The sequence below is a fragment of the Rhodococcus sp. Q genome, assembly GCF_005503035.1.
Classification (GTDB): domain Bacteria; phylum Actinomycetota; class Actinomycetes; order Mycobacteriales; family Mycobacteriaceae; genus Rhodococcus_G.
Genome location: NZ_SCOY01000005.1, coordinates 56,324 through 113,994, shown reverse-complemented (window position 1 = coordinate 113,994; position 57,671 = coordinate 56,324). Strand labels below are relative to the sequence as shown.

Below are 57,671 nucleotides of genomic sequence, written 5' to 3'. Positions count from 1 at the left end.
TCTGGTGTTCTCCACGTCCACCCGACCACGGCCCGACCACGTCGGCGGCGACTGGACACCCGACGGCTACGTGCGCGCCTGGGACCGCCTGTCCGAACACGGCATCCCGATGGCGGTGGTGCGGGACACCCCGTGGCTGTGGGAGGACGGGGTCGTCTACCGCGCCGCGGATTGCCTCTCGAACGGCGGCGACACCGATTCCTGCGGCATGGATCGCGCAACGGTTCTCGATCCCGTGGATCCGGCCCTCGACGCGACGGCGCACCTTCCAACAGTGCACCCACTCGATCTGTCGGACGCCGTGTGCCGTCCGGAGCGGTGTCGTGCGATCGAGGGAAACCTGCTCGTGTACCGCGACACCGACCATCTGACGACCGCGTACTCGCGGACTCTCGCGCCGGAACTGGACCGTCAGCTGGGCGCGGCCGTCGGCTGGTGGTGACCCGGCGGGTGGTGCCGCCGCCGCGATCGGATCAGCCGAGCGCCGCACCGATCTGGTCGAGGATGAGGTTCGCGCCGACCACACCGATCCCGACCATCCACGTCTCGTCCTCGAACTCGAAGACCTTGCCTCCTTGCACCGCGGGAAGGGTGCCCCAGATCCCGGTCACCGTGCCCATGGTGGTGGCGCTCGGATCGCCTCCGGGATTGGTGTAGAACACGACGTCACCGTCGATCTGGGCGTAGTGCTCGGGGCTCAGTTCGAGCATGGAGTACTCGTTCCAGTCACGCTCGCCCAGGTCGAAACCGGCCTGCGTGAGGATCGAACCCGAGAACGTGCTCGGTCCGTACAGACGGAAATTGGTGGGCCGGAACCGCACCATCGACACCGTCCGCCCCTCGGCTCCGACGTCCTGTCCCACCTGGACCGTCCGATCAGCGAGCGACGTCAGCAGCGCGTCCATCTCGGGTGTCTCGTCCACCGCGGCAGCGGTGATCCGAGCCTGCTCCTGCCAGTCGGTTCCGGAGTTCACCGAGTAGACGGTCGGCGCGATCGCCGAGAGCTGGTCGTAGATCTTCTCGTGCCGCACCTTGGACCCGATGATGAGGTCGGGCGCGAGACCCGCGATGGCCTCGATGTCGGGCTCGGCGGTGGTTCCGACGCTCGTAGTTCCGTCGAGCCCGCCCGCGAGGTAGGCCGGGAATCCCTCCCCCGCACCGGATTCCGTGGCACCGACGGGAGTGATGCCGAGTGCCACGAGGGCGTCGAGGTGCGGCGAATCGATAACGACGACACGCTCGGGAACACCGGGCAGGGCGGCCCGACCCATCGCGTGCTCGACGGTATAGGCCTCGTCGGACGACGCGCCTTCGTCGGCCGGGCTCGAGCCGCACGCGGAAAGGAAGAGTGCCGATGCCGCGACGGCGGCGCCGATCGTCGCTCGCACCGAGCGTCTGTGTGAACCTGACATATCGGCCACGGTAGGACAGGCTAGTTAGGTTAGCCAAATCTAACCCTCTTGGCCCGTCCGACGATCCGGCCCCACGGACACTAGGGTCGAGTCCATGCTCGATGCCCCGTCATCCACTCCCCGCCCCGTGTGGCCGGGCAGCGCCTACCCACTCGGCGCGACATACGACGGGGCCGGCACCAACTTCTCGGTGTTCTCCGAAGTCGCGGAGTCGGTCGAACTGTGCCTGCTCGCGCGGGACGGCAGCGAGGAACGCATTCCGCTCACCGAGGTGGACGGCTACGTGTGGCACGCGTACCTACCGAACGTGGTCCCGGGCCAGCGATACGGATACCGCGTACACGGACCGTACGCCCCCGACGCCGGTCACCGCTGCGACGCGTCGAAGCTCCTACTCGACCCGTACGGCAAGGCGTTCGACGGCCGGTTCGACGGCGACCCCTCGCTCCACACGTTCGGCGAGGACACCCTCGGCCACACCATGACGACGGTCGTCATCAACCCGTACTTCGACTGGCAGTCGGACCGGGCGCCGCGCCGGCCGTATCACGAGACGGTGATCTACGAGGCCCACGTGAAGGGCATGACGGCGACGCATCCTGGCGTTCCCGAAGAACTGCGCGGCACCTACGCGGGGCTCGCGCACCCCGCGGTCATCGACCACCTGACGTCCCTCGGCGTGACCGCCATCGAACTGATGCCCGTTCACCAGTTCCTCCACGATCAGATCCTGATCGACCAGGGGTTGCGAAACTACTGGGGCTACAACACCTTCGGGTTCCTCGCCCCCCACGTCATGTACTCGTCGGCGGAGAAGGCGTCCGGCGCGGTCGCCGAGTTCAAGGCGATGGTCCGGTCGTTCCACGCGGCGGGCATCGAGGTGATCCTCGACGTGGTCTACAACCACACCGCCGAGGGCAGCAGCCAGGGCCCGACCCTGAGCTTCCGCGGCATCGACAACGCCGCCTACTACCGCCTCGTCGAGGACGACAAGGCGGAGTACACGGACTACACCGGTACCGGAAACAGCCTCAACGCCAGGCATCCTCACACGCTGCAGCTGATCATGGACTCGCTGCGATACTGGGTGATCGAGATGCACGTCGACGGGTTCCGATTCGACCTCGCATCGACGCTGGCCCGCGAGCTGCATGACGTCGACCGACTGTCCGCATTCTTCGATCTCGTGCAGCAGGATCCGGTGGTCAGCCAAGTGAAGCTGATCGCCGAACCGTGGGACGTCGGCGAGGGCGGCTACCAGGTCGGCAACTTCCCCGGACTGTGGACGGAGTGGAACGGCAAGTACCGCGACACCGTCCGCGACTACTGGCGCGGTGAACCCGCGACGCTCGGCGAGTTCGCCTCCCGCCTGACCGGGTCGTCGGACCTGTACGAGGCCACTGGGCGGCGACCGAGCGCGAGCATCAACTTCGTCACTGCACACGACGGATTCACCCTCGCGGACCTGGTGTCCTACAACGAGAAACACAATATGGCCAATGGGGAGGACAACCGCGACGGCGAGAGCCACAACCGGTCGTGGAACTGCGGGGTGGAGGGCCCGACCGACGACCCGGAGATCCTCGCGCTGCGCGCCCGTCAGCGCCGCAACATCCTCGCGACACTCCTCCTGAGCCAGGGCACGCCGATGCTCGCGCACGGTGACGAGATGGGCCGAACGCAGTCCGGCAACAACAATGTGTACTGCCAGGACTCTCCCCTGTCGTGGATGGACTGGACTCTGGCGCAGACGAATTCGGACCTGCTCGAGTTCACTCGACGCGTGGTGGCGTTACGCGCCGCGCATCCCGTCTTCCGGCGTCGCAGGTTCTTCGACGGCAGGCAGGTCACCGCAGGCGAGTCCGCGCGCGACATCCTGTGGCTCACGCCGGCGGGTACCGAGATGACCGAGAGCGACTGGGGCAGCGGCTTCGCCCGCTCGCTGGCCGCCCTCCTCAACGGGGACGCCATCCGGGAGCCGAACCACCGGGGAGAACCGGTCCGCGACGATTCGTTCCTCCTGTGTTTCAACGCGCACGACGAGGGCATCGAGTTCACCGTCCCCGACGTCGCAGCAGGCTCGCACTGGGAGGTCGTTCTCGACACCGCGACCCCGACCGGTCACTCCGACGCGATCGTCGACGGCGGCGCGAACCTCAAGGCCGAGTCGCGCTCGTTGACGGTCCTGCGGCGGGTGGACTGACATGCAGCCGATCACGTCGACGTACCGTCTGCAACTACGCCCGGACGCACTCACGCTGGACGGAGCCCGGAAGATCGCCGACTACCTTCAGGAACTCGGCGTGTCCCACCTGTACCTCTCACCCATCCTCACGGCCGTCGACGGATCGACCCACGGCTACGACGTCACCGACCCGACCACCGTCTCCGACGCACTCGGCGGACGGCAGGCGCTCGCGGCACTCGTCGCCGATCTGCGCGGACGCGACATGGGGGTCGTCGTCGACCTCGTTCCCAACCACGTCGGGGTGGGGCGGGCGCAGGAGAACCCGTGGTGGTGGGACGTGCTGCGGAACGGTCGCAGTTCCGAGTACGCCGAGTTCTTCGACATCGACTGGACGCAGGGGCGATTCGTCGTCCCCGTTCTCGGCGACGACGGTGCCGACGCGCTCACCGTCGACCGCACGGGGCCGGAGCCCGCGCTCGCGTACCACGAACACCGCTTCCCGATCGCACCCGGCACCGACCACGACGACCCGGCGTCCACGCATGCCGAGCAGGCGTACGAACTGGTCCACTGGCGCAGTGGGCGCGTCGGCTACCGCCGGTTCTTCACCGTGGACTCCCTCGCCGCGCTGCGCCAGGATGATCCGGCCGTTTTCGATGCGACACACCGCGAACCGGCCTCGTGGTTCGCCGACGACCTCGTCGACGGTGTCCGCGTCGACCACCCGGACGGGCTCGCGAACCCGGCCGGCTACCTCGCTCGGCTCCGCGGCCTCCTGGGCCAGGAGCGGTGGCTCGTCGCCGAGAAGATCCTCACCCCCGGGGAATCCCTCGATCCCGCACTGCCGGTGGACGGCACGACCGGCTACGACGCCCTGAGCGAGTTCGGCGGTGTCTTCCTCGACCCGGCGGGCGAGGGCCCGCTCACCGCATTGCACCGCGAGTTCACCGGCAACGCGGGTGATACCGAGTTCCTCGAGGGCGCGGAGCAGGACACCAAGCGGGAAGTGCTGTGGGGTGGACTCAAGCCCGAGGTGGACCGGCTCGTCGAGGCGGTCCGCCGGGACTCGGGCACCGCCACCGACACCGCTCCCCTGACCGGGGCGGTGATCGAGGTTCTGACCCGAATCCCCACCTACCGCACGGACTACGGCCCGAACCGCGGATTGCTCGCCGCCGCCGTCGGCGGCGCCGCAGACGCCCGTCCCGACCTGACGGGCGCGCTGTCCGCCGTCACCCGTGCGGTTCTCGCCGGGGGCGAAGCCGCCGTGCGACTCCAGCAGGTGTGCGGGGCGGCCACTGCGAAGGCCGTCGAGGACCGGCTGTTCTACCGGACGGCGCGGTTGACGTCACTTCAGGAGGTCGGTGGCAACCCGGGACGATTCGCGACACCGGTATCGCAGTTTCACCTGATGCAGGCCGCGCGGGCAGTGAACTGGCCGCGCGCCATGACCACCCTGTCCACCCACGACACCAAACGCGGCGAGGACGTGCGGGCACGGATCGGCGTCCTGTCGCAGGCCGCCGACCTGTGGGCGCAGTCGGTTCGCGACTGGGAAGCCGTGACGCCGAGCCCGGATCCCGCAACGGGACTGTTCCTGTGGCAGACCATGTTCGGGGTGTGGCCCGACGACGGTGAGCCGACGTCACTGCTGCGAGCACGACTGCACGACTACGCGACCAAGGCGATGCGGGAGGCGGCCGTCCACACCGACTGGGCTTCGGTGAACGAGGAGTACGAGGGCAGGGTGCACAGCTGGATCGACGCCGTCGTCGGTGGGCCGGTGTCCCGGTCGATGGCGAACCTCGTCCGCAGACTGTCGCCGCACGGTGAGGTCGCCGCACTGGGCCAGAAGCTGCTGCAACTCGTCGCACCCGGGATCCCCGACCTCTACCAGGGCACCGAAGTGTGGGAGGACTCGCTCGTCGACCCGGACAACCGAAGGCCCGTCGATTTCACGGTACGGCGGGCCCTGCTCGCGGCGCTCGACCCGCTCGATGCGGTCGACGAGTCCGTGAAGATGCTGGTTGTCCGGGAAGCTCTGTGCCTGCGTCGGGAACGGCCGTGGTGTTTCGTCGGCGGTTCCTACACCCCCGTGTTCGCGGACGGACCCACCGCCGACCACATCGTCGGCTTTCTCCGCGGCGACGAGGTGATCGCGCTGGCGGTGCGACTGTCGGTCTCCGGATTCGGACGGCGATGGGACGGCACCGTCGTCCGGTTCCCGCCCGGGCGGTGGACCGATCGGCTGAGCGGCCGCGAGTTCGAGGGCACCGTCGAACTCTCCGCCCTGTTCGTCGGCCGGTCCGTCCTGCTACTGGTCCGGCAATAACATCCGCCTGCCGGACGAACAGCACCCGCACAGACCACTGGCCGAGACAATTCGGCACACGACCGGGCGCCACCGCCTACCGTGACCGTGAACACAACTCACCATCGGTAATCGGAGGGCTTCGGGACATGGGTAATCGGTTCGACGGCAAGGTCGCATTCGTCACGGGTGCCGCGCGCGGGCAGGGCAGAGCGGAGGCCGTGAAGTTCGCATCGGAGGGCGCGAACATCATCGCCCTCGACGCCTGCACGACGTTCGCGTCGACACCCTACGAGGGCGCCACAGAGGAGGACCTCGCCGAGACCGTCCGCCTCGTCGAGGAGCAGGGCCGCAAGATCGTCGCGACCAAGGCCGATGTCCGTGACTTCGACGCCGTCACGGCCGCACTCGACGCCGGCGTCGAGGCGTTCGGCCGGCTCGACTACGTCGTCGCGAACGCAGGCATCTGTTCGGCCGCACTGTCGTGGGAGATCACCCTCGAGCAGTGGAAGGAGACCATCGACGTCAATCTCACGGGCGTGTTCCACACGTGCAAGGCGTCGATCCCGAAGCTGATCGAGCAGGGCGAGGGCGGGGCGATCGTCGTCACCAGCTCCGTCTCCAGCCTCAAGGGCGCACCCTTCGTCGGCCACTACGTCGCGAGCAAGGCCGGTATCGCGGGCCTGACCCGCACCATGGCGAACGAGCTCGGCATGCACAAGATCCGTGTCAACAGCGTGCATCCCTTCGGCGTGAACACCGGCATGGTCATGTCCGACATGCTGCCGCTGCTCGAGAAGTTCTCCGACACCCTCGCGCCGGCGTTCATGCCGTCGCTGCCCTACGGCTTCAGCGAGCCGGAGGACGTCGCCAACGTGGTCGCGTTCCTCTGCTCCGACGAGGCCCACCACATCACGGGCATCAACATGCCCATCGATCTGGGCAACGCCGCCCGCTGACCGTCGCGATCACACCGAACCGCCGATCGGCTCCGCGCCGGTCGGCGGTTCGTCGTCGGCGACGCTGTCGGGCATGCCGTCGCCGTAACGATCGAGGATGTCGCGAACCCTTCCGCCCCAGCGTTCGTGCGCCGCTTGACGGGTGATGCCCGCCGCCTGCGCGATCAGCGCCCACGTCACCCCGCCCGCACGAAGCACGACAACCGTGTCAGCGCAGTCGATGCCGACTGCCAGCTGCAGTCGCAGCGAGGTGAGCTGCCAGGCCAGTTGCCGCTGCGCCGGAATGTCGGTGCCGTCCTCGAGCTCCCAGTCGGGGGTGCCAGGCAGCGGTCCGGGGCCGACGATGACGTCGGCCTGCACGCCCACCTCCCCCAGCGCCGTGACCGTGATCGCGTCGACGCTCGCGGTGATGTCCGCAGCGAGCGCCCGTTCGACGAGGCTGTCCATGATTCCCTCCAATGTCAAGGTAGTCCTGACGTTTCCGTCAGGACTACCTTGACGCATCACGAGCAAGTAGGCCAGTCGTATTCCGACCCGGAGAATCCTCGACCTATGCGGTGGTCATACCGCCGATCCGAGCAGAGGCGAACCGAGCAGCGACGAGTCGAGCGGCTGCCGTCGCCGAGCCACAACGGGAACGCAGTCAGGGCAGGCCGCTCCGGCGCCGAGGACCGGTGCATCACACAGCCAGCACCCGACGCGGTCCGCGCCCACCACCGAAGCCTCCACGGAATCGAATGCGCCGACGTAGGCGACCCGACAGTCGTCGCATGCTCCACCGCCCGCGCCGACCGGGCTACCGCACCCAGGGATGACGCACGTCTCGAGCGCATCCGTCACCCCGCGCCATGCGCCACCGAGTGCGGTGTCCATTCCGTCTCGTCGCCACGAACTCACGTATGCCATCTTCAACAACCCTCCCCGGTTAGCTGACACGTAATTGAATATCGCATCAATATCGACCACCCGGCTCCCCGCGACCCTGTGACCTGACTGTTATCATTGCGCATTCAATTCGAATTGGAACCTACACCGAAAATATCGTGAACGGGTCACAGGTTTCAAAGTTTGCCCAGTGTTAGCGAATATGCCGTTGAACTGGACGGACAATCAGCTGAGCGTATGAATATCCGCCGCCGCCCGGGCACCCGCAGCGCCCTCGCCGCACGCATCGTCAGCACAGGTGCGGCATCCTGGATCCATGAACACCGCGCGCCCGCTCGACGTCTGGGCTCCGTTCGCCGAGCGGGTCCGACTGCACCTCGACGGGGCACTTCACCCGATGACCCGCACCGACGACGGCTGGTGGCACAGCGACGTCGGGGCCGCCACGGGCATGCGCTACGGCTTCGTCCTCGACGACGACCCGACCGTCCTGCCCGATCCTCGCTCGCCCCGCCAACCCGACGGGGTACACGAGCCGTCGATGCTGCACGACGTCGACGTCGAGCAGTGGTCCGATCAGGCATGGACCGGACGCCAGCTGGCCGGCAGCGTGGTCTACGAACTGCACGTCGGAACCTTCACCGAAGCAGGCACCTTCGACGCTGCCGTCGGCCGCCTCGACCATCTGACCGAACTCGGAATCGGCTTCGTGGAGCTGATGCCGGTCAACGGGTTCAACGGCGAACACAACTGGGGCTACGACGGCGTCCTCTGGTACACGGTGCACGAACCGTACGGCGGGCCGGACGGTCTGCAGAGATTCGTCGACGCCTGCCATCGGCGCGGTATCGGGGTGATCCTCGACGTCGTCTACAACCACCTCGGACCGTCGGGCAACTACCTCGGTCGCTTCGGGCCGTACCTGGCGCAGGGCCACAACACGTGGGGCGCCTCGCTCAACCTCGACGGCCCCGATTCCGGCCCTGTGCGCCGCTACATCATCGACAACGCGCTGCGCTGGCTCCGCGAGTTCCACGTCGACGGTCTGCGCCTCGACGCCGTGCACGCCCTCGTCGACCACACCGCCACCCACCTCCTCGAGGAACTCGCCATCGAGGTCGAGACGTTGTCGACCCACCTGCGTCGACCCCTGACCCTCATCGCCGAGTCCGACCTCAACGACCCGACTCTCGTCACGCCGCGCTCAGCGGGCGGGTACGGATTGCACGCGCAGTGGGACGACGACGTCCACCACGCCGTCCACGCCGCGGTGTCCGGCGAACGGCAGGGCTACTTCGGCGACTTCGGGTCGATGCAATGCCTGGCGACCACGATGCGGCAGGGCTTCTTCCACGCAGGCACCTACTCCAGCTTCCGCGGGCGTGTGCACGGCCGGCCCCTCGACACCCGCCGCACACCCGCGAGTTCCCTGCTCGCCTACACCTGCACCCACGACCAGATCGGCAACCGCGCGACCGGCGACCGCCCCGGCGAGTACCTGACGCCCGGCCAGCTCGCCGTGAAGGCGGCGCTGATCCTGTGCTCACCCTTCACCCCGATGCTGTTCATGGGTGAGGAGTGGGGCGCGAGCACCCCGTTCCGGTTCTTCACCTCCCATCCCGAGCCGGAGCTCGCCGCCGCCACCGCAACCGGTCGCATCGCCGAGTTCGCCGCGCACGGCTGGCCGGAACGCGACATTCCCGACCCACAGGATCGGCGCACCTTCGACGCGTCCAAACTCGACTGGTCGGAACTCGAGTCAGGTCATCACGCGCGACTGCTGGCCACGTATCGGGCGCTTCTGGCACTTCGTGCGCAGCGCACCGAACTCACCGACCCGTGGCTCGACCGTGTCGCCGTCGACTACGACGAGGACAACAGGTGGATCACACTGCACCGCAGCGGCATTCGACTTGCCTGCAACCTCGGCTCGGACCCGGTCACGGTGCCGTTCGGCGGCCGTCCGGCGCTGTGGTGGGATCCGGTGACCCAGGACGCGACAGGCGCGGCGACCGTTGTTCCGGGGCACTCGTTCGTCGTCCTCGAGGCCCGGCCCTGACGGCATGTCGCCCGGCCCTGACGGCATGTCACTGACCCCAACACCATCCATTCCCGTGCTGTACGCCGCCTTCATCGAGCACCTTCTCCACGAGGGCTGGGTCCTCGAATCCGCCCACGAGGTGGATACCGCACTGGAGGCGGCCGCAGCAGCCCGCATCCCCGCGCAGCATGCCGAGTTCCTGCGTCACTTCGACTCGCTCGCCTCGCCCGACCACGCGCGGTGGTTCCTCTCCGCACACGACTACGCGCGCCTCTCCGCCAGCGCATTCGCCTGGGACGAGTTCCGAGCGATGAGTCTCGACGCCGCGGCGACCGATGCCGAGCGGCACCGCGTCGACGAGTTCTGGACCGAGTATCTCCCGATCGCCGTCGGCGTCGCGGGAGACTACGAGTTCCTCGCCGTGAGCAGAGGCACCGGCGGCATCGTCCACGGCGCGGGACCGGAGTTCGAAGAGGCCAGCCCGATCGCCGACGACCTGACCGCGCTCGTCGACGGCGTCGCCCGCGGGCATCTGACGGTTCCGCTGCTGCTGACCGACGGTCCGTCGATAGCCTGACACCGTGCAGGCAGCCGAGTACCGCGAAGCGCTGAGACGAGTGCTGGAGTCGACGACGGCGGTCGCCGTCGCCCGGTTGGCCACACTTGCCGAAGCGGCGACGGCGCGCACGGAGGGTGTGACCATCACCGTTTTCGTCGAACAGGACGCTGAGGGCCCATTCGCCGTCTGGCTGAATTACGAAGGGCCGGACTCGTTCACGCTGGACCAGCGGTTCGGCCACGAGCGGGAACTGTTCGGCGTGACCTGGACCGAGGACGGCTGGGAACCGGACGTCCCACCCCGCCCGCGGGGGTGGTCACACGCCGACCTGGAGGAAGCCGTGCTCGACACCGTCGCCGAGTGGATCGCGCCGATGATCCCGACCACCGACGTGGACCTGCACTGGGAAGTCGTGACGCCGGACGGGTCATTCGACCCCCGTCCTCTCGGTGTCAAGCCCTGAGCGACATCCCGAATACGGCCTCACCTGAGCAGGAGGCGGTCGACCTCGTCGGCGAGCCAGTCGGCGTACTCGGCGGTCGACCAACCGCGACCACGCACGAACATGTCCCAGGTTTCGGTGGTGAACACCGACCAGAACACAGCCATCGCCCGGTCCACGCCTGAACCGTCGCGCAGCAGGTGCTCGAGTAATCCAGCATGGCTCGGCTGCCGAGCCCGGCGACTCCAGCGGACCCGTCGCCCTCGAAGGCACCGGCGAATGAGTGGGCATCATCTTCAAGACGCTATTCACCGTTCCGCAGTTCTAGGCGATCTCCGCCCCCGACATCCTCGCCAACATCACCGACTCGCCCCGACCTGGCAACGTCGGACGCGGGGTTCACGGTCACCACCAACTGACGCCTCCGTCCGCGATCGCATCGCCAACCCGCGCGACTCGGGAGAGCAACGAGTCAGCAACAGGCGGCAACCATGTTAATGAATTATTCTGTGCGGCAAAGTTTTCAGCGTTTCAATCCCCCAAAGAAGACCTATCGGTACATTCGGGCACTCGGCACCGCCGACAGGGACAGCGCGTGAGGGAACACCACCCCCGAGAAAGAAATTCGACGACCTGAACCTGTCCGCACACACGAAAGAGGGATTGATGAGAACACGAGCACGACATCTCGCGCGAGCGGTGGCAGTCGCGGCCGCGACGCTCGGGTTGGCGGTGTCAACGGCAGGAACCGCGTCAGCGACTGGCATCGACAACTACGAGTGGGATTCACACAACAAGTTCGACCGCCGGGCCCACCCCGGGTTGTTCATCGACTTCGCGGGCGAGTGGGGCACAGACGAGGATAGCCTCGATGCGGCGGGCAAACCCATCAAGTGGGCGAACAATACGTGCACCATGGGTCCAGTGGGCACCGACTCTTCGGGACGAAAGATCGGCATCACGGCCGGCCACTGCCGCCCGTTGTTCGGCGAGGGCGTGCACAACATCCCCAATGTCGGGCTGCGTTCGTACAGGTACCCACTGGCGCCGCGCGGAGTGGAAATCACCACAAACGACTACCCGGTTTTCGACCGTAACGCAGTGATGCGCGCGCATGGTGACAACCCCGAGATCAACGAGCTCTCCGCTCCCGTCCAGCCGATCGGCTGGATTCGCTGGATCGACAACCACGCCCCTACGTCTCAGACGAATCCTCCCACGTTCATCGGGACCGACTACATGGTCATCGAGTTCGCGGCCGATGTGCAGTTGGACAGCCAGGTTTACGACAAGGCCGGGAATGCCGCACTGAGCACTGCCAGCAGCGGAAACCCGTTCAAGGTGAACTCTGTGTACACCAACACCTCCACAGGGAATCTTCCCCCGGTGGGTTCGGACATCGAACACTTCGGAGCCATGTCGGCGAGGGAGCCCGGCCGGGTTGGACCCCTTTTCGCATATGACGCCATAGCACCCAACTACGGCGCCGTATCCAAGATCAACAGCCCCGTGAACGGCCTGTTCCGCGCGGCGCCCGGACACCAAGGCGGCGACTCCGGCGGCCCTGTTGTGATGCGCGGCACCGGGCAGTGGGTGGGCATCATCACGGCGGAATGGGGCGAGGGACTCCTCGGCATCCAAAGGCCATTCATCTTCACGTCCGCGAAGAGCATCCTGAACGATATCAATGCACCCGGCAGCGGGCGCACGTTCGGTGTGGGCTTCACCCCGACCAACAACTGAACCTGACCGGGCCGCAGGGGAATTCGTCCCCTGCGGCCTGCTCGCTTTCAGGATTCGAGGGCGATGTACTTCGTCTCGAGGTACTCCTCGATCCCCTCTGTGCCGCCCTCACGGCCGAGGCCGGACTGCTTGACGCCACCGAACGGCGCTGCCGGGTCCGAGATGACACCGCAGTTGATGCCGACCAGGCCCGACTCGAGTGCGTCGGCGACGCGCAGTGAGCGATCGAGGGACTGCGTGTAAATGTATGCAGCCAAACCGTATTCGGTGGCGTTGGCCGCATCGATGGCCTCGTCCTCGGTGTCGAAGCCGGTGATCGCGGCGACGGGGCCGAAGATCTCCTCCGCCACGATCCGCGAATCCGTCGCAACGTTGTCGAGGACGGTCGGCTGGTAGAACCAACCCGGGCCGTCGACCGGTCCACCTCCGGTGCGGACCCTGGCACCGGAAGCGACCGCATCGTCGACCAACTCGGCGACGCTGTCGCGCTGCTTCTCGGTGATGAGCGGACCGATCTGGGTGCCGTCCTCCCAGCCCGGTCCGACGACCATCGCAGCGATCCGTTCGGTGAGCTTGGCCGTGAAATCCTCGCGCACCGAGTTCGCGACGATCAGCCGGTTGGCGGCCGTACACGCCTCACCGCCGTTGCGCATCTTCGCGGCCATCGCCCCGTCCACTGCGGCGTCGAGGTCGGCATCGTCGAACACCACGAACGGTGCGTTGCCGCCGAGCTCCATCGACGTCCGCAGCACCTGCTGCGCAGACTGCTCGATGAGAACCTTTCCGACCCTGGTGGATCCGGTGAACGTCACCTTGCGCAGCCTCGGGTCCGCCATCAGTGGGCCGCTCACCCCGGCCGCATCGGAGGTGGTGAGCACGGACAGCACACCCTCAGGCAGTCCGGCGTCGGCGAACACCTGAGCCAGCAGCAGCATCGTCAGCGGGGTGGCCTCGGCGGGCTTGACGATCATGGTGCATCCGGCCGCGAGCGCGGGACCGATCTTGCGGGTCCCCATTGCGAGCGGGAAGTTCCACGGTGTGATCGCCAAGCACGGTCCGACCGGCGCCTTCGTGACGAGGATGCGGCCGTTTCCCGACGGGGCGGTGGTGTAACGGCCCTGGATGCGGGGCGCCTCCTCGCTGAACCAGCGTAGGAACTCCGACCCGTATGCCACCTCACCGCGACTCTCCGCGAGCGCCTTGCCCATCTCCAGGGTCATCAGCAGCGCGAAGTCCTCGGCCCTGTCGGTGACGAGTTGCCATGCGGTGCGCAGGATCTCGGCGCGCACACGCGGCGCGGTCGCCGCCCACTCCCCCTGCACCCGACATGCCGAGTCGAGCGCGCGCAGCGCATCGGCACCGGTCGCGTCGGCGACCGACGCGAGCACCTCACCGGTGGCGGGGTTGTGAACGTCGAACACACCGCCCTCGGCGGCGTCGGACTGCCTGCCGCCGATCCACAGTCCGGTGGGTACCGCGGCGAGGAGTTCATCGAAGTTGTTCATTCTTCTCCAGTCTTGGGCGGTAGTCCGGCGGCATACGACGCGCCGACCGCGACCCAGCGCGCGAGTGCCTCGTCGTCCGCCACCACCTCGCGGGATACGTGCAGCCACCCGTTCATCGGGCGACCACGCATCTCGAACCGCTCCACGCCGACCGCTTCGGCGCGAGCCTCGGTGTCGTCGGGGGCGCACCGCAACAGCAGCCCGCCCGCGCCGCTCGCCGCAACGGCCATGTGGCCGCCGAGCATGAAGCCGAGGCCACCGAACATGGCCCGCTCGGTGAACGGTTCACCGCTGCGGCTCAACTGGGCACGCAACCTGTCCGCCAGATCGACGTCGTAACCCATGCCGACGATCCTGCTGCCGTCGCGGTTCCCTGTCCAGTCAGGAATGAGGGCGCCCCGGTCAGCCGGACCCGTCGCGTCTCAGCGTCACGCGGTTGGCCGTGATGTCGACGTCGACCCGGCGCCGAGAGTCGCCGGTGTCGTCACGGTGCATCAGGGTCGTCTGCCGCTGCTCGAACTCGTGATGCTTGCCGCCCTGGAACACCGCGGCGACCTCCTCGAACCCGGTGGCCGCCACCGTTCGACCGCCGCGCCGCCGCGTCCACGGCAGCATGCGGCCACCGGTCACGCGGTTCCACAGTGTCTCCGCGAACGCCAACACCACCAGCAGGACCACCAGTCCTGGCAGCGTCATCGCCCACAGTGCGCCCACGCTCTGCCCCTACGTCAGGTACCGGTACGCCGGAGAACCCGGCTCCAACTGCTCGACCTTCATCGGGGACGACGCCATCCGCTCCAGCAGCGACGTGATGCCGTCCGCCGAACCGAGCTCGACGCCGACGAGCGCCGCCCCCGTTTCCCGGTTGTTCCGCTTCACGTACTCGAACAGGGTGATGTCGTCCTCCGGTCCGAGCACCTCGTCGAGGAACCGCCGCAGCGCGCCCGGCTCCTGCGGGAAGTCGACCAGGAAATAGTGCTTGAGGCCCAGATGGACCAGCGAGCGCTCCACGATCTCCCCGTAGCGGGAGACGTCGTTGTTGCCGCCGGAGATCAAGCACACCACCGTCGATCCCGGCTCGATGTCGAGGTCGTCGAGCGCCGCCACCGAGAGCGCACCCGACGGCTCCGCGATGATCCCCTCGTTCTGGTAGAGCCCCAGCAGCGCCGTGCACACGGCGCCCTCGTCTGCGTGCATCATCGTGAAGTTGCCGGTGCCCGCGTTCTGCGAGGCGACCAGCGGCAGCGAACTGTGCGTGACGACCTCGCCGCCGAGCGCGGACATGACCTCGAACGGCAGGTCACCGATGCGGCGGACCGCGGTGCCGTCGACGAACGGATCGATCTCCGGAAGCGTCACCGGCGCACCCGCGACGAGCGCCGCCGTCATCGACGCGGCACCGCTCGGTTCCACACCGACGATCGCCGTCCGCGGCGACCGCTCCTGCAGATAGGTCGCGATGCCCGCGATGAGTCCGCCACCGCCGACGGGCACGATCACCGTGCCCGGCTCCTCACCGAGCTGATCGAGGATCTCCGCGGCGATCGTGCCCTGACCTGCTGCGGTCCGCGGATCGTCGAACGGCGGCACCATCGTCGCGCCGGTGCGGCGAGCATCGTCCGCGGCGGCCTCTGCAGCCGCGTCGTACGTCTGCCCCGTCGCGATGAGTTCGACGAACCCGTCACCGTGCGCGAGGATGCGATCCCGCTTCTGCCGGGGGGTGTTCGCGGGAACGTAGATCCGGCCTCGGATCCCCATGCTGCGGCAGGCGAACGCAACACCCTGCGCGTGATTGCCTGCGCTGGCACACACCACACCGGCTGCGCGCTCGTCCTCGCTGAGCTGGACGATCAAGTTGTAGGCACCGCGGATCTTGAACGACCGGACGATCTGCAGGTCCTCGCGCTTGAGGAACACCCTGGCGCCGGTCGCGGCGGACAGGCGCGGGCAGAACTGCAGCGGGGTCGCGTCGACGACCTCGGAAATTCGCTTCGCGGCGGCATCGATCTCGCGCGCATCGAGCGGCGCGGCCTTCACGTCAGCAAGTTCCCTGGTGTTCGACACCCGTCCATGCTGCCACTTCGAGGCCCGTCACGATTACTCGGGCGGTCGCTAGGTGAACACTCACCCGAACTGGGAGGGCCGCGGGATGTTGCGCAGATTGGACTTCGCCATCTTCACTGCCTCGCCTGCGCCGCCACCCATCACCATCTTCGACATCGCCAACGCGAAACCCTTCACCTGTCCCGCGGTGATCGTCGGCGGCAAGGACAGTGCCATCGGGTCCGTCACCACGTCGAGGAGGGCAGGCCCCGGATGGCCGAGGACGGCCTGCAGACCCGGCTCGATGTCGGCGGGGTCCTCGACGCGGCGCGCATACAGTCCGAGCGCGGCCGCGACCGCCGAGTAGTCGACGCTCGGCACGTCCACTCCGAAGTCGGGAAGCCCGTCGACGAGCATCTCGAGCTTGACCATGCCGAGCGTGGAGTTGTTGAACACCACGACCTTGACCGGCAGTCGCGTCGCGGCGAGGGTGACGAGCTCACCGAGGAGCATGGACAGACCGCCGTCACCCGACACCGAGATCACCTGCCGGTCGGGGAACGCGACCTGAGCGCCGATCGCGTGCGGGAGCGCGTTCGCCATCGACCCGTGCAGCGCCGACGACAGGAATCGGCGTGACCCGTTCGGATTCAGATAGCGCGCGGTCCAGACATTGCACATGCCGGTGTCGGCGGTGAACACGGCATTCTCGGCGGCCAGGTCGTCGAGAATCGACGCCGCATACTCGGGGTGGATGGGTGTGCGCTGCTTGACGTCGCTGGTGTACGCACCGACAACCTTGTCCATCAACGTTCGATGCCGCGTCAGCTGGGACTCGAGGAAACTGCGATCCGTCTTGCGCTCGACGAGCGGGGCGAGGGCACGCAGCGTGCTCAGGGTGTCGCCGTGCACCGCGAGATCGAGTGCGGTGCGGCGGCCGAGTCTGGACGCGTCCACGTCGATCTGCGCCGTCGGAACGTCGTCGGGAAGGAACTGGTCGTAGGGAAAGTCCGTGCCGACGAGCAACAGCAGGTCGGCATCGTGCATCCCGTCGTGGGCGGCGCCGTATCCCAGCAGCCCCGTCATCCCGACGTCGAACGGGTTGTCGTACTGAATCCACTCCTTGCCGCGCAGGGTGTGACCGATCGGCGCGCCGATCTGCTCGGCGAGTTCGAGCAGATCGCGGCGCGCTCCCCGCACGCCGTACCCGGCGAAGATCGCCACCCGCTGCGCCGAGTTGATCGCGTTCGCGAGCGCCGCGACGTCCTCGGCGGCGGGGACCACCGCGGGCGGCCGGGTGCGGACCAGCGTCGCGATGGTGCCCTCGGCCGGGAGATCGGCGACGTCGCCGGGCAGGGTGACGACCGCGACGCCGGGTCCGGCGATCGCATGCTGGATCGCGCTGTGCACGACCCGCGGCGACTGCGCAGCCGAGGAGACGAGTTCCGAGTACACCGAGCACTCGACGAAGATCCGATCCGGGTGCGTCTCCTGGAAGTACCCCGACCCGATCTGCACGCTCGGGATGTGCGATGCGATCGCCAGGACCGGCGCACCCGAGCGATTCGCGTCGTACAGACCGTTGATCAGATGCAGGTTGCCGGGCCCACACGAACCCGCACACACCGCGAGTTCGCCGGTGACCTGAGCGTCGGCCGCGGCCGCGAACGCGGCGGCCTCCTCGTGCCGGACGTGAATCCAGTCGATGCCGCCCTGCGCGGCGCCCCCGGATCGGCGGACGGCGTCGACGATGGGGTTGAGACTGTCCCCGACGATGCCGTAGATGCGGCGAACGCCCGCGTCGACGAGTTGGGCGACGAGCTGATCCGCGACGGTGGTGGGCGCCACGACAACCTCCCGGGCGTGGGCTACGGCGTGCTGGAGAACTACTGCACGGGGAACCGCGTGGTGGAACTACTGGGGACTCAGGACGAAGACCGGAATCTGCCGATCCGTCTTCGTCTGGTAGTCGGCGTAGTCCGGGTACGCCGCGACGGCGCGTTCCCACCACACCGCCTTCTCGTCGCCGGTGACCTCGCGGGCAGTCATGTCCTGCCTGGCGGTACCGTCCTGCAGTTCGACGTGGGGGTCGGCGACGACGTTGTAGTACCAGACCGGGTTCTTCGGGGCACCGCCCAGCGAGGCGACGATCGCGTACTCACCGTTGTGCTCGACGCGCATCAGGGGGGTCTTGCGGAGCTTGCCGGACTTTCGGCCGCGGGTGGTGAGCAGCACCACCGGCATTCCGCGCATGGTGGTTCCGTCGGTCCCACCCGAGCTCTCGTACAGGTTGGCCTGATCGGCGGCCCACGTTGTCGGACTGGGTTCGTACTCACCGGTGAGTGGCATGGATCCAGTCAACACCGCGGCCACGGAGCGCGCAGCGCGAGACGAAGATCACCCATGCCCACCGAAAATGTTAGGTGGACCGAAACCTTGCACGCCGCTACCCTGAACTCATGACCACAGTCGGCCTCACTCGCTCGTCGCGTCCACGCGCCGCGATCGACATCGCAGGCACCGCGTGGCCCCTCTACAAGCTCGAGGCGCTGGCCGTCGGCCTCCTCGTGTTCCTGACCGTGCTCGTCGTCGCGCAGGCACTGCAGCCTGCGGTACTCGTCGGCGCCGCCGCGACAGTGGTCGTGTGGTGGATGCGCCGGCGCCACTGGAACACCGCCCGACACTGAACACCGCCGGACACTGACGACTCCGAGCGTCTCGATTCGACGCCTCTTCGGACACGAACCGCACTCCCCCGCGCGTCCGCGCGACAAATTCCTTACCCATCCTTAGCGTCGTAGTCGACCGACGGCGCCCGCCGTCGGTCTGTCGACGGCGAATCGGGGAACACGGTGGCGGGGGAATCTCAGGCAAGGCGGATTCCCCGTCGGGTGACGGCAGCGCTCGGAGCCGTTGCCGTGCTGTCCGCGCTCCTGCTGCTGACCACGGTCGATCCACGTCTGGACGGCGCAGGCATCCTCGCAGGCGGGGCGGACCTGCACGTCTACCGGGACGGCGCGTTCCGCGTCACGCACGGGTACCCGCTGTACACCGAAACGGTGCTGTTCGGGCTGCTGTACACCTACACGCCGTTCTCGACGCTGGCGTTCATCCCGATCGAGCTGATCCCGTGGGGAGCGGTCAACCACGTGTGGATGGCCCTGAACCTGGCCGCCCTACTCGGCTGCGTCCTCCTGTCGTGGAAGATGCTCGGCTACCGCGCGACACCGCGACTGGTCACCCTGAGCGTTCTGCTGACCGGCGCGTGCACCTTCCTGGAACCCGTTCGGACCACCCTGTTCTACGGCCAGATCAACGTGATCCTGATGCTGCTGGTGCTGTGGGACTTCTCCCGCGACGACCGCAGCCGCCTTCGCGGAGTCGGAGTCGGCCTCGCCGCAGGCATCAAGCTCACGCCGTTGTACTTCGTCGCCGTGTTCCTGGCGCTGCGGCAATGGCGTGCGGCCGCCACCGCCGGAGCGGTGTTCGCGGCGACGATCGTCGGGGCGTGGCTCGTCCTTCCCGTCGACTCGCGTCAGTACTGGACGTCGACGTTCTTCCAGTCCACGCGAATCGCCGACGACACCCATCCGTCGAACCAGTCGATCCGCGGGGTCGTCGCGCACATCACGGGCACATCCACCCCGGTCTGGCTGTGGATCCTCCTGGCGGCCACTGTCGCCACTCTCGGCCTGTGGCTGACGGCCCGCCTGTCCGCGGCAGGTGAACACCTGCTCGCGGTCACCCTCTCTGGGCTGACCGCGGCCGCGGTGTCCCCGTTCTCGTGGAGCCACCACTGGGTGTGGTTCGTTCCGCTGGCGGTGTATCTCGTGCACCGGGCGTTGACCCAACCACGCTGGTGGATCGCGGCGGGCGCGCTGTACGTGGTGGCGGGCGCCTGGCCGTACCACTGGGATGACACGAACGTGGTGATCGGGCTCTTCCTGTACCCGCCGGCGTGGCCGGTCACGAAGATCCTCGTGAACATCCACGTCGTGGTGTTCGCGTCGGTGCTCGGCGCGGTTCTCGTCCGCGAACTCCGGGCGATCCGGGCTACACGCTCAAGCAGCTCGGTCCCAGCAACGCCTTCAGGTCTCCCATCAGCGCCGACGACGGTTCCACCCGCAGACTGTCGTCCAGTTTCAGCATCGTGATCCGCGTGCCGCTGACCAGACGCAGATGCACGTCCGACGTGCCCGGATGCTTGGACAGCACCTGCTTGAGCGCCCCCACCTTGTCCGGCGTGCACAGTCGGGTCGGCAGGCTCACCGCGAGCGGCTTCGCCACCCCGATCGCCGACAGGTCCGGCACCGCGAGATCGTTGGCGATGATCGACACCCGCTCGTCGCGAACGTTGACGCGGCCCTTCACCAGGACGACGGAGTCCTCGGCGATGTCCATGCCGTACACCGAGTAAGCCTGCGGGAAGAAGATCACCTCGACGGACGCGCCGCCGACACCTTCGAGTTCCGTTGCCGCCCAGGTCAATCCGTTCTTGTTGATGCGCCGGGTCACCGACGCGAGGATGCCTCCGACGGTTACCTGTGAGCCGTCACCGGCCTGCCCCTCGAGGATCGCGGCGATCGGCGTGTCCGTCTGTGCGGCGATCACGTGCTCGACACCGTCGAGCGGATGACCGGACACGTACAGGCCGAGCATCTCCCGCTCCAGCGCCAAACGGTGCTTGGTGTCCCATTCCTCGTCGGGCACCTTCACGTTGAACACCGACGCGATCGACTCGTCGGCGTCCGCACCGCCGAACAGGTCGAACTGCCCCGCCGCCTCCGCCTTCTTCGTTCCCATGACGGCGTCGATCGCGTCGGTGTGCACGAGGAACAGACCCTTGCGGGGATGGTTCAGCGAGTCGAACGCACCCGCCTTGACCAGCGACTCGGTGACCTTCTTGCTGCAGGCCGCCGCATCGATCTTGTTGAGGTAGTCGGAGAAGTCGGTGTACTTCCCCTTCTCGCTGCGGGCCGCGATGATCGACTCCACGACATTCGCTCCGACGTTGCGCACCGCGCCCATGCCGAACCGGATGTCCTCACCGACCGACGCGAAGTTCACGACCGACTCGTTGACGTCCGGCGGCAGCACCGTGATGCCCATCGACCGGCAGTCCGCCAGGTAGATCGCCGACTTGTCCTTGTCGTCGCCGACCGACGTGAGCAGCGCGGCCATGTACTCCGACGGGTAGTTCGCCTTGAAGTACGCGGTCCAGAACGACACCAGGCCGTACCCGGCGGCGTGCGACTTGTTGAACGCGTATCCGGCGAACGGGAGGACGGTGTCCCACAGCGCCGTGATCGCGGCCTGGGAGAATCCGTTCTCCTTCATGCCCGCCGCGAACCCGTCGTACGCCTCGTCGAGGATCTCCTTCTTCTTCTTGCCCATCGCGCGGCGCAGCAGGTCGGCCTGTCCGAGCGAGTACCCGGCCACCTTCTGCGCGATCTGCATGATCTGCTCCTGGTAGACGATCAGGCCGTACGTTTCGGCCAGGATCTCCTTCAGGGGTTCCTCGAGCTCCGGGTGGATCGGCTTGACTTCCTGCAGGCCGTTCTTGCGCTTCGCGTAGTCGGTGTGTGCGTTCACACCCATCGGACCGGGCCGGTACAGCGCGAGCACGGCGACGATGTCCTCGAAGCCGGTCGGCTTCATCAGCTTGAGCAGGCTGCGCATCGCCGTGCCGTCCAACTGGAAGACGCCGAGCGTCTCACCGCGGGCCAACAGGTCGTACGTCGCCGGGTCCTCCAACGGCAGCGCATCGAGATCCAGATCGATGCCGCGGTTCGCCTTGAGGTTCTCGATGGCATCGCCGAGCACTGTGAGGTTGCGCAGGCCGAGGAAGTCCATCTTCAGCAGGCCGATGGCCTCGCAGGACGGGTAGTCCCAGCCAGTGATGATCGCGCCGTCCTGGTTGCGCTTCCACACCGGAATCGCGTCGGTCAACGGCTCGCACGACATGATGACCGCGCAGGCGTGCACGCCCGCATTGCGGATCAGGCCCTCGAGTCCCTTGGCCGTCTGGTAGATCTTCGCGACATCCGGATTCGACTCGATCAGCGCCCGGACCTCGACGGCCTCCTTGTACCGTTCGTGGTCCGGATCGGTGATGCCGGACACCGAGATGTCCTTCGCCATGATCGGCGGCGGCAGTGCCTTCGTGATCTGGTCGGCGATCGCGAACCCCGGCTGACCGAACTGGACTCGCGCGGAGTCCTTGATCGCCGCCTTCGTCTTGATGGTGCCGAAGGTGATGACCTGCGCGACCTTGTCGCTGCCCCACTTGTCGGTGGCGTAGCGGACCATCTCACCGCGGCGGCGATCGTCGAAGTCGATGTCGATATCGGGCATCGACACGCGCTCGGGGTTGAGGAACCGCTCGAACAGCAGACCGTGCGGGATCGGGTCGATGTTCGTGATGCCCATCGCGTATGCGACGAGCGAACCTGCCGCCGACCCACGACCGGGACCGACACGGATCCCGACGTTCTTCGCATGGTTGATGAGGTCGCCGACCACCAGGAAGTACGCCGGGAAGCCCATCTCGTTGATGACGCCGATCTCGTACTCGGCACGCGCGATGTAATCCGCCGGGATCTCGCGGCCCGGGAATCGGGTCTCGCGCAGGCCGCGCATCACCTCGTGATGCAGGAACGACTGCTGCGTGAAGCCCTCGGGTACCGGGAAGATCGGCATCCGGTCCCGGTGCTGCCACACGTCGTCGTACGGCTGCACCCGTTCCGCGATCAGCAGGCTGCTGTCGCAGGCACCGGGCACCTCGGTGTCCCAGATCGCCCGCATCTCCTCCGCGGACTTCAGGTAGTAGCCGTCACCGTCGAACTTGAACCGTGTCGGGTCCGACAGCGTCTTGCCGGTCTGGATGCACAGCAGCGCCTCGTGGTTCTCCGCGGCGTCCTTGGTGACGTAGTGGCAGTCGTTCGTCGCCAGGGGCGGGATGCCGAGCGTCTTGCCGATGTGCAGCAGGCCCTCGCGGACGCGACGCTCGATCGACAGGCCGTGGTCCATCAGCTCCAGGAAGAAGTTGTCCTTGCCCCAGATCTCCTGCCACTTCGCCGCCGCCTCGAGCGCCTGGCGGTCGTGTCCGAGGCGCAGGCGGGTCTGGATCTCCCCCGACGGGCAGCCCGTGGTGGCGATGATGCCCTCGTGGTGCTCGGCGATGATCTCCTCGTCCATCCGGGCCCATTTACCCAGCTGACCCTCGATCGACGCCCGCGACGACAGCTTGAACAGGTTCCGCACCCCGGTGGCGTTCTCCGCGACCATCGTCATGTGCGTGTACGAACCGGAACCGGACACGTCGTCCGACTTCTGGCTCGGATCGCCCCACAGGACACGCTTGGTGTTGAACCTGGACTCCGGCGCGATGTACGCCTCGATCCCGATGATCGGCTTGATGCCGGCGGCCTTCGCCTTGTTGTAGAACTCGCTGGCGCCATACATGTTTCCGTGGTCCGTCATCCCGACCGCCGTCATGCCGAGGCGCTCGGCCTCCTTGAACAGCGGTCCGACCTTCGCCGCGCCGTCAAGCATCGAGTACTCGGTGTGATTGTGAAGATGGACGAAGGAGTCAGCCACGCACCGAGTGTAGGGGGTCGGCGCGACACCGATTCCCGGCGCGCCGGGTCACCTGCACCTACCCCGCCACGACGTGACCGACGTGACCCGCCGGCCCGCGTGCACCCCCTCCTTCGGAGGACACCACGGCCCAAGACTCCCGTCCCGTCCACCGGCATCAGCTCGGCTTTGCCGCGCCTGCAGCTCGTTGTCGTCACCGATCGCCCGGGACGCCTCATCTATCCACCCCTGTGATCGCTCGCCCAGCCATGCCCACTGGCCGGGCTTGAACGCCGATAAGCCCCGTTATGACGTTATCGCAGATAGAGGATGCTTCCGCGGCCAATCCCCCGCGTCCCGCAAGGAAGGGGTTGACCGTCGTCAACAGTGGACCGGCGGAACCGATCGGCCGCGCGCCCAACCGTCGGCTCACGTTTCGACCTGTGGCCTTCCCGCCTCGCCGGCAACGGGAACTATGACGTACGCGACCTCACCGACGTCTCGAACCGCCGCGCCGACCGGTCCGTGGTCCCGGTCACCGCGTGCCTGTCGGGCCGTCCTAGCTGCTGAACGGGCTCGGGCCCGGAGCGTTCACGGGATAGGCGGCGACGTCCATGATCACCGAGCCGTCGCACGGTCCACCGGTGATGTCGGTGCGCCAGGAACCGGTCAGCGTGCCGTCCGGTTGCGGCGTGTAGTACGCCACCGAATGTGCCGGAGTCCACACCTTGGGCACGCCTTCACCCTGCCAGCAATCCCACTGCCAGTCGTAGACGTGGACCCAGCTGGTCCCGTCCCAGGTGTACTGCGGGGGCAGCGGCAACGTGGGATTGGCGGGCGTGGGCCCGTCGACGACCGTGGCCACGCAGGACTCGTCCGACTGCGGGTCCGAGCAGCTCGTCTCGAATCGGTACGTGTCGGCGAAATCCGGCTCCCCCTGGCTCGCCGCCAGGCTGGTCCCGGTCTTCGTCGCAGCGAACCGCTTCACCGAGTAGTCACCGGACCACGACGGCTGCGCGGCGCTCGCGGGCGCCGCGACGGCGACCAGACACAACGAGCTCATCGCTGCCACCAGCAGTCCGCTTCGCATGCGTGAATTGAATCACGTCGACGGACTGCGTGCTGGGGAGTCAGCGCCGTCGCGCCGTGTCCGCCGCGCTCGCCGCACCGCGTCGACGGTGAACACGGCGAGTGCCAGCCAGATCAGCGCGAACCCCGCCCAGCGGGATGCAGGCATGGCTTCGTGCAGGACCGCGACACCCCACGTCATCTGCAGGGCGGGATTCAGATACTGGATGAGGCCGAGGGTGACCAGCGGCACGCGCTGCGCGGCCGCACCGAACAGCAGCAGTGGCACCGCGGTCACCACGCCCGCCGACATCAGCAGCAGCGTGTGCCCGGCACCGTGACCGAGGAACGTGCTCGTGCCCGCGGCCGTGAGCCAGACGAGATAGCCGATCGCGAACGGAGCCGTCACGATCCCCTCGGCCGTCAGGCTCGTCACCGGGTCGAGTGGGATCGTCTTCTTGACGAGCCCGTACGCCCCGAAACTGAAGGCGAGGATCAGCGCGATCCACGGCGGCCTGCCGTAGTCGACCGTCAGGATCACCACCGCGAGCCCGCCGAAGCCGAGCGCGACACCCTGCCAGCGGTTGACCCGCTCCCCCAGAACCACCATGCCGAGCAGCACGCTCACCAACGGGTTCACGAAATAACCGAGCGCCGCCTCGACCACCCGGCCGGACGTGACGGCGTAGATGTAGACACCCCAGTTGATCGAGATCGCCGATGCCGCCGCGACCACCATCAACGCTGTTCGAAGGGTGAGGGTACGCAGCCGGGACAGCCTGCCGATGACCGCCGCCACGGCGACCATCACCACCATCGTCCACAACATCCGCTGCGCGAGGATCTCCACCGGGCCCGCCGGGGCGAGCAGACCGAAGAAGATCGGGAACATCCCCCACAGCGCGTAGGCGCCGACGGCGGACGCGATGCCGACCTCGCGATCGCTCCGCTGCCTCCGGCCGGACCGGCTCATCGCTCCGGTACCTCGCCGTCGTCGGGACCGGGTGTCACCGCCTCCGTCTGCTCCGGCAGCAACGGTCGGACCGCGAAACGCCCGAACACCGCGTCCGCCGGCAACGACTCCACGGACCGGACGCCTGCGACGTCGGAGAGCGCGGCCAGCTCGGACAGAGGTGCTCGCACCGTCACTGCCACGACGCACGCGCAGTCCTGCGTCAGGCGCCACGCCGACACCGCATCGACCCGCGCCTGCCGGTCCCACTCACCGGTGGTGCCGTGCAATTGCGCCGCCGCGAGTCCCGATGCGCGAGCGACGGATTCCGCCCCCGCTACCCCGACCGGGACGATCGGTGTCTGCACCCGGTCGATCGGGACCCGGAACCACACCTGGGAGATACGGACGTCGCCCGTCAGCGCATCCGCGTCCGTCGCGGTGACCTCGTCGTCGAACGTGACCAGGCCCCATCGGGGGTCCGAGTCCGCTCCGTCCACCGCAGCCTCGTCCAGCGTCACGGCCGCGCGGGCGAGGTAGTCGGCCACCGGTTCACCGGCGTCGGGGCCGAGACTGTCGGTGGAGACCGGTCGAGGAGTCGGCGGATTCTCGACGCCGAGCACCACGACCACCACCGCGAGGGCGACCGCGCACACCACGGCCGCGGCGGTGGCGATCCGGTCAGGCACTCCGCAGGACATCCAGCGCGTGCTGGAGGTCCTTCGGGTACTCGCTGCTGATCTCGACCCAGCGACCGTCGGCGGGGTGCGCGAAGCCGAGGGAGCGCGCGTGCAGCCACTGCCGTTCGAGGCCCAGCCGCTCCGCGAGCCGCGGATCCGCCCCGTACGTGAGGTCGCCGCAGCACGGATGGCGCAACGCCGAGAAGTGCACCCGAATCTGATGGGTGCGTCCCGTCTCCAGGTGGACGTCGAGCAGGCTCGCCGCCTGGAACGCCTCCACCGTGTCGTAGTGCGTGATCGACGGCTTACCGTCCGCGGTGACCGCGAACTTCCAGTCGTTGCTGCGGTGCCTGCCGATCGGGGCGTCGATCGTTCCGCTCGACGGATCGGGATGCCCCTGCACCAAAGCGTGGTACCGCTTGTCGATGGTGCGCTGCTTGAACGCTCGCTTCAGCACGGTGTAGGCGCGTTCCGACGTCGCGACGACCATCACCCCGGACGTGCCGACGTCGAGGCGGTGCACGATCCCCTGGCGTTCGTGCGACCCCGACGTCGAGATCCGGAATCCGGCCGCGGCCAGTCCCCCGACGACCGTCGGTCCGGTCCATCCGACGCTGGCGTGGGCGGCGACACCGACCGGTTTGTCGACGGCGACGATGTCGTCATCCGCATACAGGATGTCCATGCCCTCGACGGGCTGCGCCTCGACCGCCAGCGGACGCGCGGGCTCGGGCAACGTCACCTCGAGCCACGCACCGGACGGGAGGCGATCCGACTTCCCGACCGGACCACCGTCGACGAGAACCGATCCCTCGTCGGCCAGCGTTGCGACCGTCGTGCGGGACAGTCCGAGGAGACGAGCGAGACCCGCATCCACCCGCATGCCTTCGAGCCCGTCGGGCACCGGCATCGACCGCGTCTCGCGCATCAGGACTCCTTCCCAGCGGACGAGTCCGACTCGACCTGTTCGTCGGCCTGGCCGCGGGTTCCGTCCGGGTTCAGACCGAACAACGTCAACACGACCAGCAGGATCGCGCCGCACACGATCCCCGAGTCGGCCACGTTGAACACCGGCCACCAGCCGACGGACACGAAGTCGACGACGTGGCCCTGCAGCGGTCCGGGCGCCCGGAACAGGCGGTCGATCAGATTGCCGAGTGCGCCACCGAGCACCAACCCGAGCCCGAGTGCCCACCACGGCGACCGCAGGGTACGGCCGATTCGGATCACCCCGACCACGACGGCGATCGCGACCAGCGTCAGGAGCCACGTCATTCCCGTCGCCATCGAGAACGCGGCGCCGGGGTTGCGGATCAGCTTCAGCGTGACGAAATCGCCGAGGACCTCGACCGGGTTTCCGGGTTCGATGAAGTGCACGACAGCCACCTTCGTGGCCACATCGAGGGCCAGGACCGTCGCCGCGATCACGACCAGCATCCGCATTCGCACCGGCGGACGCGCAGCGGCGTTCACCTCTTTGTCCACTTCACTCACCACGCCATCATCCCTTACCGCGCCGTCGGCGGGCACAGGCACCGTCCTCGCACGGCACGGCCCGCGGTTCGCCGAGCCGAACCGTGGCTAACCTGGTCGGGTGTCAGTGTTCTCGAAACGGGTCGCGCAGGTCGCGGCCGTCCTCTCCGCGGTCGCGCTCGCCACCGCGTGCAGCAGCGACGACGGGGCAGCACCCGCCCCCACCGAAACCACCAAGGAGACCACGGTCCCCATCTCGGCGATCACGACCGCCGTCGTCGACGCCGGAGCGGAGCCGCGCAGCCGGATCACGTTCGCTCCGCCCGCCGGTGTCGCCCAGCAGGTGGTGATGACGTCGCGCTCGGACATCCACCAGCAGATCGGTGACCAGCCCCAGCAGGATCTGTCCACACCCGAACTGACGATGCCGCTGACGGCCGTCGCGGCGGCGCCGACTCCCGCGGTGTCGGTCGACCTCACGCTCGGTGCGATGCAGTCGCCCGATCGCAGACTGCAGGACGCACTCGCCTCCTCGGAGGGGTCGAAGGCAGGCCTGACGGTCCAGCCGAACGGTGCGATCTCCGCCCTGCGCATCACCCCGGACCCAGGTTCGACGGACATCGCGCGATCCGCGATCGAGCAGGCGTTCTTCCAGGCCGTGTACCGCGGTGTCGCGTTCCCCGACGCCGAGATCGGTGTCGGGGCGGTGTGGACGATGGAGCAGCAGGTGATGAGCGGAATGGTCCTGCGACAGGTCACCACCGCGACGTTGCGCGAACGGACCGGCGATCGGCTCACCGTCGACGTCGCGATCCGCCAGGCACCGGAAGCGCAGGTGTGGGATCTGCCCGGGGACTCGGGCACACTCAACATCGACACGTTCGTGATGGCAGGCACCGGAACCCTCGTCATCGACCTGGGTGCGTCGCTCCCGGTGGACGGCTTCGTCACCGTCAGCGGCGAGCAGACCTACTCCGACCCGAACAGCACCACCCGGTTGCGCCAGGCCACGACCAACACGGTCCGGTGGTCCGGGCAGTGAGGACGCCGCGCACGGCCGCCCTGTCGCTTCCCCTGCTGGTCCTCCCTCTGCTCGTCGCGTGCGGCGGCGACACCGCAGCATCGCTGCCGCCGCTGACCACGGCTGCACCCCCGACCGCGACCACCGCCGCCGGGTCCTTCGACGACGCGGCGCTCCGGGCCGCACTCCTCGGCCAGGCCGATCTGCCCGTAGGATTCGTTCCGCTGCCCGACCCCGTCGACGACCTCGGACTGCCGCCCGCCTCCGAGTCCGCCGAGTCGGACCTGTCGTCCACCGAACCGCGCGTGTGCGCGGACGTGCTCGCCCCGATCTCGGACCAGGCGCCCGGTGCCACCGCGCAGGCGGTGGCCCGGTTCACCGGACCAGACTTCGCCAGCATCGACACCGACGCCGCCGCGTACGCCGATGCGGGCGCGGCGTTCGCCGCGGTGCAGCGCACTCTCGCCGCCTGCACCGAATACTCGGGAACGGACGCCGACGGGATCGCCGTCACCTACCGGCTCGGCGGACTCGACCAGCCGTCCGTCGGCGACGCCTCGATCGCCGTTCGGCTCGAGACGGGCAGCGAGGGATTCACGATGGTGTCCGACACCGTGATCGCGGTCGTCGACGGCGTGGTCGTCCAGGTGACCGCGACCGGTCAGGACCCCGTCGACCCCGGCGTCCTGACCGCACTGGCCCGGACCGCGGCGGAGAACCTGCACGCCGACACCCCCTGACGGGACCTCTCACAGACGCCGAATGCCGGCACCCGATCGGGTGCCGGCATTCGCGTGAGCGCAGCGTGTCAGACGCAGGCCGGGGAGGTCAGGTTCGCCAGCTTGACGATGTTGCAGGCGTACTCCTTGGACAGCACCCACTGGCCGTCCTGAACCACGAAGGTGGCGGTGCCCGGGTTCACCTGGCCGCCGATGGTCATGTTGACGGTGGCGGTCAGGGTGCCGTCGCCGTTGTCGAGGATCGGGTCGACAACCTCGACGGTTGCGTTGTTCTGCTTGGCGGCAGCGGCGACCTGGTCGAACAGGCCCGGATCGGACTGGCCGTCCTCGACGAGGGTGATCTTCTCCTCGACCGGGGTGGCCGGGTCCAGACCCTTGACCAGCATCGCGTTCAGCTCGGCAGCCGTCGGCACAGGCGGCGTCTCGGTCCCGGCGTCGGCGACGGCCGACGTGGTGGTGGCCTTGCTGGTGGTGGTCTTGGTGGTGTCGTCACCGTCAGAGCTGCTGCAAGCGCCGAGGGTCAGCGCGGCGGCAACCGCGACACCGGCAACGAGGGTCTTCCGGAGCATCAATGTGTGTCCTTCTCTTCGTTTGAACTGTGCATTTCGCTGTAACCGCGGTCGGGATCGGTGCTTCGGCACCGCCCGACAGTGGCCGAGCCCGCGTGCGAGCAGGTGTCACCTTAGTTAACACGGGAAAAATAAGGGCTTCCTTAACGAAGACTGTCGGCGGGGTCCGCGATCCGGAGCGCCCCGTCGTCGTCCGAAAACGTCTGCGCCGGCCCCGGACCCGTCGATCGGGTCTCGAACCGCACCGTCACCACGCCGTGCCCGCAACCCTGCACCCAGCCGTGACCGTGCTCGGTGTGGTGCACGTCCTGCCCGGGACGCCATCTCGATCCCGGTGCCGGTACCGCGGACCGACCCGGCTCCGGCACCGCGACTGTGTCCGGAGTCACAGCGCCCTCGTCCGCCTCTCCGTGGTCGAGATCCGGGAACAGCGACCCCTGCTGTGTCGCCGTCAGCCCGCCGAAGGACACCCCGACCAGACGCACCGCGCCGAGCTCCCTGGGGTCGATCAACTGCCTGCGTGCCGTCGCGATCAGCGTCTGCAGATCCGTCGTCGCGTACGGCAGGGTCGCCGACCGGCTCACGATCGTCATGTCCGTCTTCTTCAGCTTCACGACGACCGTGCGAGCCGCACGCCCGTCCTTCTCCAGTCGGCGATGCGCGTGTCCCCCGCACTGCTCGACGGCGGCGCGAAGCTGATCCATCGTCACCAGGTCTTCGGCGAAAGTCGTTTCGGCACTGATCTGTTTGGCGTCCGCGCGCTCGGCAACGGGCCGGTCGTCGAACCCCTTCGCCAGCCGGTGCAGACCCGGCCCGACCGTGCCACCGAGGAGTGTGACCACCTCGGACTCACTGGTCGCCGCGAACTGCCCGATCGTCTCGATTCCGAGCCTGCGCAGCTTCGATTCCGCCACCGGGCCGATCCCCCACAGCTTGCGCACCGGCAACGCCTCGAACAGGTCCGCCTGCTCGTCCGTGGTCACCACACGCACCCCGTCCGGCTTCGCGAGACCGGAGGCGATCTTCGCTATCTGCTTCCCCGATCCGGCACCGATCGACGCCACCAGACCCGTCTCGACGCGAATCATCGTGCGCAACTGTTCCGCGTAGTCGCGAACGGCGTCGGCGTCCGCGCCCTCCAACTCCGGAGGCTCCCCGAAAGCCTCGTCCAGCGACAGCATCTCGAGGACGGGCACACGGGTGCGCAGGGTGTCGAACACCGACTTGCTGACCGCCGAGTACAGGGCCCCACGCGGAGGCAGCACCACCGCACGGGCCCCGACGAGACGCCGGGCCTGATGCATCGGCATCGCCGACCCGGCCCCGAACGCCCGCGCCTCGTAACTCGCGCCCGCGACGACGCCGCGGCCGCCGAGCCCTCCGACGAGGACCGGGCGGCCGCGCAGCGTCGGCCGGGTGAGCTGCTCGACCGACGCGAAGAACGCGTCCATGTCGAGATGCAGCACCCACCGACGCTGCGTCGTCACAGCCGGCACCGCCGGCGCGTCGTCACAGCCGGCACCGCCGGCACCGCCGGCGCGTCGTCACAGCCGGCACCGCCGAGGCGTACTCACCTCACGCCTTGACGACGACGGCCCGGACGTCCTCACCGAGGTCCACTGCTCCGGCACCGACCGGGCCGAGTTCCAGTGTCGTGGCAAGGATCTCGCCCGCGATCAGGTCGCGGTAGCGCTGCGCCCAGTCCAGCCGATCCGCGGGCACCTCGAGGGTGACCGAGATGCGATCCGAGACGTCGAGTCCGGCGGCGCGCCGCGCGTCCTGGAGTTCACGGATCCGGTCCTTCGCCCAGCCCTCGGCCTCCAGCTCCTCGGTGACCGCCGAATCGAGCACGACCAGTCCGGCGTTGTCCGGCAGCGCCGCCGTCGACTCGGGTTCCGCCGCGACGAGACGCTGCGTGTATTCCTCGGGCAGCAGTTCGATGCCTGCCGCGGTCACGACACCGTTGGTCTCGGACCAGTCACCGGCCTTGACCGCCTTGATGACCTTCTGCACGTCCTTGCCGAGTCGCGGGCCCGCCGCGCGGGCGTTGACGACCAGTTCGAACTTCCCGTGCGTGTCGACGTCGTCGGTGAGATCGACCTTCTTGACGTTGACCTCGTCGGCGATGATGCCCAGGTAGGGCCGCAGCCGCTCGGCATCGGACGCCGCGACCGTCACCTCGGGCAGCGGCAGCCGCACCCGCAGGTTCTGCGCCTTGCGCAGCCCCAGGACCGTGGAACAGACGTTGCGCACCTCGTCCATGGACTCGACGAGGTCGGCGTCCGGCACCAGATCCGTCGCGGCCGGCCAGTCCGCCAGGTGCACCGAGCGCCCACCGGTCAGCCCCCGCCAGATCACCTCGGTCGCCACCGGCAGGAGCGGCGCCGCCAGCCGGCAGGTGACCTCGAGGACGGTGTGCAGGGTGTCGATCGCGTCCCGATCCTCGTCCCAGAACCGCGAGCGCGAGCGCCGCACGTACCAGTTGGTCAGTGCGTCGCAGAAGGTGCGCAGCTCGTCGCACGCACCTGCGATGTCGTTGACCTCGAGCGCGTCGGTCATCGCATCCCGCGTCGCGGCGAGCTTCGCGAGGATGTACCGGTCGAGGACGTTCGTCGAATCGGTGCGCCACGTGCCGGGCTTCGATGCGTACAGCTGCAGGAAGCTCCAGGTGTTCCAGAGCGGCAGCAGCGCCTGCCGGACGCCCTCGCGGATGCCCTGCTCGGTGACGACCAGGTTTCCGCCGCGCAGGATCGGCGACGACATCAGGAACCAGCGCATCGCATCGGAGCCGTCCCGGTCGAACACCTCCTTCACGTCGGGGTAGTTGCCCTTGGACTTGCTCATCTTGAGGCCGTCGTCGCCGAGCACGATGCCGTGTGCGGCAACCGTCTTGAACGCCGGCCGGTCGAACAGTGCGGTGGCGAGCACGTGCAGCGTGTAGAACCAGCCGCGAGTCTGGCCGTTGTACTCGACGATGAAGTCGCCCGGGAAGTGCGTCTCGAACCAGTCGCGGTTCTCGAACGGGTAGTGCACCTGCGCGTACGGCATCGAGCCCGACTCGAACCAGCAGTCGAGCACCTCGGGGACACGGCGCATCGTCGACCTGCCGGTCGGGTCGTCCGGGTTCGGGCGGGTCAGGTCGTCGATCATCGGGCGGTGCAGGTCCGTCGGACGCACCCCGAAGTCGGCCTCGAGCTGGTCCAGGGAGCCGTACACGTCGACTCGCGGGTACGCCGGATCGTCCGACACCCACACGGGGATCGGGCTGCCCCAGTAGCGGTTCCGGCTGATGTTCCAGTCCCGGGCACCCTCGAGCCACTTGCCGAACTGGCCGTCGCGGATGTGCTCCGGCACCCAGGTGATCTCCTGGTTCAGCTCGACCATCCGGTCGCGGAACTTCGTCACCGCGACGAACCACGACGGCACCGCCATGTAGATCAGCGGCTGACCGGACCGCCACGAATGCGGGTACGAGTGCTCGATCGTCTCGTGCCGCAACAGCTTTCCGGCGGCCTTGAGGTCCTTGATGATCACCGGGTTCGCATCGAAGACCTGCATGCCCTCGTACGGCGGCACCAGCGAGGTGAACTTGCCTCCCGGGTCGAGCGGCTGCACGATCTCGATGCCGTTCGCCGTCGCGACGTCCATGTCCTCCTCACCGAAAGCCGGTGCGAGATGGACGATTCCGGTGCCCGAGTCGGTGGTGACGTAATCAGCGGACAGCACCCGATGCGCGTTCTCGTGACCCTTGCCCGGGCCGTGGAAGAAGTCGAACGGCGGCTCGTAGGTCAGACCGACGAGGTCGCTGCCCTTGTACTCGCCCAGCACCTCGGGCGACTCCCCGAACTCACGAGCGTAGTGACCGACCCGCGCCGCGGCGAGGACGTAGCGTTTGCCGTCCGCTGCGCGGACCTGCACGTAGTCGACGTCGGGGTGCACCGCGACCGCCAGGTTGGACGGCAGGGTCCACGGCGTCGTGGTCCAGATCAGCGCGTTGGCGCCGTCCAGGTCATGGCCGGGAGCAGCGATCACCATGTCGACGGTGACCGCCGGGTCCTGACGCATCTTGTACGCATCGTCGAGGCGGGTCTCCTGGTTCGACAGCGGCGTCTGCTCGTACCACGAGTACGGCAGCACCCGGAAGCCCTGGTAGATCAGGCCCTTGTCGTAGAGCTCCTTGAACGCCCACATGACCGACTCCATGAAGTCCAGGTCCAGGGTCTTGTAGTCGTTGTCGAAGTCGACCCAGCGGGCCTGCCGGGTCACGTAGTCCCGCCACTCGTCGGTGTAGCGCAGCACGGACTGCTTGCAGTACGCGTTGAACTCGGCCAGGCCCATCGCGTCGATCTGCGACTTGTCCTTGATGCCGAGCTGCTTCTCCGCCTCGAGCTCGGCGGGCAGACCGTGGCAGTCCCAGCCGAAACGACGCTCGACCTTCTTGCCGCGCATCGTCTGGAAGCGGGGCACGAGGTCCTTGACGTACCCGGTCAGCAGGTGACCGTAGTGCGGGAGCCCGTTCGCGAACGGCGGCCCGTCGTAGAAGACGAACTCCTCGGCGCCGTCACGGTTCGAGATCGACGCGCGGAAAGTGTCGTCCGAACTCCACTCGGCCAGCACGCGCTGTTCGAGTTCGGGGAAGTTGACGCTCGCGCCGGACCTGCCGCCGGCGAGATCGACACGTGGATAGGTGGAATTCACACCGTCGGTGCTGTCGGACACTGTCGAGCTCCCTCGTGCCTGTTCATCCGGCACGGGGACGACGTCGGCGCCGGTGCGCCTGGCCGCGGTACCACCCCGCTTGCCCGATCCGGTGGATTCCTCCACCGGACCCGGCCTCTCGTAGTCGGCTGTGACGGGCCGAACCCGTTCGGTTCTACTGAGTGACCCGGCCCACGGGGGCCTGGCGTCACCGTTCTTCCGAAGACTCCCCGGTGATGGCCGGATCGACGTCGTGTGTCACGGCCCGATCGGATCGGGCCAATGTCGTTGTTCGATTCTACTCGGGACGGTCAAATCACTCAGTGGGCGGATCGTCCTCCCGCGCCGGAGCAGCCCGCGGAATCGAACGCTCCCGATCAGGCGTGGTCCCGCGCAGCGAACTCACCAAGAGTAGAACCGCACCGACGACGCAGACCGCGATGCAGCCCCACGCCCAGGCGACCGAACCTGTCGTCAGCGCCAGGACGAGGAGGGCGAACCCGACCGCCGCCATGGCAAGTGTCAGGACCAGCACGCAATCCCCCTGTCACCAGCCGACAGGACGCGACCGCCGGGCGAGTGAACCATCACCGCGGCCCCAGCGACGCCGGGTCAGTTGCTCCCTTTGGCGAACGACTTGGATCCCTCGGAACCGAGTGCATCCTGGCCGCCGTCGACGGGAACCGCCGAACCACGCTGCTCCAGTTCCTCGAGCTGCGACTCCAGGTACGACTTCAGGCGGACCCGGTACTCGCGCTCGAACGTCTTGAGCCGCTCGATCCGCTCCTCCAACACGCTGCGCTGCTGGTTGATGGTCGCCATGATCTCGGTGTGCTTCTTCTCGGCGTCGGCCTGGAGTGCGTCGGCCTTCTCCTTGGCCTGCCGCAGCTGCGTCTCCGAGCGCGTCTGCGCATCGGCGAGCAGTGCCTCCGACTTGTGCTTGGCCTCGGCGACCATTCCGTCGGACCGGGTCCGCGCGTCGCTGACGAGCTGCTCGGAGTTCGCGCGGGCGCTGGACACCAGCTGCTCGGACTCCGTCTTCGCCTCACCGGTGAGACGGTCGGCCATCTCCTGGGCGAGACCGAGGATCTTCGCGGCCTGCAGGTTGGCCTCTTCCGTGCCGCTGGCGCGCGGCGGAGCCGGCGGCGCAGCGGCAACCACGGGGGCGACCGGCTTCGGCGGTTCCGGAACAGGAATCGGCGCGGGCGCGGGCGCAGCAGGCGGACCGCTCGGGCGCGGCGCCTTCTTTGCATCCGCGAGCTCCTGGTCGAGCTCGCCGACACGCTGGCGCAGGTCTGCGTTCTCCTCGATCAGGCGAGCGAGCTCTTGCTCTACGAGGTCGAGGAAGGCATCTACCTCGTCCTCGTTGTAGCCACGCTTACCGATCGGAGGCTTGCTGAACGCGACGTTGTGGACATCAGCTGGTGTCAGCGGCATGGAAGGATCCCTTCGCGCATCTGTTGGCGGTCAAGCAAGCATTCAGTTATGGCGCACTCATTGCAGGACCACATTTTCACACTGTAACTGCGGGTCATTCTGTCACACCCAACCCGCAGGCCCGTGCCACGACTCGATTCGCGCACGTCACGTGGCAAGTCCCTGGGTGACCTGCATGAGCACGAATACGATGAAAAGCAAGACCATGATGGACAGATCCAGCCGGACCCCGCCGAGAGAAATCGACGGAATCAGTCGCCGCAGCAACTTGATCGGCGGATCGGTGACCGTGAAAATCGCCTCGAGCACGACGACCACGACACCGGTCGGGCGCCAGTCCCGCGCGAACGTCCGGATGAACTCGATGATGATTCGGCCGATGAGAAGCAGCCAGAATACGAACAGAGCGAAGTAGATCACCGCGAACAAGGGCACTCCACCACTCTGCCTGACCTCTCCACGCCACTCACAACCGGGTTCCTCTCACGAACCGGGTGCGACCGGAACCCCCGGTCGCACCCGTCGTTCACACCCTCTGCACGGGGTGAGATGTCACTTCTGATTGTAGAAGCCGTTCTCGGCGATCCTCCGCCGCTCCTCCGCCGACACGTCGATGTCCGCGGGCGACAGCAGGAACACCTTGGTCGCGACCTTGTCGAAGGAGCCGCGCAGCGCGAATGCCAGGCCTGCGGCGAAGTCCACGAGACGCTTCGCGTCCGCGTTGCTCATCTCGACCAGATCCATGATGACCGGCGTTCCGTCACGGAACCGCTCACCGATGATCCGGGCCTCCCCGTAATCGCGCGGGCGCAGCGTGGTGATCTTCGACAGCGGCCCGCCCTCGTCGAACACGGGCGCGCGCCTGCTCTCGACCCGCGGCGCCGGGTTGACGGCCAGCGAACCGTGCGTCGCCGTGGACCGCGACACGGGTGCCTGCGTCGGACGGGTCGAACGCGGCGGCAGCGGCTCCATCCGTCGCGGTGCCGGCTGCCGGTCGTCGATCTCGTCGAGTCCGCCGTACCCGGCGTCGTCGTATCCGCCGTCGATTCCGTCCTCGTAGCGGGCGCTCCTCGGCGCCCGCCGGGGCTCGTCGAGGTAGTCGTCCTCGTAATCGTCGAGGGGAACCATGCCGAAGTAAGCCTTGAACTTGTGCAGAGTGCTCATCGGTCGACCTTCCTTGGCGCGGCGGATAATCGGTCGGAACGCCGATCAGTTCATTCCGAGGCTAACGGCCGAGAACCCAACAGCGCCGTTCCGACACGCACGCAGGTCGATCCGTGTCGGACCGCGCTTTCGAGATCTGCGGTCATCCCGGCCGAGAGCATGCGCGCGTCGGGATGGTCACGCAGCACGTCGCGGTGGGTGGCCGCGAGTGTAGCGAAAGCGACGTCGGGGTCTGCGCCGAGTGGTGGCACTGCCATCAGTCCGGCGAACTCGAGTCCGTCTGCGGCGGCGGCATGTTCACACAATGCGGGCAGTTCCGGGAGCGGAACTCCGCCGCGCTTCGGGTCGTCGTCGAGACTCACCTGCAGCAGTACCTGCAGCGGAGTCGCGCGCTCGCCCGCGTCCAGCGCCGCGGCCGCGGCTCGCGACAGGGCGTCGACGAGTTGCTCGCTGTCCACCGAGTGAACGACCGTCGCCCAGCGCACGATCGAGCGTGCCTTCTTCCGCTGCACGCTCCCGATCATGTGCCAGTGGACGTCGTCCACACCGCCGGGACGCTCCCCCGCGACCAGACCGGTGAGATCGGCGGCCTTCGCGGACGCCTCCTGGTCCCGCGACTCACCGAACTCCCGGCATCCCAGGTCGTACAGGATCCGCGCGTCCGACACCGGAAAGTACTTCGTGACCGGCAGGAGCTGGACATCGCGCGGATCACGACCCGCGGCGACGCACGCCCGTCCGAGACGCTCCTGCACGGCAGTGAGCGCCGACGCGATCTCCCTGTGGCGCTCGTCAGTCACGTCCGACGGACTCCATCCAGATCGCCCCGGCGATGCGTCCCGTCGCTCCGGAACGGCGGTAGCTGAACAGCGTCCTGTCCTCGATGGTGCACCGCGGATCCTCCGCGATCCCCGCGACTCCCGCCGCTTCGAGCTGCCGCCGCAGGCCCGCGCGGAGGTCGAGTCCCGGGGTTCCGCGTGCGGTCCGGGTCGCGCTGCCCGGCAGGTGGGCTTCGACGTCGGCCTGCATCGCCGCGGGAACCTCGTACTGCCTGCCGCTGGCGGCGGGGCCGAGGAAGGCGCCGATCCGTGACACGTCAGCGCCTTTCTCAACCATCGCGTCGAGCACCCGAGGGACGATGCCGATGCGCGCACCGACCCGACCCGCATGTACGGCGGCGATCACCCCGGCCTCGTCGTCCGACAGCAGCAGCGGCACACAGTCGGCCGTGAGCACCACCAGAGCGAGGTTCCGCTCCGCGGTGACGAGGGCATCCGTCGCCTCGACGGGCGCACCGACCGGACCGTCGACGACGGCCACGTTCCGGCTGTGGATCTGCTCCATCCACACCAGCCGCTCGAACGGCAGTCCGATTCCCGCGGCCAGGCGGCGCCGGTTGGCGTCGACCGCCACCGGATCGTCCCCGACGTGGTCACCGAGATTGAACGTGTCGTACGGAGCCGCCGAGACGCCACCCGTTCGCGAGGTGACGACCCGGCGAACCCGGACCGTGGACGTCACTGTCGGTGCCGTCACCGACGCATGAAGTCGGGGACGTCGACGTCGTCCTCGCCGTCGTCGTCCGTGACGGGCACGGCCCGAGCGGTCGCACCGACGGGGATCGGCGGCAGCGAGCCGCCGGTCTCGCGACGCGAGTCGGTGCTATGCTGCGGCGCACGCTCGACGGGCTGGGGTTCGTCCGCAGCCGCCGGGGACTTTCCGATCTCACCCGCCCGAGCGACACCGATGTTGCCCCGCCCGGCCGCGGGCTGCTGCTGCTGCGGCTGCTCGATGCGGCGCACGGGCCCTCCGCCGTCGAAGCCGGCAGCGATCACGGTGACACGGACCTCGTCACCCAGCGAATCGTCGATCACCGTTCCGAAGATGATGTTCGCGTCGATGTGCGCGGCTTCCTGCACCAGCGAGGCGGCCTCGTTGATCTCGAAGAGTCCCAGATCGGAACCACCCGCGATGGAGAGCAGCACGCCACGCGCACCTTCCATCGACGCCTCGAGAAGCGGCGAGTTGATCGCCGTCTCCGCGGCCTGGATGGCGCGCCCGTCACCACGGGCCGAACCGATGCCCATCAGCGCACTGCCCGCTCCGGACATGACGCCCTTGACGTCCGCGAAGTCGACATTGATCAGACCGGGGGTCGTGATCAGGTCGGTGATGCCCTGGACGCCGTTGAGGAGCACCTCGTCGGCAGAGCGGAACGCGTCCATCAGCGACACCGCGGCATCGCCGAGCTGCAGGAGGCGGTCGTTGGGAATGACGATGAGGGTGTCGCAGGATTCACGCAACGCCTGGATGCCGTTGTCGGCCTGGGTGCCGCGGCGCTTGCCCTCGAACGAGAACGGACGCGTCACGACGCCGACGGTCAGTGCGCCGAGCTTGCGTGCGATGGATGCGACGACCGGCGCGCCACCGGTGCCGGTGCCACCACCCTCGCCTGCGGTCACGAACACCATGTCGGCGCCCTTGAGGACCTCTTCGATCTCGTCCTTGTGGTCTTCGGCCGCCTTGCGCCCGACCTCGGGATCCGCGCCTGCGCCGAGGCCGCGGGTCAGTTCACGTCCGACGTCGAGCTTGACGTCGGCGTCGGACATCAGGAGTGCCTGCGCGTCGGTGTTGACGGCGATGAACTCGACTCCCTTGAGTCCCTGCTCGATCATGCGGTTGACCGCATTCACACCGCCGCCGCCGATGCCGACGACCTTGATAACGGCGAGGTAGTTGTGCGGGGGCGTCATGGGCTCTCGCCTTCCGTTTGTAGTCGCACTGAGGGTGTTTCTGGCGATGCTGACGTTACTTGTGGTGCAGAGGCTACTGGTGTGGCCTGTGCCGCGTGTGCGGCCGGTCGCCTTTGTGCCACCGATTGGTGCAGCCAAACCCTCAACCTCAACCATAGACTTACAGTTATGTCAAGTGGATGACTAGGCGGAACGCTATGCACGGTGACCCCTCGATGCCAGCAGGCGCGCCGACGGACACGCCGATTTGTCGAGGGATCCGGATTACTTGACGGTCGGGAGATCTGGGCTCGAGACGTCGAACACCTGCCCCGGCTGTCCCAGAAGGGGCCCGAGGATCGCCGCTTTGTGCTCCGATTCCTCCACGCTCCCCCAGAGCACCTGTCTTCCGTCCACCAGCGTCAGGCGGATGTCCGGCAGCGTTGCCGCCGACACCTCCGTCACCTGCGGCCGCAGGTGCGGCGGCAACGACTCCAGTGTGGTCAGCGCGTCGACGGTCGCGGCGTCGTCCTGCGCCGGACGCGCTACCGCAAGTCGCGGCAACCCGGGCGGCGGCGGCTCGATCGCGTACGCCACACCGGAGGCATCCATCAGGTGCGTGCCCTCGGGCGCGTCGTAGAACACCGCGGGAGCCCGTTCCACCACGGTGACCTTGATCGTCGACGGGTAGTTGCGCTCGACCCGCACGTGGTCGACCTTCGCGATGGAGGCCACCCGGTCCGCGGCCGCACCCGTGTCCACCCGAAGCAGCGGCTGGCCCGTCGGGACGGACAGGGCAGCGAGGATCTCCTCGGAGGGGACGCCGGCATTGCCGACGACCGTCACGGTGCGCGCCGAGAGCAGCGGCGTGAACCAGGCCACGACGACGAGCACCACGACGGCGCCGACCGCTGCGACCGTCAGATAGATCGGTTTGCGAGGACGCTTCGGGCGCGGCGCAGAACCCGACCGCACCGCGGTTCCGGTGCTGCGCGTGCGTTCCGGTCGACGCCCACGGCTCACCGCTGCCCTCCGGCCCGTCCCGCCGCGTCGGGGCGGGGCCGGTTCCGGGTCGCCGACGGCGCCGCTGCCAGTGCCCCGAGAATCCCCTTGCCGAGCATCGTCACGTCACCGGCGCCCATCGTGATGAGCACGTCTCCGGAGCGGGCCAGTGCCGCCACCTGACGCGGCGCCATCGACAGGTCCGGCTGATAGTGCACCGGCTTCGTCACCGCGTGTGCGACCAGCGCACCCGTGACGCCCGGCAGCGGCTTCTCGCGAGCCCCGTACACGTCGAGCACGACCACTTCGTCCGCGAGGTCGAGTGCTTCGCCGAACTCGGTCGCGAACGCCGACGTCCGCGAGTAGAGATGCGGCTGGAACACGACGAGGACCCGGCCACCCGAGGTGCGGACCAGTTCGCGGGCCGCTCCGAGGACCGCCCTGACCTCGGTCGGATGGTGGGCGTAGTCGTCGAACACCCGGACACCGTTCTCTCGCCCGGTGTACTGGAACCTGCGGTGGACGCCTCCGAAGCCGCCGATGCCCTCGATGATCTCGTCGACCTCCGCCCCGACCTCGCGGGCCGCGAGCAGGGCTCCGAGAGCGTTGAGCGCCATGTGCCTGCCGGGAACCGACAGCGTCATCGTCCGCGGGTGATCCTCGCCGTCCAGCTGCACCCGTGCGACGCCGCCGACGTCCCTGGCCTCCCAGTCGAGCAGGCGCGCCGCGAGCGGCACCGTCCCCGCCGGGTCGTCACCGCCGTAGCCGATGACCCGGATCGGCAGCCCCCGCGCCGCGACCCGCTCGGCGAGTGCCGCCGATCCCGGATCGTCCAGGCAGACGACCAGCACCCCGCCCGGCGCGATCCGGTCGGCGAAGTCGTCGAAGACCTGGACGTACGCCTCGGTAGTGCCGAAGAAGTCGAGGTGGTCGGCCTCGACGTTGGTCACGATCACGACGTTCGGGTCGTACTGCAGCAGCGAACCGTCGCTCTCGTCCGCTTCGGCGACGAACACGGTGCCGGACCCGTGGTGCGCGTTCGTTCCCGCTTCGTTCAGTTCGCCTCCGACGGCGAACGACGGGTCGACGCCGCAGTGCTGGAGTGCGACCACGAGCATCGACGTCGTCGACGTCTTGCCATGGGTCCCGGCCACGAGCAACGTCTGGTGCCCGGACATCAGCGACGCCAGAACGGCGGGCCGCAGGACGACGGGGATGCCACGCTCCGCGGCCGCCACCAGCTCGGGATTGTCCTTCGGGATCGCCGCGTGCGTCGAGACGACCGCGGTCGGCCCTCCCGGGATCAGGTCGAGCGCGCTCGCGTCGTGTCCGATGCGGACCTGTGCGCCACGTGCCCGCAGCGCCAGCACGGTTCGCGACTCCTTGGCGTCCGATCCGGACACCTGCCCTCCGCGGGCCAGCAGGATCCGCGCGATCCCCGACATGCCTGCGCCGCCGATCCCGACCATGTGCACACGCTGCAGATGGTCGGGAAGTGCCGAAACCTGATTCTGTGTGTCGTCCGCACTCATCGTCGACCACCCTTCGCAACCTCGAGGACCATCCGGGCGACCGTGTCGGCCGCGTCCCGGTGCCCGGCACCGGCTGCGGCCGCACCCATCGCGGCGAGCCGCTCGGGATCCCGCAGCAACGGGACCACCGAGTCGGCGACGAACGCGGGCGTGAGGTCCGCGTCGGCGACCAGCAGCCCGCCTCCCGCCGCGACCACCGGACGGGCGTTCAGTTCTTGTTCCCCGTTGCCGTGCGGCAGCGGCACGTACACCGCGGGCAGGCCGACGGCCGAGATCTCCGCCACGGTCATCGCCCCCGAGCGGCACACGGTCGCGTCGGCGGCGGCCAGCGCCAGGTCCATCCGGCTCAGGTACGGGACCGCGACGTACGGCGCCGCGGGATTGTGCTGCTGAACCTCGACGGAGTTCTTCGGCCCGTACGCGTGCAACACGGAGATGCCGCCCGCGGCGAGTGCCTCGGCGGCACCCGACACGGCCTCGTTGAGGGACCTCGCGCCCTGCGACCCACCGGTCACGAGGAGGACGGGTCCGTCGGCGGGCAGTCCGAAGTGCTCACGCGCCTGCGCGCGCAGCCCGCCGCGGTCGAGGCCGGTGATGGACGAGCGCACCGGGATGCCGACGATCTCGGCATCCGACCGGCCTCGGCCCGACACACCCGAGCCGGGGACCGCGGCGAGAACCCGTGCCGCGAGCCGTGCACCGATCTTGTTCGCGATTCCGGCGGACGCATTGGCCTCGTGCACGACCACCGGGATCGCACGCCTGCGGCGGGTGACACCCCGCCCCGCCGCGAGATAGGCGGGGAGTGCGACGTAGCCGCCGAATCCCACGACGACATCGGCCTGCACGCCGTCGAGGACCTGGCGCGTGCGCCGGACCGAGGCCCGTACCCGCCCGGGCAGGCGGAGCAGATCGGCGGTCGGCTTGCGGGGCAACGGCACCGGCGGGATCAGCTCCAGCGGATAGCCGCGCTCGGGCACGAGCGTCGTCTCGAGTCCTCGCTCGGTGCCGAGCGCGGTGACGGTCACCGACGGATCGAGGCGCCGCAACGCGTCTGCGACCGCGAGTGCGGGTTCGATGTGGCCTGCGGTGCCACCCCCCGCGACGACGACGGACAGGCCGGACGATGTACCGCTCTCACTCACCTACGAAAACCTCGTTCAGGGAATCCACGTTCTTGGGCGCGGCCGGACGAACGGTCCCGTCGCTGGTCCGATGCTAGTGCCTGACCGCGGCGCGGGGTCTCGCGGCGTGCGTCCCCGCCCCTACCAGCCTCGATGCGGCGTTGCTGCTGCTCCCGCCTGCGCTGATCCTCGCGGCGACGCTGGTCCTCACGTGTTCGCCGTTCCCGCTGCTGGGCGGACCGACGCTGCGCCTCCCGCTGCGCGGCCCGTTTGCGGTCCGCCTTCACCGCCGCGGCGCGGCGCGCCTCGGCGGCTCTCGCCGGCGAGTACTGCTCGGGCTTGGGCAGCCGCAACAGTCGGCCGAATCGGCCGTCCTGGCCGGCGTGCAGTGCCGCGACGGCCTCCGGTTCGTGTCGTGCAGCGTTCGCGATGATGCCGAACATCAGCAGGGTGACGGCTGTCGACGTACCGCCCGCCGAGACCAGCGGCAACTGCTGACCGGTCACCGGCATCAGGCCGATGACGTAACCGATGTTGATCATCGACTGCGCGACGATCCACGTCGTGGCCGCTGCCGTCAGCAGGCGGAGGAAGGGATCGACCGACCGCATCGAGATCCGCAGTCCGGCGTAGGCGAACAGCGCGAACAGGCCGATGACGGCGGCGCACCCGAGGAACCCGAGTTCCTCGCCGATGATGGCGAAGATGAAGTCGTTGTGCGAGTTCGGCAGGTAGTTCCACTTCGCCCGCGACTGCCCGAGTCCACGACCGAACCATCCCCCGTCCGCGAGTGAGAACTTGGCCTGGCGACTCTGATAGCCGGCGCCCTGCGGATCGTCGCCCGGATTGAGGAAGCTGAACAGTCGCGCGGCGCGGTAGTCGGCGGAGAACGCGAGGACGACGCCCAGTGCCAGAACACCGATGGCTGCGCCCGCGAACAGCCTGACCGACAACCCGGCGAACCACAGCAGCGAACCCACGATGATGACGAACGTGACCGTCGTCGAGTAGTTGGGCTGGAGGATCACCAGGACGGACGCGAGCAGCGCACCCGGGATCAGGGGCACCAGCAGGTCCTTGACCGGACCGCCACGCGGCCGGGACGCCAGCACATGGGCACCCCAGACGATGAGAGCCACCTTGGCCAGCTCGGACGGCTGAAGTGACAGCGGACCCAGCGTGAACCAACGCCGCGCACCACCGGACAGCGTGCCGATACCCGGGATGAGCACCAGGAACAGCATCACCAGCGCCACGACGAAGGCCGGTGTCGCGAGGCGCCGCAACACGCGCACCGGAATGCGCAGGGCGGCGTAGAAGAGCACGGCACCCAGGGCGGCGAACGTCGCCTGGGTGGTGAACATGCTGTACGACGACCCGGTGTCGGCATAGGCCTCCACGCTCGACGCCGACAGCACCATCACCAGGCCGAGCACGGTCAGCAGTGTTGCGATCGTGACGATCAGGTGGAACGACGCCAAGGGCCTCGCGAGCCACGCACCGAAACGAGCCCACGCGGCGGCGAGTCCCGGGACGGGGTTCGGATCGCGGCGGCGACGATCAGGGGGCGCCATCGTCCGCCAACGCGTCCACGGCCGCGACGAAACTGCGGCCGCGGTGACCGTAGTCGGTGAACATGTCGAGCGACGCCGCGGCGGGGGCGAGGAGCACCGTGTCCCCCGGCTCGGCCGCATCGGCGGCAACCCGCACCGCGCGCGCCATCACGGCGTCGGGTGCATCGGTCGACTTCACGTTCTCATCGTGCCCCGGTTCGACGCGGCGGACGGGGACCTGCGGTGCGTGTCGGGCGAGTGCGTCGGCGATCTGGCCTGCGTCACGGCCGAAGAGGACCGCGGCGACGAGACGATCGGCGACCTCGACGACGAGCTCGTCGACGCTGGCCCCCTTGAGTAGACCGCCCGCGATCCACACGACGCGCGGGTGCGCGAGCAGTGAGGTACGCGCCGCGTGCGGGTTCGTGGCCTTGGAGTCGTCGACGTAGGTCACTCCCGCAACCTGCCCGACCGTCGCGGCCCGGTGCGGACCGACCTGGTAGCTGCGCAGTCCGTCGCGCACGGCATCCGCGGACACCCCGACCGTGCGGGCCAGCGCGGCCGCGGCGAGCGCGTCCATCACACCTGCGGGCCCGGATGGGGTCACGTCGGCGACGTCGGCCAGGGTCTCGTCCGTCGCGAAGGCGCGGTCGACCAGGGTGCCGTTCTCGACGCCGAGTTCGCCCGCGCCGGGAACGCCGAGGCGGAATCCGACGGTCCGTGCGATGCCCGGACGATCACGCAGGGACGCCGCGACCGGGTCGTCGAGACCGAGCACACCGACCCCGCCCGTCAGGGCCTGCGCCTTCGCCTCGACGTAGCCGTCCATTCCGCCGTGCCAGTCGAGATGGTCCTCCGCGATGTTCAGCACCGCGCCCGCCGTCGGGTGCACGGACGGCGCCCAGAACAGCTGAAAACTCGACAGTTCCACCGCGAGCGCCGTGTAAGCGGGTGACTCGGCGCGCAGGGCGTCGGTCACCGGGAGGCCGATGTTCCCGCATGCGACGGCGGAGATTCCGCCCGCGCGCAGGATCGATTCGAGCATCGAGGTCGTCGTCGTCTTGCCGTTGGTTCCGGTGACGACCAGCCAGTCCCGAGCGGGACCGTAGACGCCGGACCGGTCGAGGCGCCACGCGAACTCGACGTCTCCCCAGATCGGAACGCCTGCGCCGGCTGCCGCTGACAGCACCGGCGAATCGGGGCGCCAGCCGGGGCTGGTGACGACCTGCGCATATCCGGAGATCGCGCGGGCGGCGTCGTCTGGGCTCACCGTTGCCACGTCGTGTTCGCGCGCGGTCGCGGCGAGAGCGTCGGCGTTGCCGTCGGTGAGGGTGACGTCGGCGCCGAGGTCTCGCAGGGGGGCGATCAGCGCGCGCCCGGAAATGCCTGCTCCCGTGACCAGGACTCGGGCGCCTCGCAGTCGCGCGAGGTCCTCGGGCGGGTTTTCGGGCAGGTCGCCGGCTGGGGCCGTGTCCATCATCAGTTCCCGACCACCGCGAGGTACTCGCTGTAGAACAGTGCGAGGCCGACCGCGGACGCGATCGCCGCCAGCAACCAGAACCTGATGATGACCGTGGTTTCCGCCCAGCCACCGAGCTCGAAGTGGTGATGGAACGGCGCCATCCGGAACACACGTCGTCTGCTGGAGCGGAACACCGCGACCTGGATGACGACCGATGCGGCCTCGGCGACGAACAGCGCGCCCACCACGACCATCAGCAGTTCGGTGCGAGTCGTGATCGACAACCCGGCGAGCAGGCCGCCGAGTGCGAGTGAACCGGTGTCGCCCATGAAGATCTTCGCCGGGGCCGCGTTCCACCACAGGAAGCCGATGCAGGCGCCGGCCGCGGCCGCGCAGATCAGTGCGAGGTCGAGCGGGTCACGGACGTCGTAGCATCCCTTGCCAGGATTGGTCTCACACGCGTTGCGGTACTGCCAGAAGGTGATCACCGTATATGCGCCGAGGACCAGGGTCATCGACCCGGCGGCGAGACCGTCCAGTCCGTCGGTCAGGTTGACCGCGTTCGACCAGGCACTGACCAGCAGGTAGACGAACAGGATGAACACCACCGACCCCATGGTCACGGTGGTGATGTCGCGAACGTACGACAGGTGCAGACTGCCCGGCGTCAGTCCGGTCGCGCCCCGGAACTGCAAGGCGAGCACACCGAACACCACGGCCGCGAGGAGCTGACCGACCAGTTTCGCCGTCTTGTTGAGGCCCAGGTTCCGCTGCTTGCGGATCTTGATGAAGTCGTCGAGGAAGCCGACGCCCGCGAGGACCGTTGTCAGGCCGAGCACCAACAGACCCGAGGCACTCGGACCGTCGGCGTCGTACCCGATGCCGATCAGATGCGAACCCCAGTAACCGGCCCACAGGCCGATGATGATCGCGACACCACCCATCGTGGGCGTCCCGCGCTTGGCCTGGTGGCTGGCCGGGCCCTCGACGCGGATTTCCTGGCCGAATCCCTGCCGGGAGAACGCCTTGATCAGCACCGGCGTCAGCAGGATCGACACCGCGAGCGCGATGCCACCTGCGAAGAGGATCTGTCTCACCGGTCGCGCTCCTCGTTCGTCTCGTTGTCTTCCTGCGGGTCGGCGAGCAGGGCGTCTGCGACCGTCCACAGCCCCACGGACTGCGATGCCTTCACCAGCACGATGTCACCGGGGCGCACCTCCCGGCGGAGGATCTCGAGCGCCGCGTCGGCGTCGGGCACGAGCGTCGACTCGTCACCCCACGAGCCCTCCATGATCGCGCCCTGATGCATGCCGCGCAGCGGACGGCCCTCGCCGACGACGATCAGCTTGGTGACGTCGAGGCGAACGAGGAATCGACCGATCGCGTCGTGCTCGACGACGGTGTTCGGGCCCAGTTCGGCCATCTCTCCGAGCACCGCCCACGTCCGCCTCGGCGTGTCCGCGGCGCGACCCATCGTGACCAGTGCCTTGAGGGCGGCGCGGACCGAGTCGGGGTTCGCGTTGTAGGAGTCGTTGATGACTGTGACGCCGTCCGCGCGGGTACGCACGTCCATCCGCTTCGCCGACACCGCGCGGGCGGCGCCGAGTGCGTCGGCGACCTGCTCGAGGGTGGCGCCGCATTCCAGAGCAACCGCCGCCGCGGCGAGCGCGTTGCCCACCTGGTGGTCACCGTGCACACCGAGCGCGATCCGGACGCTGCCCTGCGGCGCAACGAGCGTGAACTCGGCCCGCGCCTGGTCGTCGAGCTGCACGTCGACCGCACGCACGTCCGCCGACTGCGACAACCCGACCGTCACCACGCGAGCGCGGGTCCGCTGCGCCATCGCGAACACCAGGCGGTCGTCCGCGTTGAGGACCGCGACACCACCATCCTCGGCCGGGGGCAACGCCTCCACCAGCTCGCCCTTCGCCTGGGCGATCGCCTCCTGCGACCCGAACTCGCCGAGATGCGCGGTGCCGACGTTGAGGACGACGCCGATACGCGGCGGAACCGCCTCGGCCAATGCCGCGACGTGCCCGACGCCGCGCGCCGACAGTTCGAGCGCCAGGAAACGGGTGTTGCGGTCGACACGCAGCGCCGTCCAGGGATGGCCCAGTTCGTTGTTGAACGATCCGGGCGGAGCGACCACCGGACCGAGCGGAGCGAGGACGGCGGCGAGCAGATCCTTGGTGGACGTCTTACCGGACGAACCGGTGACGCCGACAACCGTGAGGTCCGGCAACTCCGACGTCACGGCGCGGGCGAGGCGGGCCAGCGCGGCGAGAACCGCGGCACCCGACCCGTCGACGTCGTGTTCGAGGGCCATCGCGTTGCTGTCCGAGGGGCCGAGCGGTTCCACGACGACCGCGGGAACGCCGACCGGGCGCGCGGCGAGGACCGCCACGGCGCCCGCCTCGATCGCCGTTGCTGCGTGATCGTGACCGTCGACGCGTGCGCCCGGCAGCGCGAGGAACAGGCCACCCGCGGTTACCTTCCGCGAATCGAACTCCACCGTGCCGGTGACCAGGACGTCCGGGTCCGGGACGTCGTGGAGAGTGCCGCCGACGATCTCGGCGAGCCGGGCGAGCGACATCTCGATCACTGCTCCACCCCGATCACCCGATCGATGGCCTCCGCGAGGACCTCGCGGTCGTCGAATGGGTGCTTCACCCCAGCAATCTCCTGTCCGATCTCGTGTCCTTTACCCGCGACGAGCACGACGTCGCCGGGCCGTGCCCACTCGACGGCGGCCGCGATTGCCGCCGCCCGGTCGCCGATCTCACGGACCTCGCCGCGCTCCCCGTCGGGAACCGCCAGCGCACCGTCGAGCAGTGCCCGGCGGATCACCGCCGGATCCTCGGTGCGCGGATTGTCGTCGGTGACGATCAACAGGTCCGCTCCCCTGGCGCCGCCGTCGCCCATCAGCGGCCGCTTCCCGTGGTCGCGGTCGCCGCCCGCACCCACGACAACCGCGAGGCGTCCCGCGGTCTGCCCACGTAGCGTCGCGATGACCGCCTCCAGCGCCGCCGGCTTGTGCGCGTAGTCGACGACCGCGAGAAACTGCTGTCCACGATCGATGCGCTGCACCCTGCCCGGCACGTCCACCTCGGCGAGCCCACGGACGGCGTCCGCCTCGGGGACCCCGCACTCGTGCAGTACCGCGAGCGCCAAGAGGGCGTTCGCGACGTTGAATCGGCCAGGGAGTCGCAGTGACGCGGTCATGTCGGCACCGTCCGGGGTGACGACCGTGAACGCCTGCGATCCGTCCGCGTCGGTGACGACGTCGCGTGCGGTCCACTGAGCGGTGCCCGTCGTCGCGACGGTGACGGTGCCCGCGCCCGCGCCCGCGACGTCGGCCATCCGTCGACCCCACTCGTCGTCGACGCACACGACCGCACGCTCGGCGTGCACGGTCGACGCCGGGTCGAACAGGCGGGCCTTCGCGCCGAAGTAGTCGTCCAGCCCGGTGTGGAAATCGAGGTGATCCTGCGACAGGTTGGTGAATGCTCCCACCGCGAAGCGGGTGCCGTCGACGCGGCCGAGGGCAAGTGCGTGACTGGACACCTCCATCACGACGGTGTCGACGCCACGTTCGAGCATCGTGGCGAACAGGGCATGCAGCTGCGGCGCTTCCGGCGTCGTGAGTGCGCTGGGCACGTGCCTGCCCTCGATGCGGGTCTCGATGGTGCCGACCAGTCCGGGTCGACGACCCGATGCGGCCAGCCCCGCCTCCACCAGATACGACGTCGTGGTCTTGCCCGAGGTACCGGTGATGCCGACGATCCGCAGCCGCTCCGACGGATTCCCGTACACGGCAGCCGACACGACACCGAGCACCGCGCGGGGGTCCGGATGCACGAGCACCGCGACGGGCCGCGACAGCGAATCGATCCGGGCGGCGCCCGCCGGGTCGGTGAGCACGGCGACCGCACCTCGGCGTATCGCGTCCTCGGAGAAATCGGCTCCGTGAGCCCGTGCACCGGGCAGTGCCGCGAAGAGATCACCCGCGACGATGCCCTGAGCTCGCAGATCGATTCCCGTCACCAGCACCTCGTCGGCTGTGTGATCGGCAGGATCGGCGTCACCCCCGTGCCACTGCAGGTCCGCTCCGACGAGCCGCGCCAGCGTCGCCACGGCCGTCGTCGGCGGATGTGCCGGTCGCAATCCCGGTGGCACGCTCTGCGGACCCGCCTCGGAGCTGTCGTTGGTCCCTTGCACGGGCAGGTGACTCCTCTCGGGCGAGGTTGTGTGCTGACGGTGATTCGAATGCCGGTCGGCTGGCTCGGCCGACGTGTCACGTTACCGGCGAGTCCCCAAAGGTGGGGAGTCGGCGTCCCGCGGGTGCCGCGGTCAGTCGGCCTGCAACACCAACGGCCGGCCGGGGTCCGCGGAGAGCGGGATCCGGTCACGCTGCAGAATCCAGGACGCGATGTCGTGGAACAGCGGTGCGGCGGACTGGCCGCCCGACCCGTTGGCACTGCGAACCGGTGCATCCAGCATGATCCCGATGACGAACCTCGGGCTGTCGGCGGGCGCGATCCCCGCGAACGTGATCCAGTAGTTCGAGTTCGAGTAGCACTTGCAGGCCGGGTCGACCTGCTGCGCCGTTCCCGTCTTGCCGCTGACCTGGTAGCCCTCCACGGACGCCTGAGAGCCGGTGCCCTGCTGGTAGCCCATGGGGTCGCGCTGGGTGACCGACCGGAACATGTCGCGGACCGTGGTCGCGGTCTGCTCGCTGACCACCTGGACACCCTCGGGGTGCTCGGTCGGGGTCCGATTGCCGTCCGCGTCGACGGTGGCCCGCACGATGCGCGGCGCGATCCGCACACCGTCGTTGGCGATGGCCTGATACATCCCCGCCATCTGCAGCAGCGTCATCGACAGGCCCTGGCCGATCGGCAGGTTCGCGAACGTACCGCCGGACCACTGGTCGCGGGTCGGCACGCTGCCCGCGCTCTCGCCGGGCAACCCGACCTCGGTGCGCTGGCCGAGCCCGAACTTCTCGAGCATCTCCGCGTACCGGTCCTCACCGACCCGCTGCGCGAGCATCAGCGTGCCGACGTTGGACGACTTCCCGAACACACCGGTGGCCGTGTACGGGACCACGCCGTGGTCCCACGCGTCCTTCACCGACACGCCTGACATCTGGATCGAGCCCGGCACCTGCAGTACCTCGTCGGGCTTCGTCAATCCGTACTCGATCGCGGCGGCGGCGGTGACGATCTTGTTGACCGATCCCGGTTCGAACGGCGTACTGACGGGCAGGTTGCCGAGTTCCTTGTTGACGTTCTTGCCGACGCCGATCGACGGGTCGAAGGTGTTGTCGTTCGCCATCGCCAGCACTTCACCCGTGTGCGAGTCGAGCACCACCACCGACGCGTTCTTCGCCCCCGACAGGTCCTTGGCGCGCTGGGTCTGCTGCTGGACGTAGAACTGCAGGTCGGCGTCGATGGTCAGCTCGACACCGGACCCGTCGACGGCGGGCTGCTTGTCCCGCCAACTGCCGGGGATCACCGCACCGTCGGAGCCACGGTCGTAGGTCTGCGACCCGTCCGTGCCTGCGAGGGTCGAATCCATCGAGTCCTCGAGCCCGAGCAACCCGTGCCCGTTCCAGCCGGTCGCGCCGACGAGGTTGGCGGCGAGGTCTCCTCCCGGGTACTCGCGGATGTCCTGGCGTTCGAGACCCACCTCGGGGAATTTCTCCGCGATCCGTGCCGCGACGTCCGGGTCGACGCTGCGCGCGAGATACTCGAAGGTCAGGTCGCTCTTCAGCTTGGCGAGCACGTCCTTCTCGAGTGCCGCGTCACCGAGTTCGTCGTGGATGCCCTTGGCGATGGCCGCGAGCCGCTCGGCGACCTTCGGCTCCTCCCCCTTCTCGCGTGCCTTCTCCTCGATCTCCTTGCGGACCTTGGGCGGCTGGAAGGTGAGGGCCTTGGCCTCCATCGTGAACGCGATCGGCTTGCCGTTGCGGTCGGTGATCGATCCACGGGTGGCGGGATCGATCAGGGTCGTCGACCGCTGGTCGGCCGCTTGCGCGGACAACTGGGGCGCCTGCACGACCTGAAGCCACAGCAACTGCAACACTGCGAGGCCCAGTGCGCCGAACATCACCACCCGGCCCCACTTGTGCCGGAAACGGAAGCTTCCGGACCCACCGTGATCGCTCCGACGGCCGGCGCCCGAACGGCGAACCCCGCCGCGCGGATCCGTGCGGCGGGGTTGAGTGGGACGACCTCCGGTCACCGTGCACCGCCGGTGTCGGCGGCACCCCCGGTGCCGGTTCCCGCCGCTGCCTGGTCTCCGCGTGCCATGGGCACCAATTGTTCATCCTGCGCGGCCGGTTGCTGGGAATTGGCTGCCGGCGGCGTGGCGGGCGAGACGGGCGCAGGTGCCGGAGCTACCGGCGCGGGTGCCGCGACCGCGGAGGGTGCCCGTGAACCGATCGGCGGAAGATCTGCCGTCGCACGCGTACCGACCGGCGGAAGATCCGCGGCCGTGACTCCGGCGCCCCGAGAGGTACCGGCAGGCGCGGCAGCAGGACGTGCGGGCGGAACAACCGGCGTACCCGTCGCAGGCTTCGGTTCGCCGACGACCGTGACGGATCCATCGTCCGCGACGACCAGCCTGGACACGTCCGTGACCGGGATCATGCCCAGTTCCGCAGCCTTGCGGGCCAACTCGGGCGCCGAGTTCGCCGCCCGGAAGTCGCGCTCGAGCGCAGCCTTCTTCTCGATCAGTTCCTGGTTGTACGCCTTGGCGGCACTGAGCTTGTACGAGTCCTCCGCCGCCCGCGTCGTGAGCAGCAGCGTGACGGCCAGACCGACCGACAGCAAACCGATCACGGCTGCGACGAACGGGATCCGAGCCGTGAAGCCGGGGCGTGCGGCCTTCGGGGTCGACGCGTCGACCGCGGCACGCTGACTGCGCTTGGCGTAGGCGCGCTGCGCGGCACTCGACCGCGCGACGGAACGATCGGTCGGCTTCGCCGGGACTCGTCGCCCGACCCGGGCGGGCTTCGTCGCAGCGCGGTCCTGCACGGGAACTGTCATTCCGTCGCCCTCCTCGAAATCCGTTCGGCACAGCGCAATCGAACCGGCGCCGACCGTGGGTTCTCCGCAATCTCCTGATCACTGGCCCGCTCGGCGCCGCGCGTGCGCATCGCGAACTCCGGTCCCATGCCCGGCAACTCGACGGGAAGTCCTTCCGGACTGCGAGAGCGCGTACGTGGGGTCAATTCCTGCTTCACCAGACGGTCTTCCAGCGACTGGTAGGACATGAACACGACACGTCCACCCACTGCCAGGGAGTCCAACGCCGCGGGCACGGCGTCCCGCAGTGAGTCGAGTTCACCGTTCACCTCGACGCGCAGGGCCTGGAAGGTCCGCTTCGCGGGATGCCCACCCGTTCGCCGTGTCGCGGCCGGAATGGAGGCGTAGAGCACCTCGACCAACTGGGCACTCGTGGTGAACGGCTCGGTCTTCCTGCGCCGCACCACTTCCGACGCGATCCGGCCGGCGAATCGTTCCTCACCGTAGGTGCTCAGCACCCGCGCCAGTTCACCGTGACTGTAGGTGTTGAGGATGTCGGCGGCGGTCTGCCCGCGCGTCGGATCCATCCGCATGTCCAGCGGAGCGTCGACCGAGTACGCGAATCCGCGATCGGCCTCGTCCAACTGCATCGAGGACACACCGAGGTCGAACAGGATGGCGTGCACGGACTCGATCTGGTCGTAGCCCGCGATCTCGAGCGCGTCGGCGATGCCGTCGTATCGGGTGTGTACCAACGTGACCCGGTCTCCGAAGGGCTCGAGTCGACTGCCTGCGATCTCCAGCGCGGCGGGGTCGCGATCCAGCCCGATCAGGCGGAGTCCCGGGTAGGTGCGGAGGAAGTGCTCCGAATGCCCGCCCAACCCGAGTGTCGCGTCGATCATGACCGCACCCGTGCCGTCCTCGGACTCGGCGGTGATCGCGGGGCCGAGCAACTCGTCTGCGCGAGTGAGCATCACAGGGACGTGAGCGAACTCCGGCTCGGGGTCTCGACCAGGGTCACCCGGCGGGTTCAGGTCGTCGTCCACGAGCACTCCCTTACGTCCTGGTCGGTCATCTCTGCTTCTCGAGGTGGGGGCGGATGCCGCGAGGTCTCTGTCCGATTCACCGGACCTGGCGCTGGGGAAGTGCGTCAGGGTCGGCATCGGGCAGAGGCCTCGCGGCACTCGCCTCGACGAAAGCGGCTACAGGATCTCGCTGAGTGAGTCGGATCTGGCTTGGGAGTAGGCTTCTTCGTTCTCGTCGGAGTAGGCGTTCCACGCCTGGGCGTCCCAGATCTCGAGGAAGTCGACCGATCCGACAACCACGCAGTCCTTGGTCAGCCCGGCGTAGCGCCGGTGGCCGGGCGAGAGGGTGATGCGGCCCTGAGCGTCGGGGCGTTGTTCGTCGGCGCCTGCGGCGAGAGCGCGCACGAACGCACGCGCCTCCGGATTGCTCCGCGAGGCCGCGGCCGCTCGACGAGCGAGCGTCTCGAACTCCTCACGGGGGTACACCGCGAGGCTGTGGTCCTGCCCTTTCGTGACCATCAACCCTCCCGCCAGTGCGTCGCGATACTTCGCGGGCAACGTGAGCCGCCCCTTGTCGTCGAGCTTCGGCGTGTAGGTACCGAGGAACATCTCGGCACCTCCCTGCTACGGGAAAAAAGAACACCTTGCCCTGTGATTCGCCGAGGCGAACCAGTGGCCACCACGTTACCCCACTTTCCCCCACATTCAAGGCGAACACTCGGCGAACAACCGCCTCTACAGCCTGTCTTCGCAGGTCAGTACGGTGGTGGAAGGTGGGGGGATTTCCGTGTGTCCTGCACCACCGCCCGGCCACCCCGCAGCGCTCACGCCGAAATCCCAGGTCGCGGACTCGCCACGTTCGCATTCGGCGAGCGAAACCACCAGGGTCGTGCGGAGTGGGGAGATGTGGGTGACCCACGTGGGGAGTCGTGGGGGGGCTCACTCCACGCAACTCCCCCGCACACCACAGGTGCAGCCGCGAGGCACACACGACAAAGGCGCGACACCTCGTGGTGTCGCGCCTTGGCGCTGCGGTTCTCGGAGTTTGCCTACTCCTGTTCGAACCGCTTCTTGAAGCGATCTTCCATGCGGGACGAGAACCCGCCGCCCTTGCGGCCGCCCGAGGGCTTGCTCGCCGCAGTGGCTGATCCGGACTTCTCGCCCGATCCTGCCTTCACAGCCGCGCCCGATCCCCGCAGGAACAGGACGCCGGCTCCGAACATCACAAGGAAGCCGAGCAAGCTGATGATCAGAAACGCACCCGCCTTCGCCGCGAGCGGAATGCCCGCGACGAGAAGGATGAGTCCCAGAACGAAAAGAGCCCCCGCCTGCATCCGACGCTTGCTCGAGGCCGCACGCATGCGGCCACCTCTCACAGAGGATGCGAACTTAGGGTCTTCGGCGTAGAGAGCGCTCTCGATCTGATCGAGCATCCGCTGCTCGTGCTCGGAGAGTGGCACGGTTACCTCCCCCGGCACATCAAGGTGGCGGTCGAATCGTGGGTCGATTCGACCGGTTGCCGCCGATCGCGGCTACCTGCCGTCAATGATACGAGTACACGTCACCGCGTACCACCTACTCCGCATACGAGTTGTCCGAGAATTTCGTTCGGACGCGGAGATCGCCTGGTGGACAGTTCCACCGGAGTCACGCCGACCTGCGTCCGAGACCGATCTCACCGGGCATTCCGTGGACCCGACGTGCGGACAGCCCGTCCTCGACGACCGTCAGGAACCGGGAGACCTCGGCATGGAATCGATTGGCCTCACCCATCGTGATCGTGCGGGATATGCCCGACTCGATCGCGGCGCGCGTCTCGGAATGCGCGGCGAAGAACTCCGCCCACCCGGCGAGGTCGGGCTCGACCCGACTCAGCAGGGCCCACGCACTCCTCGACCCGGACCGGGCCGTGCGCCCCGCCAGCGCTGCACCCGCGCCGCGCAGTGCAGCGAGATAAGCGGCCCGAAACCGGTCCGCCGGGTCGTGAGCGCCGGCAGCTTCCGCCAACAGCGCGTCCGCTCGGTCGAGCAGATTCACCCGAATTGCCATCTTCCGAACACCTCCCCTGCGCCGGGCCCGACCTCGCGACCGAACCGACGGGGGGCGACGCGCCTACCCCTGCGCGACGTACCCGTCGGTGGGATGCTCCTGGACCCGCAGCCTTGCCGTGCAATCCGGCGAAGCGCGCTTCCCTCACGCTTCACCGGATTGCCGGTATCGAACATCCGTTCGACCTATTCAATATAACTGCACCCACCGACACGCAGTCAAGAGAGAGGGTGAGTCCGGTCGACACCACCCCCGCACCCCGACTGGTCGAACTGTCCGCAGCCGACCTGCGCGCCCACCTCGACGAAGCGCTCGCCGTCTACGTCGAGGCGATGAACTACCCCAGGGGCACCGAACTGCACCGCGCCCCGATGTGGGCGGAGCACGCCACCCGTCCGGGATGGCGTGCGATCGCTGCCTTCACCACCCCCCACCGCGACACCGGCGCCCCCAACGGCGACGCCGGGGCCTCGGCGCACCCCGGCACGTCGCTGGTCGGCATCGCCTACGGCTACCGCGGCGCCCCGCACCAGTGGTGGCATCAGCAGGTTCGAGAGGGTCTGCGTCGCTCGGGTGCAGACCGGCGCACCGCCGAGTCGATCCTCGGCGACTACTTCGAGCTCACCGAACTCCACGTGTCCCCGCGCGCCCAGGGACACGGCACGGGTGCGGCGCTGCTGACGGCGCTGCTCGCCG

52 protein-coding genes (2 of these 52 running past the window's edge) are annotated in these 57,671 nt (G+C 68.5%); 13 read left to right on the top strand and 39 right to left on the bottom strand.

Annotated features, from left to right (window positions below):
- Positions 1-442: the 3' portion of an acyltransferase family protein gene (locus FFS72_RS07525; protein WP_137873352.1), read on the top strand. 1,592 nt of this gene lie to the left of the window's left edge; 442 of the gene's 2,034 nt are visible here — the last part of the coding sequence; its start codon lies off the left edge, out of view; the stop codon is at positions 440-442.
- A 31-nt stretch (positions 443-473) separates the two neighbouring features.
- Here FFS72_RS07525 and FFS72_RS07520 read toward each other — a convergent pair whose 3' ends face one another.
- Entirely contained in the window at positions 474-1,388 is a 915-nt protein-coding gene (locus tag FFS72_RS07520; protein ID WP_502704087.1) for an ABC transporter substrate-binding protein, read from the bottom strand.
- Between the two features lie 118 nt (positions 1,389-1,506).
- Between FFS72_RS07520 and glgX the strand changes: the two genes are divergently transcribed.
- The 3 genes from glgX to FFS72_RS07505 all read left to right on the top strand — a co-directional run bounded on the left by glgX (position 1,507) and on the right by FFS72_RS07505 (position 6,870).
- Positions 1,507-3,615 (top strand): glycogen debranching protein GlgX, encoded by a 2,109-nt coding sequence (glgX, locus tag FFS72_RS07515; protein ID WP_137873350.1) that lies wholly within the window; start codon positions 1,507-1,509, stop codon positions 3,613-3,615.
- A 1-nt stretch (position 3,616) separates the two neighbouring features.
- On the top strand, positions 3,617-5,932 hold the full coding sequence (gene treY / locus FFS72_RS07510) for a malto-oligosyltrehalose synthase (protein WP_137873349.1): 2,316 nt from the start codon (positions 3,617-3,619) through the stop codon (positions 5,930-5,932).
- Between the two features lie 128 nt (positions 5,933-6,060).
- A complete protein-coding gene (locus FFS72_RS07505) occupies positions 6,061-6,870 on the top strand; it encodes a mycofactocin-coupled SDR family oxidoreductase (RefSeq protein ID WP_137873348.1) in 810 nt (269 codons plus the stop codon).
- Positions 6,871-6,879: 9 nt separating this feature from the next.
- Here FFS72_RS07505 and FFS72_RS07500 read toward each other — a convergent pair whose 3' ends face one another.
- Positions 6,880-7,317: a hypothetical protein gene (locus tag FFS72_RS07500; protein WP_137873347.1), complete on the bottom strand. Its 438-nt coding sequence runs from the start codon at positions 7,315-7,317 to the stop codon at positions 6,880-6,882.
- Positions 7,318-8,071: 754 nt separating this feature from the next.
- Here FFS72_RS07500 and treZ point away from each other — a divergent pair.
- From treZ to FFS72_RS07485, 3 genes are read left to right on the top strand one after another with little or no spacing between them, the layout of a single operon-like run.
- Complete coding sequence (treZ, locus tag FFS72_RS07495; RefSeq protein ID WP_137873346.1) at positions 8,072-9,814, top strand: malto-oligosyltrehalose trehalohydrolase; 1,743 nt, start codon at positions 8,072-8,074, stop codon at positions 9,812-9,814.
- 55 nt (positions 9,815-9,869) lie between these two features.
- Positions 9,870-10,373 (top strand): hypothetical protein, encoded by a 504-nt coding sequence (locus FFS72_RS07490; RefSeq protein WP_171018591.1) that lies wholly within the window; start codon positions 9,870-9,872, stop codon positions 10,371-10,373.
- Positions 10,374-10,377: 4 nt separating this feature from the next.
- Positions 10,378-10,818 carry a DUF6389 family protein gene (locus FFS72_RS07485; protein WP_137873344.1) on the top strand — a complete coding sequence of 147 codons (441 nt, stop codon included), beginning with the start codon at positions 10,378-10,380 and terminating at the stop codon, positions 10,816-10,818.
- Between the two features lie 20 nt (positions 10,819-10,838).
- Here FFS72_RS07485 and FFS72_RS26950 read toward each other — a convergent pair whose 3' ends face one another.
- Positions 10,839-10,964 carry a hypothetical protein gene (locus FFS72_RS26950; RefSeq protein WP_283235407.1) on the bottom strand — a complete coding sequence of 42 codons (126 nt, stop codon included), beginning with the start codon at positions 10,962-10,964 and terminating at the stop codon, positions 10,839-10,841.
- Between the two features lie 499 nt (positions 10,965-11,463).
- Here FFS72_RS26950 and FFS72_RS07480 point away from each other — a divergent pair, with 499 nt between their 5' ends.
- Positions 11,464-12,540: a hypothetical protein gene (locus FFS72_RS07480; RefSeq protein ID WP_137873343.1), complete on the top strand. Its 1,077-nt coding sequence runs from the start codon at positions 11,464-11,466 to the stop codon at positions 12,538-12,540.
- Positions 12,541-12,587: 47 nt separating this feature from the next.
- Here the strand turns inward: FFS72_RS07480 and FFS72_RS07475 are convergent, their stop codons facing one another.
- From FFS72_RS07475 to FFS72_RS07450, 6 genes are all read right to left on the bottom strand, one after another.
- On the bottom strand, positions 12,588-14,045 hold the full coding sequence (locus FFS72_RS07475; RefSeq protein ID WP_137873342.1) for an NAD-dependent succinate-semialdehyde dehydrogenase: 1,458 nt from the start codon (positions 14,043-14,045) through the stop codon (positions 12,588-12,590).
- Entirely contained in the window at positions 14,042-14,389 is a 348-nt protein-coding gene (locus tag FFS72_RS07470) for a TfoX/Sxy family protein (protein ID WP_137873341.1), read from the bottom strand. Before FFS72_RS07470 ends, FFS72_RS07475 begins: the two co-directional genes overlap by 4 nt.
- Before the next feature lie 58 nt (positions 14,390-14,447).
- The gene (locus tag FFS72_RS07465; protein WP_137873340.1) at positions 14,448-14,759 is read right to left on the bottom strand and encodes a DUF6191 domain-containing protein; all 312 of its coding nucleotides are present in this window, start codon (positions 14,757-14,759) and stop codon (positions 14,448-14,450) included.
- A 9-nt stretch (positions 14,760-14,768) separates the two neighbouring features.
- Positions 14,769-16,109 carry a threonine ammonia-lyase IlvA gene (gene ilvA, locus FFS72_RS07460; RefSeq protein ID WP_050065048.1) on the bottom strand — a complete coding sequence of 447 codons (1,341 nt, stop codon included), beginning with the start codon at positions 16,107-16,109 and terminating at the stop codon, positions 14,769-14,771.
- Positions 16,110-16,169: 60 nt separating this feature from the next.
- Positions 16,170-17,936: a pyruvate dehydrogenase gene (locus FFS72_RS07455; protein WP_137873339.1), complete on the bottom strand. Its 1,767-nt coding sequence runs from the start codon at positions 17,934-17,936 to the stop codon at positions 16,170-16,172.
- Between the two features lie 66 nt (positions 17,937-18,002).
- Positions 18,003-18,437, bottom strand: a complete 435-nt coding sequence (locus FFS72_RS07450; protein WP_137873338.1) for a nitroreductase family deazaflavin-dependent oxidoreductase — start codon at positions 18,435-18,437, stop codon at positions 18,003-18,005.
- Between the two features lie 110 nt (positions 18,438-18,547).
- Here FFS72_RS07450 and FFS72_RS07445 point away from each other — a divergent pair, with 110 nt between their 5' ends.
- Both FFS72_RS07445 and FFS72_RS07440 read left to right on the top strand, forming a co-directional pair.
- Positions 18,548-18,775 carry a hypothetical protein gene (locus tag FFS72_RS07445; protein ID WP_137873337.1) on the top strand — a complete coding sequence of 76 codons (228 nt, stop codon included), beginning with the start codon at positions 18,548-18,550 and terminating at the stop codon, positions 18,773-18,775.
- Positions 18,776-18,979: 204 nt separating this feature from the next.
- On the top strand, positions 18,980-20,242 hold the full coding sequence (locus FFS72_RS07440; RefSeq protein WP_137873336.1) for a glycosyltransferase 87 family protein: 1,263 nt from the start codon (positions 18,980-18,982) through the stop codon (positions 20,240-20,242).
- On the opposite strand, the gene dnaE is transcribed toward FFS72_RS07440, so the two are convergent.
- The 6 genes from dnaE to lspA form a co-directional block, all read right to left on the bottom strand.
- Positions 20,142-23,687, bottom strand: a complete 3,546-nt coding sequence (dnaE, locus tag FFS72_RS07435) for a DNA polymerase III subunit alpha (protein ID WP_137873335.1) — start codon at positions 23,685-23,687, stop codon at positions 20,142-20,144. The two genes, FFS72_RS07440 and dnaE, sit on opposite strands and share 101 nt — an antisense overlap.
- 538 nt (positions 23,688-24,225) lie before the next feature.
- A complete protein-coding gene (locus FFS72_RS07430; protein WP_137873334.1) occupies positions 24,226-24,756 on the bottom strand; it encodes an Rv2253 family sensor-like surface protein in 531 nt (176 codons plus the stop codon).
- Positions 24,757-24,768: 12 nt separating this feature from the next.
- Positions 24,769-25,707, bottom strand: a complete 939-nt coding sequence (gene rarD, locus FFS72_RS07425; RefSeq protein ID WP_137873333.1) for an EamA family transporter RarD — start codon at positions 25,705-25,707, stop codon at positions 24,769-24,771.
- Positions 25,704-26,387 carry a hypothetical protein gene (locus FFS72_RS07420; protein ID WP_137873332.1) on the bottom strand — a complete coding sequence of 228 codons (684 nt, stop codon included), beginning with the start codon at positions 26,385-26,387 and terminating at the stop codon, positions 25,704-25,706. The genes rarD and FFS72_RS07420 overlap by 4 nt, the downstream gene beginning before the upstream one ends.
- On the bottom strand, positions 26,368-27,294 hold the full coding sequence (locus tag FFS72_RS07415) for an RluA family pseudouridine synthase (RefSeq protein ID WP_137873331.1): 927 nt from the start codon (positions 27,292-27,294) through the stop codon (positions 26,368-26,370). Before FFS72_RS07415 ends, FFS72_RS07420 begins: the two co-directional genes overlap by 20 nt.
- Complete coding sequence (gene lspA / locus FFS72_RS07410) at positions 27,294-27,860, bottom strand: signal peptidase II (protein ID WP_502704086.1); 567 nt, start codon at positions 27,858-27,860, stop codon at positions 27,294-27,296. Before lspA ends, FFS72_RS07415 begins: the two co-directional genes overlap by 1 nt.
- Before the next feature lie 100 nt (positions 27,861-27,960).
- Between lspA and FFS72_RS07405 the strand changes: the two genes are divergently transcribed.
- Together FFS72_RS07405 and FFS72_RS07400 are read left to right on the top strand one after the other, a co-directional pair.
- Positions 27,961-28,881, top strand: coding sequence for a hypothetical protein (locus tag FFS72_RS07405; protein WP_349303988.1), 921 nt, complete (start codon positions 27,961-27,963; stop codon positions 28,879-28,881).
- The gene (locus FFS72_RS07400) at positions 28,878-29,600 is read left to right on the top strand and encodes a sensor domain-containing protein (protein ID WP_137873330.1); all 723 of its coding nucleotides are present in this window, start codon (positions 28,878-28,880) and stop codon (positions 29,598-29,600) included. The genes FFS72_RS07405 and FFS72_RS07400 overlap by 4 nt, the downstream gene beginning before the upstream one ends.
- A gap of 68 nt (positions 29,601-29,668) precedes the next feature.
- Here FFS72_RS07400 and FFS72_RS07395 read toward each other — a convergent pair whose 3' ends face one another.
- The 24 genes from FFS72_RS07395 to FFS72_RS07280 form a co-directional block, all read right to left on the bottom strand.
- Entirely contained in the window at positions 29,669-30,169 is a 501-nt protein-coding gene (locus tag FFS72_RS07395) for a WKL family lipoprotein (protein WP_137873329.1), read from the bottom strand.
- Between the two features lie 143 nt (positions 30,170-30,312).
- A complete protein-coding gene (locus FFS72_RS07390; RefSeq protein ID WP_249353193.1) occupies positions 30,313-31,620 on the bottom strand; it encodes a DNA polymerase IV in 1,308 nt (435 codons plus the stop codon).
- 124 nt (positions 31,621-31,744) lie between these two features.
- Positions 31,745-34,888 carry an isoleucine--tRNA ligase gene (gene ileS, locus FFS72_RS07385; RefSeq protein ID WP_137873327.1) on the bottom strand — a complete coding sequence of 1,048 codons (3,144 nt, stop codon included), beginning with the start codon at positions 34,886-34,888 and terminating at the stop codon, positions 31,745-31,747.
- Positions 34,889-35,183: 295 nt separating this feature from the next.
- Positions 35,184-35,402 (bottom strand): hypothetical protein, encoded by a 219-nt coding sequence (locus FFS72_RS07380; protein WP_137873326.1) that lies wholly within the window; start codon positions 35,400-35,402, stop codon positions 35,184-35,186.
- 77 nt (positions 35,403-35,479) lie between these two features.
- Positions 35,480-36,304, bottom strand: a complete 825-nt coding sequence (gene wag31 / locus FFS72_RS07375) for a DivIVA-like cell division protein Wag31 (RefSeq protein ID WP_050065036.1) — start codon at positions 36,302-36,304, stop codon at positions 35,480-35,482.
- Positions 36,305-36,451: 147 nt separating this feature from the next.
- Complete coding sequence (locus tag FFS72_RS07370; protein ID WP_137873325.1) at positions 36,452-36,739, bottom strand: YggT family protein; 288 nt, start codon at positions 36,737-36,739, stop codon at positions 36,452-36,454.
- Between the two features lie 117 nt (positions 36,740-36,856).
- Positions 36,857-37,468: a cell division protein SepF gene (locus tag FFS72_RS07365; RefSeq protein WP_137873324.1), complete on the bottom strand. Its 612-nt coding sequence runs from the start codon at positions 37,466-37,468 to the stop codon at positions 36,857-36,859.
- Positions 37,469-37,518: 50 nt separating this feature from the next.
- Positions 37,519-38,268 (bottom strand): YggS family pyridoxal phosphate-dependent enzyme, encoded by a 750-nt coding sequence (locus FFS72_RS07360; protein WP_137873323.1) that lies wholly within the window; start codon positions 38,266-38,268, stop codon positions 37,519-37,521.
- Positions 38,261-39,004, bottom strand: coding sequence for a peptidoglycan editing factor PgeF (gene pgeF, locus FFS72_RS07355; RefSeq protein ID WP_137873322.1), 744 nt, complete (start codon positions 39,002-39,004; stop codon positions 38,261-38,263). The genes FFS72_RS07360 and pgeF overlap by 8 nt, the downstream gene beginning before the upstream one ends.
- On the bottom strand, positions 39,001-40,221 hold the full coding sequence (gene ftsZ, locus FFS72_RS07350; protein ID WP_137873321.1) for a cell division protein FtsZ: 1,221 nt from the start codon (positions 40,219-40,221) through the stop codon (positions 39,001-39,003). Before ftsZ ends, pgeF begins: the two co-directional genes overlap by 4 nt.
- Before the next feature lie 264 nt (positions 40,222-40,485).
- The gene (locus FFS72_RS07345) at positions 40,486-41,223 is read right to left on the bottom strand and encodes a cell division protein FtsQ/DivIB (protein ID WP_084734231.1); all 738 of its coding nucleotides are present in this window, start codon (positions 41,221-41,223) and stop codon (positions 40,486-40,488) included.
- Positions 41,220-42,734, bottom strand: a complete 1,515-nt coding sequence (gene murC, locus FFS72_RS07340; RefSeq protein ID WP_137873320.1) for a UDP-N-acetylmuramate--L-alanine ligase — start codon at positions 42,732-42,734, stop codon at positions 41,220-41,222. Before murC ends, FFS72_RS07345 begins: the two co-directional genes overlap by 4 nt.
- Positions 42,731-43,879 (bottom strand): undecaprenyldiphospho-muramoylpentapeptide beta-N-acetylglucosaminyltransferase, encoded by a 1,149-nt coding sequence (murG, locus tag FFS72_RS07335; protein ID WP_050065029.1) that lies wholly within the window; start codon positions 43,877-43,879, stop codon positions 42,731-42,733. The genes murC and murG overlap by 4 nt, the downstream gene beginning before the upstream one ends.
- Positions 43,876-45,432: a putative lipid II flippase FtsW gene (ftsW, locus tag FFS72_RS07330; protein ID WP_249353175.1), complete on the bottom strand. Its 1,557-nt coding sequence runs from the start codon at positions 45,430-45,432 to the stop codon at positions 43,876-43,878. Before ftsW ends, murG begins: the two co-directional genes overlap by 4 nt.
- Complete coding sequence (gene murD, locus FFS72_RS07325; protein ID WP_137873319.1) at positions 45,419-46,891, bottom strand: UDP-N-acetylmuramoyl-L-alanine--D-glutamate ligase; 1,473 nt, start codon at positions 46,889-46,891, stop codon at positions 45,419-45,421. Before murD ends, ftsW begins: the two co-directional genes overlap by 14 nt.
- Entirely contained in the window at positions 46,891-47,970 is a 1,080-nt protein-coding gene (mraY, locus tag FFS72_RS07320) for a phospho-N-acetylmuramoyl-pentapeptide-transferase (RefSeq protein WP_050065027.1), read from the bottom strand. The genes murD and mraY overlap by 1 nt, the downstream gene beginning before the upstream one ends.
- Positions 47,967-49,475 carry a UDP-N-acetylmuramoyl-tripeptide--D-alanyl-D-alanine ligase gene (locus FFS72_RS07315; RefSeq protein WP_137873318.1) on the bottom strand — a complete coding sequence of 503 codons (1,509 nt, stop codon included), beginning with the start codon at positions 49,473-49,475 and terminating at the stop codon, positions 47,967-47,969. The genes mraY and FFS72_RS07315 overlap by 4 nt, the downstream gene beginning before the upstream one ends.
- Positions 49,472-51,091: a UDP-N-acetylmuramoyl-L-alanyl-D-glutamate--2,6-diaminopimelate ligase gene (locus tag FFS72_RS07310; protein WP_137873317.1), complete on the bottom strand. Its 1,620-nt coding sequence runs from the start codon at positions 51,089-51,091 to the stop codon at positions 49,472-49,474. The genes FFS72_RS07315 and FFS72_RS07310 overlap by 4 nt, the downstream gene beginning before the upstream one ends.
- Before the next feature lie 132 nt (positions 51,092-51,223).
- The gene (locus FFS72_RS07305; RefSeq protein WP_249353174.1) at positions 51,224-53,116 is read right to left on the bottom strand and encodes a peptidoglycan D,D-transpeptidase FtsI family protein; all 1,893 of its coding nucleotides are present in this window, start codon (positions 53,114-53,116) and stop codon (positions 51,224-51,226) included.
- Positions 53,113-53,922: a cell division protein FtsL gene (gene ftsL, locus FFS72_RS07300; RefSeq protein WP_212744332.1), complete on the bottom strand. Its 810-nt coding sequence runs from the start codon at positions 53,920-53,922 to the stop codon at positions 53,113-53,115. Before ftsL ends, FFS72_RS07305 begins: the two co-directional genes overlap by 4 nt.
- Positions 53,919-54,875: a 16S rRNA (cytosine(1402)-N(4))-methyltransferase RsmH gene (gene rsmH, locus FFS72_RS07295; RefSeq protein WP_249353191.1), complete on the bottom strand. Its 957-nt coding sequence runs from the start codon at positions 54,873-54,875 to the stop codon at positions 53,919-53,921. The genes ftsL and rsmH overlap by 4 nt, the downstream gene beginning before the upstream one ends.
- A gap of 228 nt (positions 54,876-55,103) precedes the next feature.
- On the bottom strand, positions 55,104-55,535 hold the full coding sequence (gene mraZ, locus FFS72_RS07290) for a division/cell wall cluster transcriptional repressor MraZ (protein WP_050065023.1): 432 nt from the start codon (positions 55,533-55,535) through the stop codon (positions 55,104-55,106).
- 440 nt (positions 55,536-55,975) lie between these two features.
- Complete coding sequence (locus FFS72_RS07285) at positions 55,976-56,386, bottom strand: SCO2097 family morphological protein (RefSeq protein ID WP_050065265.1); 411 nt, start codon at positions 56,384-56,386, stop codon at positions 55,976-55,978.
- Positions 56,387-56,573: 187 nt separating this feature from the next.
- Complete coding sequence (locus tag FFS72_RS07280) at positions 56,574-56,975, bottom strand: SAV_6107 family HEPN domain-containing protein (RefSeq protein ID WP_137873314.1); 402 nt, start codon at positions 56,973-56,975, stop codon at positions 56,574-56,576.
- A gap of 230 nt (positions 56,976-57,205) precedes the next feature.
- Between FFS72_RS07280 and FFS72_RS07275 the strand changes: the two genes are divergently transcribed.
- A protein-coding gene (locus FFS72_RS07275) for a GNAT family N-acetyltransferase (protein WP_137873313.1) crosses the window boundary here: on the top strand, positions 57,206-57,671 show its 5' portion. 200 nt of this gene lie beyond the right edge of the window; the window shows 466 of its 666 coding nt (coding positions 1-466); its start codon is at positions 57,206-57,208; its stop codon lies beyond the right edge, outside the window.

Bases quoted from the DNA above. Each gene is read 5' to 3' on its own strand.
- wag31 (WP_050065036.1), bottom strand. From the start codon at position 36,304: ATGCCGCTGACACCAGCTGATGTCCACAACGTCGCGTTCAGCAAGCCT.
- FFS72_RS07445 (WP_137873337.1), top strand. From the start codon at position 18,548: ATGACCACAGTCGGCCTCACTCGCTCGTCGCGTCCACGCGCCGCGATC.
- treZ (WP_137873346.1), top strand. From the start codon at position 8,072: ATGAACACCGCGCGCCCGCTCGACGTCTGGGCTCCGTTCGCCGAGCGG.
- rarD (WP_137873333.1), bottom strand. From the start codon at position 25,707: ATGAGCCGGTCCGGCCGGAGGCAGCGGAGCGATCGCGAGGTCGGCATC.
- ftsZ (WP_137873321.1), bottom strand. From the start codon at position 40,221: ATGACGCCCCCGCACAACTACCTCGCCGTTATCAAGGTCGTCGGCATC.
- FFS72_RS07365 (WP_137873324.1), bottom strand. From the start codon at position 37,468: ATGAGCACTCTGCACAAGTTCAAGGCTTACTTCGGCATGGTTCCCCTC.
- FFS72_RS07470 (WP_137873341.1), bottom strand. From the start codon at position 14,389: ATGGGTTACGACGTCGATCTGGCGGACAGGTTGCGTGCCCAGTTGAGC.
- murD (WP_137873319.1), bottom strand. From the start codon at position 46,891: ATGATGGACACGGCCCCAGCCGGCGACCTGCCCGAAAACCCGCCCGAG.
- FFS72_RS07415 (WP_137873331.1), bottom strand. From the start codon at position 27,294: ATGCGCGAGACGCGGTCGATGCCGGTGCCCGACGGGCTCGAAGGCATG.
- ftsL (WP_212744332.1), bottom strand. From the start codon at position 53,922: ATGACAGTTCCCGTGCAGGACCGCGCTGCGACGAAGCCCGCCCGGGTC.
- ftsW (WP_249353175.1), bottom strand. From the start codon at position 45,432: ATGGCGCCCCCTGATCGTCGCCGCCGCGATCCGAACCCCGTCCCGGGA.
- FFS72_RS26950 (WP_283235407.1), bottom strand. From the start codon at position 10,964: ATGGCTGTGTTCTGGTCGGTGTTCACCACCGAAACCTGGGACATGTTC.
- FFS72_RS07395 (WP_137873329.1), bottom strand. From the start codon at position 30,169: ATGCTCCGGAAGACCCTCGTTGCCGGTGTCGCGGTTGCCGCCGCGCTG.
- FFS72_RS07475 (WP_137873342.1), bottom strand. From the start codon at position 14,045: ATGAACAACTTCGATGAACTCCTCGCCGCGGTACCCACCGGACTGTGG.
- glgX (WP_137873350.1), top strand. From the start codon at position 1,507: ATGCTCGATGCCCCGTCATCCACTCCCCGCCCCGTGTGGCCGGGCAGC.
- FFS72_RS07390 (WP_249353193.1), bottom strand. From the start codon at position 31,620: ATGGACGCGTTCTTCGCGTCGGTCGAGCAGCTCACCCGGCCGACGCTG.
- FFS72_RS07280 (WP_137873314.1), bottom strand. From the start codon at position 56,975: ATGGCAATTCGGGTGAATCTGCTCGACCGAGCGGACGCGCTGTTGGCG.
- rsmH (WP_249353191.1), bottom strand. From the start codon at position 54,875: ATGCTCACTCGCGCAGACGAGTTGCTCGGCCCCGCGATCACCGCCGAG.
- treY (WP_137873349.1), top strand. From the start codon at position 3,617: ATGCAGCCGATCACGTCGACGTACCGTCTGCAACTACGCCCGGACGCA.
- FFS72_RS07420 (WP_137873332.1), bottom strand. From the start codon at position 26,387: ATGTCCTGCGGAGTGCCTGACCGGATCGCCACCGCCGCGGCCGTGGTG.
- FFS72_RS07500 (WP_137873347.1), bottom strand. From the start codon at position 7,317: ATGGACAGCCTCGTCGAACGGGCGCTCGCTGCGGACATCACCGCGAGC.
- FFS72_RS07430 (WP_137873334.1), bottom strand. From the start codon at position 24,756: ATGCGAAGCGGACTGCTGGTGGCAGCGATGAGCTCGTTGTGTCTGGTC.
- FFS72_RS07480 (WP_137873343.1), top strand. From the start codon at position 11,464: ATGAGAACACGAGCACGACATCTCGCGCGAGCGGTGGCAGTCGCGGCC.
- FFS72_RS07505 (WP_137873348.1), top strand. From the start codon at position 6,061: ATGGGTAATCGGTTCGACGGCAAGGTCGCATTCGTCACGGGTGCCGCG.
- FFS72_RS07450 (WP_137873338.1), bottom strand. From the start codon at position 18,437: ATGCCACTCACCGGTGAGTACGAACCCAGTCCGACAACGTGGGCCGCC.
- mraZ (WP_050065023.1), bottom strand. From the start codon at position 55,535: ATGTTCCTCGGTACCTACACGCCGAAGCTCGACGACAAGGGGCGGCTC.
- murC (WP_137873320.1), bottom strand. From the start codon at position 42,734: ATGAGTGCGGACGACACACAGAATCAGGTTTCGGCACTTCCCGACCAT.